61 protein-coding genes, 25 tRNA genes and 2 rRNA genes (1 of these 88 running past the window's edge) are annotated in these 55,235 nt (G+C 35.9%); 70 read left to right on the plus strand and 18 right to left on the minus strand.

Annotated elements, in window-relative coordinates:
* From H624_RS0104515 to H624_RS0104650, 28 genes are all read left to right on the plus strand, one after another.
* A 23S ribosomal RNA gene (locus H624_RS0104515) occupies nucleotides 1-132 on the plus strand; the annotation flags it as partial.
* A gap of 73 nt (nucleotides 133-205) precedes the next feature.
* A 5S ribosomal RNA gene (gene rrf / locus H624_RS0104520) occupies nucleotides 206-320 on the plus strand.
* 74 nt (nucleotides 321-394) lie between these two features.
* Nucleotides 395-470: transfer RNA gene (locus H624_RS0104525), tRNA-Val, on the plus strand.
* A 4-nt stretch (nucleotides 471-474) separates the two neighbouring features.
* Nucleotides 475-550 (plus strand) — tRNA-Thr (locus tag H624_RS0104530).
* Nucleotides 551-561: 11 nt separating this feature from the next.
* Nucleotides 562-634: transfer RNA gene (locus H624_RS0104535), tRNA-Lys, on the plus strand.
* Nucleotides 635-644: 10 nt separating this feature from the next.
* Nucleotides 645-729 (plus strand) — tRNA-Leu (locus H624_RS0104540).
* A 30-nt stretch (nucleotides 730-759) separates the two neighbouring features.
* Nucleotides 760-834 (plus strand) — tRNA-Gly (locus H624_RS0104545).
* 6 nt (nucleotides 835-840) lie between these two features.
* A tRNA-Leu gene (locus H624_RS0104550) sits at nucleotides 841-929 on the plus strand.
* 19 nt (nucleotides 930-948) lie between these two features.
* Nucleotides 949-1,022: transfer RNA gene (locus H624_RS0104555), tRNA-Arg, on the plus strand.
* A gap of 13 nt (nucleotides 1,023-1,035) precedes the next feature.
* Nucleotides 1,036-1,109: transfer RNA gene (locus H624_RS0104560), tRNA-Pro, on the plus strand.
* A 34-nt stretch (nucleotides 1,110-1,143) separates the two neighbouring features.
* Nucleotides 1,144-1,219 (plus strand) — tRNA-Ala (locus H624_RS0104565).
* A 20-nt stretch (nucleotides 1,220-1,239) separates the two neighbouring features.
* A tRNA-Met gene (locus tag H624_RS0104570) sits at nucleotides 1,240-1,316 on the plus strand.
* A gap of 5 nt (nucleotides 1,317-1,321) precedes the next feature.
* Nucleotides 1,322-1,398 (plus strand) — tRNA-Ile (locus H624_RS0104575).
* Nucleotides 1,399-1,412: 14 nt separating this feature from the next.
* A tRNA-Ser gene (locus H624_RS0104580) sits at nucleotides 1,413-1,505 on the plus strand.
* Nucleotides 1,506-1,530: 25 nt separating this feature from the next.
* A tRNA-Met gene (locus H624_RS0104585) sits at nucleotides 1,531-1,602 on the plus strand.
* 11 nt (nucleotides 1,603-1,613) lie between these two features.
* A tRNA-Asp gene (locus tag H624_RS0104590) sits at nucleotides 1,614-1,689 on the plus strand.
* A gap of 25 nt (nucleotides 1,690-1,714) precedes the next feature.
* Nucleotides 1,715-1,790 (plus strand) — tRNA-Phe (locus H624_RS0104595).
* A gap of 7 nt (nucleotides 1,791-1,797) precedes the next feature.
* A tRNA-Thr gene (locus H624_RS0104600) sits at nucleotides 1,798-1,870 on the plus strand.
* A gap of 7 nt (nucleotides 1,871-1,877) precedes the next feature.
* Nucleotides 1,878-1,958: transfer RNA gene (locus tag H624_RS0104605), tRNA-Tyr, on the plus strand.
* Between the two features lie 7 nt (nucleotides 1,959-1,965).
* Nucleotides 1,966-2,036, plus strand: a tRNA-Trp gene (locus tag H624_RS0104610).
* Between the two features lie 13 nt (nucleotides 2,037-2,049).
* Nucleotides 2,050-2,125 (plus strand) — tRNA-His (locus tag H624_RS0104615).
* 3 nt (nucleotides 2,126-2,128) lie between these two features.
* Nucleotides 2,129-2,200: transfer RNA gene (locus tag H624_RS0104620), tRNA-Gln, on the plus strand.
* Nucleotides 2,201-2,220: 20 nt separating this feature from the next.
* Nucleotides 2,221-2,291 (plus strand) — tRNA-Cys (locus H624_RS0104625).
* Nucleotides 2,292-2,308: 17 nt separating this feature from the next.
* Nucleotides 2,309-2,383: transfer RNA gene (locus H624_RS0104630), tRNA-OTHER, on the plus strand.
* A gap of 45 nt (nucleotides 2,384-2,428) precedes the next feature.
* A tRNA-Leu gene (locus tag H624_RS0104635) sits at nucleotides 2,429-2,512 on the plus strand.
* 196 nt (nucleotides 2,513-2,708) lie between these two features.
* Nucleotides 2,709-3,803: a carbohydrate kinase gene (locus tag H624_RS0104640; RefSeq protein WP_026866552.1), complete on the plus strand. Its 1,095-nt coding sequence runs from the start codon at nucleotides 2,709-2,711 to the stop codon at nucleotides 3,801-3,803.
* Nucleotides 3,803-4,714: a pseudouridine-5'-phosphate glycosidase gene (locus tag H624_RS0104645; protein WP_026866553.1), complete on the plus strand. Its 912-nt coding sequence runs from the start codon at nucleotides 3,803-3,805 to the stop codon at nucleotides 4,712-4,714. The genes H624_RS0104640 and H624_RS0104645 overlap by 1 nt, the downstream gene beginning before the upstream one ends.
* 92 nt (nucleotides 4,715-4,806) lie before the next feature.
* Entirely contained in the window at nucleotides 4,807-6,519 is a 1,713-nt protein-coding gene (locus H624_RS0104650; protein WP_026866554.1) for a S9 family peptidase, read from the plus strand.
* 97 nt (nucleotides 6,520-6,616) lie between these two features.
* Here H624_RS0104650 and H624_RS0104655 read toward each other — a convergent pair whose 3' ends face one another.
* Together H624_RS0104655 and H624_RS0104660 are read right to left on the minus strand one after the other, a co-directional pair.
* Nucleotides 6,617-6,784 carry a hypothetical protein gene (locus H624_RS0104655; RefSeq protein ID WP_166627051.1) on the minus strand — a complete coding sequence of 56 codons (168 nt, stop codon included), beginning with the start codon at nucleotides 6,782-6,784 and terminating at the stop codon, nucleotides 6,617-6,619.
* Nucleotides 6,777-7,208, minus strand: a complete 432-nt coding sequence (locus tag H624_RS0104660; protein WP_026866556.1) for a MarR family winged helix-turn-helix transcriptional regulator — start codon at nucleotides 7,206-7,208, stop codon at nucleotides 6,777-6,779. Before H624_RS0104660 ends, H624_RS0104655 begins: the two co-directional genes overlap by 8 nt.
* A gap of 100 nt (nucleotides 7,209-7,308) precedes the next feature.
* Between H624_RS0104660 and H624_RS0104665 the strand changes: the two genes are divergently transcribed.
* Nucleotides 7,309-8,712 (plus strand): MDR family MFS transporter, encoded by a 1,404-nt coding sequence (locus tag H624_RS0104665; protein WP_026866557.1) that lies wholly within the window; start codon nucleotides 7,309-7,311, stop codon nucleotides 8,710-8,712.
* 22 nt (nucleotides 8,713-8,734) lie between these two features.
* Here H624_RS0104665 and H624_RS0104670 read toward each other — a convergent pair whose 3' ends face one another.
* On the minus strand, nucleotides 8,735-9,529 hold the full coding sequence (locus H624_RS0104670) for a hypothetical protein (protein WP_026866558.1): 795 nt from the start codon (nucleotides 9,527-9,529) through the stop codon (nucleotides 8,735-8,737).
* A gap of 212 nt (nucleotides 9,530-9,741) precedes the next feature.
* Between H624_RS0104670 and H624_RS0104675 the strand changes: the two genes are divergently transcribed.
* From H624_RS0104675 to H624_RS0104685, 3 genes are all read left to right on the plus strand, one after another.
* Complete coding sequence (locus H624_RS0104675) at nucleotides 9,742-10,269, plus strand: YceI family protein (RefSeq protein ID WP_026866559.1); 528 nt, start codon at nucleotides 9,742-9,744, stop codon at nucleotides 10,267-10,269.
* Between the two features lie 213 nt (nucleotides 10,270-10,482).
* Nucleotides 10,483-10,827 carry a response regulator transcription factor gene (locus H624_RS12185; protein WP_084145727.1) on the plus strand — a complete coding sequence of 115 codons (345 nt, stop codon included), beginning with the start codon at nucleotides 10,483-10,485 and terminating at the stop codon, nucleotides 10,825-10,827.
* 76 nt (nucleotides 10,828-10,903) lie between these two features.
* Nucleotides 10,904-12,238, plus strand: a complete 1,335-nt coding sequence (locus tag H624_RS0104685) for an FAD-dependent oxidoreductase (protein ID WP_035856165.1) — start codon at nucleotides 10,904-10,906, stop codon at nucleotides 12,236-12,238.
* A gap of 47 nt (nucleotides 12,239-12,285) precedes the next feature.
* On the opposite strand, the gene H624_RS0104690 is transcribed toward H624_RS0104685, so the two are convergent.
* Nucleotides 12,286-12,837: a Maf family protein gene (locus tag H624_RS0104690; protein ID WP_026866561.1), complete on the minus strand. Its 552-nt coding sequence runs from the start codon at nucleotides 12,835-12,837 to the stop codon at nucleotides 12,286-12,288.
* A gap of 151 nt (nucleotides 12,838-12,988) precedes the next feature.
* On the opposite strand from H624_RS0104690, the gene H624_RS0104695 reads away from it, so the two are divergent.
* The 4 genes from H624_RS0104695 to nfsA all read left to right on the plus strand — a co-directional run bounded on the left by H624_RS0104695 (nucleotide 12,989) and on the right by nfsA (nucleotide 15,792).
* The gene (locus H624_RS0104695; protein ID WP_026866562.1) at nucleotides 12,989-13,345 is read left to right on the plus strand and encodes a DUF6176 family protein; all 357 of its coding nucleotides are present in this window, start codon (nucleotides 12,989-12,991) and stop codon (nucleotides 13,343-13,345) included.
* 83 nt (nucleotides 13,346-13,428) lie between these two features.
* A complete protein-coding gene (gene queG / locus H624_RS0104700) occupies nucleotides 13,429-14,559 on the plus strand; it encodes a tRNA epoxyqueuosine(34) reductase QueG (RefSeq protein WP_026866563.1) in 1,131 nt (376 codons plus the stop codon).
* A gap of 14 nt (nucleotides 14,560-14,573) precedes the next feature.
* Nucleotides 14,574-15,041, plus strand: coding sequence for a tRNA (uridine(34)/cytosine(34)/5-carboxymethylaminomethyluridine(34)-2'-O)-methyltransferase TrmL (trmL, locus tag H624_RS0104705; protein WP_026866564.1), 468 nt, complete (start codon nucleotides 14,574-14,576; stop codon nucleotides 15,039-15,041).
* A 13-nt stretch (nucleotides 15,042-15,054) separates the two neighbouring features.
* Nucleotides 15,055-15,792, plus strand: coding sequence for an oxygen-insensitive NADPH nitroreductase (nfsA, locus tag H624_RS0104710; protein ID WP_026866565.1), 738 nt, complete (start codon nucleotides 15,055-15,057; stop codon nucleotides 15,790-15,792).
* Nucleotides 15,793-15,828: 36 nt separating this feature from the next.
* On the opposite strand, the gene H624_RS0104715 is transcribed toward nfsA, so the two are convergent.
* The gene (locus H624_RS0104715; protein WP_026866566.1) at nucleotides 15,829-16,527 is read right to left on the minus strand and encodes a ferredoxin reductase domain-containing protein; all 699 of its coding nucleotides are present in this window, start codon (nucleotides 16,525-16,527) and stop codon (nucleotides 15,829-15,831) included.
* Between the two features lie 470 nt (nucleotides 16,528-16,997).
* Between H624_RS0104715 and H624_RS0104725 the strand changes: the two genes are divergently transcribed.
* From H624_RS0104725 to H624_RS0104740, 4 genes are all read left to right on the plus strand, one after another.
* Complete coding sequence (locus tag H624_RS0104725; protein ID WP_026866567.1) at nucleotides 16,998-17,576, plus strand: sugar phosphate isomerase family; 579 nt, start codon at nucleotides 16,998-17,000, stop codon at nucleotides 17,574-17,576.
* A 75-nt stretch (nucleotides 17,577-17,651) separates the two neighbouring features.
* Entirely contained in the window at nucleotides 17,652-19,040 is a 1,389-nt protein-coding gene (gene fumC / locus H624_RS0104730; protein ID WP_026866568.1) for a class II fumarate hydratase, read from the plus strand.
* 10 nt (nucleotides 19,041-19,050) lie between these two features.
* Nucleotides 19,051-20,577 carry an exopolyphosphatase gene (gene ppx, locus H624_RS0104735; protein WP_026866569.1) on the plus strand — a complete coding sequence of 509 codons (1,527 nt, stop codon included), beginning with the start codon at nucleotides 19,051-19,053 and terminating at the stop codon, nucleotides 20,575-20,577.
* 39 nt (nucleotides 20,578-20,616) lie between these two features.
* Nucleotides 20,617-22,740, plus strand: a complete 2,124-nt coding sequence (locus H624_RS0104740) for an RNA degradosome polyphosphate kinase (protein ID WP_026866570.1) — start codon at nucleotides 20,617-20,619, stop codon at nucleotides 22,738-22,740.
* 78 nt (nucleotides 22,741-22,818) lie between these two features.
* On the opposite strand, the gene H624_RS0104745 is transcribed toward H624_RS0104740, so the two are convergent.
* From H624_RS0104745 to H624_RS0104755, 3 genes are read right to left on the minus strand one after another with little or no spacing between them, the layout of a single operon-like run.
* Nucleotides 22,819-23,637: an RluA family pseudouridine synthase gene (locus H624_RS0104745; protein WP_026866571.1), complete on the minus strand. Its 819-nt coding sequence runs from the start codon at nucleotides 23,635-23,637 to the stop codon at nucleotides 22,819-22,821.
* 1 nt (nucleotide 23,638) lies between these two features.
* Nucleotides 23,639-24,142: a thioredoxin family protein gene (locus tag H624_RS0104750; RefSeq protein WP_026866572.1), complete on the minus strand. Its 504-nt coding sequence runs from the start codon at nucleotides 24,140-24,142 to the stop codon at nucleotides 23,639-23,641.
* A 16-nt stretch (nucleotides 24,143-24,158) separates the two neighbouring features.
* Nucleotides 24,159-24,566 (minus strand): disulfide oxidoreductase, encoded by a 408-nt coding sequence (locus tag H624_RS0104755; protein ID WP_026866573.1) that lies wholly within the window; start codon nucleotides 24,564-24,566, stop codon nucleotides 24,159-24,161.
* Nucleotides 24,567-24,679: 113 nt separating this feature from the next.
* On the opposite strand from H624_RS0104755, the gene H624_RS0104760 reads away from it, so the two are divergent.
* From H624_RS0104760 to yhaM, 9 genes are all read left to right on the plus strand, one after another.
* Nucleotides 24,680-25,789, plus strand: coding sequence for a GAF domain-containing sensor histidine kinase (locus tag H624_RS0104760; RefSeq protein WP_026866574.1), 1,110 nt, complete (start codon nucleotides 24,680-24,682; stop codon nucleotides 25,787-25,789).
* A gap of 1 nt (nucleotide 25,790) precedes the next feature.
* Complete coding sequence (locus tag H624_RS0104765) at nucleotides 25,791-26,423, plus strand: response regulator (RefSeq protein WP_026866575.1); 633 nt, start codon at nucleotides 25,791-25,793, stop codon at nucleotides 26,421-26,423.
* Nucleotides 26,424-26,584: 161 nt separating this feature from the next.
* Nucleotides 26,585-27,907, plus strand: a complete 1,323-nt coding sequence (locus tag H624_RS0104770) for a dicarboxylate/amino acid:cation symporter (RefSeq protein ID WP_026866576.1) — start codon at nucleotides 26,585-26,587, stop codon at nucleotides 27,905-27,907.
* A gap of 229 nt (nucleotides 27,908-28,136) precedes the next feature.
* Complete coding sequence (locus H624_RS0104775; RefSeq protein ID WP_026866577.1) at nucleotides 28,137-28,583, plus strand: helix-turn-helix transcriptional regulator; 447 nt, start codon at nucleotides 28,137-28,139, stop codon at nucleotides 28,581-28,583.
* A 123-nt stretch (nucleotides 28,584-28,706) separates the two neighbouring features.
* The gene (locus H624_RS0104780; RefSeq protein WP_026866578.1) at nucleotides 28,707-29,837 is read left to right on the plus strand and encodes a DUF445 domain-containing protein; all 1,131 of its coding nucleotides are present in this window, start codon (nucleotides 28,707-28,709) and stop codon (nucleotides 29,835-29,837) included.
* A gap of 54 nt (nucleotides 29,838-29,891) precedes the next feature.
* Nucleotides 29,892-30,242 (plus strand): YlbF/YmcA family competence regulator, encoded by a 351-nt coding sequence (locus H624_RS0104785; protein ID WP_035856116.1) that lies wholly within the window; start codon nucleotides 29,892-29,894, stop codon nucleotides 30,240-30,242.
* Nucleotides 30,243-30,320: 78 nt separating this feature from the next.
* Nucleotides 30,321-31,514 carry a metallophosphoesterase family protein gene (locus tag H624_RS0104790; protein WP_245570578.1) on the plus strand — a complete coding sequence of 398 codons (1,194 nt, stop codon included), beginning with the start codon at nucleotides 30,321-30,323 and terminating at the stop codon, nucleotides 31,512-31,514.
* A gap of 7 nt (nucleotides 31,515-31,521) precedes the next feature.
* On the plus strand, nucleotides 31,522-34,449 hold the full coding sequence (locus tag H624_RS0104795) for an ATP-binding protein (RefSeq protein WP_026866581.1): 2,928 nt from the start codon (nucleotides 31,522-31,524) through the stop codon (nucleotides 34,447-34,449).
* A gap of 11 nt (nucleotides 34,450-34,460) precedes the next feature.
* Complete coding sequence (gene yhaM / locus H624_RS0104800; RefSeq protein ID WP_026866582.1) at nucleotides 34,461-35,399, plus strand: 3'-5' exoribonuclease YhaM; 939 nt, start codon at nucleotides 34,461-34,463, stop codon at nucleotides 35,397-35,399.
* A gap of 65 nt (nucleotides 35,400-35,464) precedes the next feature.
* Here yhaM and H624_RS0104805 read toward each other — a convergent pair whose 3' ends face one another.
* The 3 genes from H624_RS0104805 to H624_RS0104815 all read right to left on the minus strand — a co-directional run bounded on the left by H624_RS0104805 (nucleotide 35,465) and on the right by H624_RS0104815 (nucleotide 37,558).
* Complete coding sequence (locus H624_RS0104805; protein WP_026866583.1) at nucleotides 35,465-36,601, minus strand: peptidylprolyl isomerase; 1,137 nt, start codon at nucleotides 36,599-36,601, stop codon at nucleotides 35,465-35,467.
* Nucleotides 36,602-36,696: 95 nt separating this feature from the next.
* Entirely contained in the window at nucleotides 36,697-37,080 is a 384-nt protein-coding gene (locus H624_RS11600) for a YtxH domain-containing protein (RefSeq protein WP_051220478.1), read from the minus strand.
* A 46-nt stretch (nucleotides 37,081-37,126) separates the two neighbouring features.
* Nucleotides 37,127-37,558, minus strand: coding sequence for an HIT family protein (locus tag H624_RS0104815; RefSeq protein ID WP_026866584.1), 432 nt, complete (start codon nucleotides 37,556-37,558; stop codon nucleotides 37,127-37,129).
* A gap of 90 nt (nucleotides 37,559-37,648) precedes the next feature.
* Between H624_RS0104815 and H624_RS0104820 the strand changes: the two genes are divergently transcribed.
* Together H624_RS0104820 and H624_RS0104825 are read left to right on the plus strand one after the other, a co-directional pair.
* Nucleotides 37,649-38,386 (plus strand): ABC transporter ATP-binding protein, encoded by a 738-nt coding sequence (locus tag H624_RS0104820; RefSeq protein WP_026866585.1) that lies wholly within the window; start codon nucleotides 37,649-37,651, stop codon nucleotides 38,384-38,386.
* Nucleotides 38,379-39,581, plus strand: coding sequence for an ABC transporter permease (locus H624_RS0104825; protein ID WP_026866586.1), 1,203 nt, complete (start codon nucleotides 38,379-38,381; stop codon nucleotides 39,579-39,581). The genes H624_RS0104820 and H624_RS0104825 overlap by 8 nt, the downstream gene beginning before the upstream one ends.
* Here H624_RS0104825 and H624_RS0104830 read toward each other — a convergent pair.
* A complete protein-coding gene (locus H624_RS0104830; RefSeq protein ID WP_166626893.1) occupies nucleotides 39,578-40,126 on the minus strand; it encodes a hypothetical protein in 549 nt (182 codons plus the stop codon). The genes H624_RS0104825 and H624_RS0104830 overlap by 4 nt on opposite strands.
* 162 nt (nucleotides 40,127-40,288) lie before the next feature.
* On the opposite strand from H624_RS0104830, the gene hemE reads away from it, so the two are divergent.
* The 4 genes from hemE (at nucleotide 40,289) to lplA (ending at nucleotide 44,696) form a co-directional block, all read left to right on the plus strand.
* Complete coding sequence (hemE, locus tag H624_RS0104835) at nucleotides 40,289-41,314, plus strand: uroporphyrinogen decarboxylase (protein WP_026866588.1); 1,026 nt, start codon at nucleotides 40,289-40,291, stop codon at nucleotides 41,312-41,314.
* 7 nt (nucleotides 41,315-41,321) lie between these two features.
* Nucleotides 41,322-42,236 (plus strand): ferrochelatase, encoded by a 915-nt coding sequence (hemH, locus tag H624_RS0104840; RefSeq protein ID WP_026866589.1) that lies wholly within the window; start codon nucleotides 41,322-41,324, stop codon nucleotides 42,234-42,236.
* A 24-nt stretch (nucleotides 42,237-42,260) separates the two neighbouring features.
* Nucleotides 42,261-43,634: a protoporphyrinogen oxidase gene (hemY, locus tag H624_RS0104845; protein WP_205710595.1), complete on the plus strand. Its 1,374-nt coding sequence runs from the start codon at nucleotides 42,261-42,263 to the stop codon at nucleotides 43,632-43,634.
* 69 nt (nucleotides 43,635-43,703) lie between these two features.
* On the plus strand, nucleotides 43,704-44,696 hold the full coding sequence (lplA, locus tag H624_RS0104850) for a lipoate--protein ligase (RefSeq protein WP_026866591.1): 993 nt from the start codon (nucleotides 43,704-43,706) through the stop codon (nucleotides 44,694-44,696).
* Nucleotides 44,697-44,781: 85 nt separating this feature from the next.
* Here the strand turns inward: lplA and H624_RS0104855 are convergent, their stop codons facing one another.
* Complete coding sequence (locus H624_RS0104855; protein WP_026866592.1) at nucleotides 44,782-44,979, minus strand: IDEAL domain-containing protein; 198 nt, start codon at nucleotides 44,977-44,979, stop codon at nucleotides 44,782-44,784.
* 194 nt (nucleotides 44,980-45,173) lie between these two features.
* Here H624_RS0104855 and H624_RS11605 point away from each other — a divergent pair, with 194 nt between their 5' ends.
* From H624_RS11605 to H624_RS0104870, 3 genes are all read left to right on the plus strand, one after another.
* Nucleotides 45,174-45,782, plus strand: coding sequence for a competence protein ComK (locus tag H624_RS11605; RefSeq protein ID WP_051220479.1), 609 nt, complete (start codon nucleotides 45,174-45,176; stop codon nucleotides 45,780-45,782).
* A 126-nt stretch (nucleotides 45,783-45,908) separates the two neighbouring features.
* Nucleotides 45,909-45,983 (plus strand) — tRNA-Asn (locus H624_RS0104865).
* Between the two features lie 4 nt (nucleotides 45,984-45,987).
* Nucleotides 45,988-46,075, plus strand: a tRNA-Ser gene (locus H624_RS0104870).
* Nucleotides 46,076-46,221: 146 nt separating this feature from the next.
* On the opposite strand, the gene H624_RS0104875 is transcribed toward H624_RS0104870, so the two are convergent.
* The 5 genes from H624_RS0104875 to H624_RS0104895 form a co-directional block, all read right to left on the minus strand.
* Entirely contained in the window at nucleotides 46,222-47,259 is a 1,038-nt protein-coding gene (locus H624_RS0104875) for a tyrosine-type recombinase/integrase (protein ID WP_026866593.1), read from the minus strand.
* Between the two features lie 10 nt (nucleotides 47,260-47,269).
* Complete coding sequence (locus tag H624_RS0104880; RefSeq protein ID WP_026866594.1) at nucleotides 47,270-47,719, minus strand: ImmA/IrrE family metallo-endopeptidase; 450 nt, start codon at nucleotides 47,717-47,719, stop codon at nucleotides 47,270-47,272.
* Between the two features lie 95 nt (nucleotides 47,720-47,814).
* On the minus strand, nucleotides 47,815-48,468 hold the full coding sequence (locus H624_RS0104885; protein WP_026866595.1) for a hypothetical protein: 654 nt from the start codon (nucleotides 48,466-48,468) through the stop codon (nucleotides 47,815-47,817).
* Nucleotides 48,469-48,547: 79 nt separating this feature from the next.
* Complete coding sequence (locus tag H624_RS0104890) at nucleotides 48,548-49,081, minus strand: hypothetical protein (RefSeq protein ID WP_026866596.1); 534 nt, start codon at nucleotides 49,079-49,081, stop codon at nucleotides 48,548-48,550.
* Between the two features lie 8 nt (nucleotides 49,082-49,089).
* The gene (locus H624_RS0104895) at nucleotides 49,090-49,440 is read right to left on the minus strand and encodes a helix-turn-helix domain-containing protein (protein WP_026866597.1); all 351 of its coding nucleotides are present in this window, start codon (nucleotides 49,438-49,440) and stop codon (nucleotides 49,090-49,092) included.
* Between the two features lie 135 nt (nucleotides 49,441-49,575).
* Between H624_RS0104895 and H624_RS0104900 the strand changes: the two genes are divergently transcribed.
* The 12 genes from H624_RS0104900 to H624_RS0104955 form a co-directional block, all read left to right on the plus strand.
* The gene (locus tag H624_RS0104900) at nucleotides 49,576-49,803 is read left to right on the plus strand and encodes a helix-turn-helix transcriptional regulator (RefSeq protein WP_026866598.1); all 228 of its coding nucleotides are present in this window, start codon (nucleotides 49,576-49,578) and stop codon (nucleotides 49,801-49,803) included.
* 15 nt (nucleotides 49,804-49,818) lie between these two features.
* Nucleotides 49,819-50,553, plus strand: a complete 735-nt coding sequence (locus H624_RS0104905; RefSeq protein ID WP_026866599.1) for a BRO family protein — start codon at nucleotides 49,819-49,821, stop codon at nucleotides 50,551-50,553.
* Between the two features lie 137 nt (nucleotides 50,554-50,690).
* A complete protein-coding gene (locus tag H624_RS0104910; RefSeq protein WP_026866600.1) occupies nucleotides 50,691-51,194 on the plus strand; it encodes a helix-turn-helix domain-containing protein in 504 nt (167 codons plus the stop codon).
* A gap of 2 nt (nucleotides 51,195-51,196) precedes the next feature.
* Nucleotides 51,197-51,469, plus strand: coding sequence for a hypothetical protein (locus H624_RS0104915; RefSeq protein ID WP_026866601.1), 273 nt, complete (start codon nucleotides 51,197-51,199; stop codon nucleotides 51,467-51,469).
* A gap of 4 nt (nucleotides 51,470-51,473) precedes the next feature.
* Nucleotides 51,474-51,611: a hypothetical protein gene (locus H624_RS12550; RefSeq protein WP_156889141.1), complete on the plus strand. Its 138-nt coding sequence runs from the start codon at nucleotides 51,474-51,476 to the stop codon at nucleotides 51,609-51,611.
* Complete coding sequence (locus H624_RS0104925) at nucleotides 51,611-51,853, plus strand: hypothetical protein (protein WP_026866602.1); 243 nt, start codon at nucleotides 51,611-51,613, stop codon at nucleotides 51,851-51,853. The genes H624_RS12550 and H624_RS0104925 overlap by 1 nt, the downstream gene beginning before the upstream one ends.
* The gene (locus H624_RS12555) at nucleotides 51,840-51,986 is read left to right on the plus strand and encodes a hypothetical protein (RefSeq protein ID WP_156889142.1); all 147 of its coding nucleotides are present in this window, start codon (nucleotides 51,840-51,842) and stop codon (nucleotides 51,984-51,986) included. Before H624_RS0104925 ends, H624_RS12555 begins: the two co-directional genes overlap by 14 nt.
* A complete protein-coding gene (locus H624_RS0104935; RefSeq protein WP_026866603.1) occupies nucleotides 51,971-52,918 on the plus strand; it encodes a YqaJ viral recombinase family nuclease in 948 nt (315 codons plus the stop codon). The genes H624_RS12555 and H624_RS0104935 overlap by 16 nt, the downstream gene beginning before the upstream one ends.
* A 2-nt stretch (nucleotides 52,919-52,920) precedes the next feature.
* A complete protein-coding gene (recT, locus tag H624_RS0104940) occupies nucleotides 52,921-53,748 on the plus strand; it encodes a recombination protein RecT (RefSeq protein WP_026866604.1) in 828 nt (275 codons plus the stop codon).
* A complete protein-coding gene (locus H624_RS0104945; protein WP_026866605.1) occupies nucleotides 53,738-54,202 on the plus strand; it encodes a single-stranded DNA-binding protein in 465 nt (154 codons plus the stop codon). The genes recT and H624_RS0104945 overlap by 11 nt, the downstream gene beginning before the upstream one ends.
* A gap of 30 nt (nucleotides 54,203-54,232) precedes the next feature.
* The gene (locus H624_RS12675; protein ID WP_211220888.1) at nucleotides 54,233-55,009 is read left to right on the plus strand and encodes a DnaD domain protein; all 777 of its coding nucleotides are present in this window, start codon (nucleotides 54,233-54,235) and stop codon (nucleotides 55,007-55,009) included.
* A 13-nt stretch (nucleotides 55,010-55,022) separates the two neighbouring features.
* Nucleotides 55,023-55,235 carry the 5' portion of an ATP-binding protein gene (locus tag H624_RS0104955; protein ID WP_026866606.1) on the plus strand. It continues 552 nt past the right edge of the window, so only the first 213 of its 765 coding nucleotides appear in the window; it begins with the start codon at nucleotides 55,023-55,025; its stop codon lies off the right edge, out of view.

Consider the following 55,235-nt stretch of genomic DNA (forward strand, 5'->3'; position numbering starts at 1 on the left):
TAAGCATGAAGCCCCCCTCAAGATGAGATTTCCCCAATAGATGCCTCAGAGACTATGAGGTTGATAGGTTCGGCGTGTAAGTGTGGTGACACATTGAGCGGACGAATACTAATCCATCGAAGACTTATTCAAAGTAAGAAATAAATGAGTGCGTTCACTCTTTACTGACACTTCTATTTGGTTTTGAATGTATATACATTCAAAGTCTGGCGGCGATGGCGGAGAGGCCACACCTGTTCCCATGTCGAACACAGTAGTTAAGCTCTCCAGCGCCGATGGTAGTTGGACTGACGTCCCGTGAGAGTAGGACGCTGCCAGGCTTACATAATTTTTATAATTTCTGTAAATAAAGTATTGATTTTTGATTAAGAATGTAAGATAATATTTACTTAATGGAGAATTAGCTCAGCTGGGAGAGCATCTGCCTTACAAGCAGAGGGTCGGCGGTTCGAACCCGTCATTCTCCACCATTAAGCCGGCCTAGCTCAACTGGTAGAGCAACTGACTTGTAATCAGTAGGTTGGGGGTTCAAGTCCTCTGGCCGGCACCATCTCTTAATTAGAGCCATTAGCTCAGTTGGTAGAGCATCTGACTTTTAATCAGAGGGTCGCAGGTTCGAACCCTGCATGGCTCACATTTTATACGCGGGTATGGCGGAACTGGCAGACGCACTAGACTTAGGATCTAGCGCCTCACGGCGTGGGGGTTCGACTCCCTTTACCCGCACCATTTTAAATTATAAAAACGAATATATGATCAGCGGAAGTAGTTCAGTGGTAGAACATCACCTTGCCAAGGTGGGGGTCGCGGGTTCGAATCCCGTCTTCCGCTCCAGTTTAAGCCGGGGTGGCGGAACTGGCAGACGCACAGGACTTAAAATCCTGCGATAAGTGATTATCGTACCGGTTCGATTCCGGTCCTCGGCACCATTTAAATAGTTTTACTGATGCGCCCATAGCTCAATTGGATAGAGCGTTTGACTACGGATCAAAAGGTTAGGGGTTCGACTCCTCTTGGGCGCGCTTAATTAAATAACGGGAAGTAGCTCAGCTTGGTAGAGCACTTGGTTTGGGACCAAGGGGTCGCAGGTTCGAATCCTGTCTTCCCGATTCTAATCTTTAGATTAGGTCCTATAAATATAATGGGGGCTTAGCTCAGCTGGGAGAGCGCCTGCTTTGCACGCAGGAGGTCAGCGGTTCGATCCCGCTAGTCTCCACCATTATTATTAAAATTTAACTCGGCGGCGTAGCTCAGCTGGCTAGAGCGTACGGTTCATACCCGTGAGGTCGGGGGTTCGATCCCCTCTGCCGCCACCATAGTTGGACCTTTAGCTCAGTTGGTCAGAGCAAACGGCTCATAACCGTTGGGTCGCAGGTTCGAGTCCTGCAAGGTCCACCATAACTTTATATCGCGGAGGAATACCCAAGTTCGGCTGAAGGGATCGGTCTTGAAAACCGACAGGGGCTTAACGGCTCGCGGGGGTTCGAATCCCTCTTCCTCCGCCATTTTTATTTAAACTAATATTATTATCGCGGGATGGAGCAGTGGTAGCTCGTCGGGCTCATAACCCGGAGGTCGTAGGTTCGAATCCTTCTCCCGCAATTATTTTTTATGGTCCCGTGGTGTAGCGGTTAACATGCCTGCCTGTCACGCAGGAGATCGCGGGTTCGATTCCCGTCGGGACCGCCATTTTATTTATAAGATAATATGTAGTGGTTCAGTAGCTCAGTTGGTAGAGCATGTGATTGAAGCTCACAGTGTCGGCGGTTCGATTCCGTCCTGAACCACCATTTTTAAGCCGGCCTAGCTCAACTGGTAGAGCAACTGACTTGTAATCAGTAGGTTGGGGGTTCAAGTCCTCTGGCCGGCATATTTACGGAAGGGTAGCGAAGTGGCTAAACGCGGCGGACTGTAAATCCGCTCCTTCGGGTTCGGCAGTTCGAATCTGCCCCCTTCCATTTGTATAGGGGTATAGTTCAATGGTAGAATAGAGGTCTCCAAAACCTTTGATGTGGGTTCGATTCCTACTACCCCTGCTTTTAAAATATGGCGGTTGTGGTGAAGTGGTTAACACACCGGATTGTGGTTCCGGCATGCGTGGGTTCGATCCCCATCAGCCGCCCCATATTGGGCTGTAGCCAAGCGGTAAGGCAACGGGTTTTGGTCTCGTGACGCGAAGGTTCGAATCCTTCCAGCCCAGTTCTTTTTAAGGTTTACTTTGGCGCCATAGCCAAGTGGTAAGGCAGAGGACTGCAAATCCTTTATCACCGGTTCAAATCCGGTTGGCGCCTTTATTAATATATAAAATGCGGAAGTAGTTTAGTGTTTAGAACATGCTTCTTCCTGAAGCAAGACATAGGTTTAAATCCTATCTTCCGCTCCATTTTTACTAATTAGAAGACTAATTAGTCTTTTTTTATAATGATGAGCCACCGTGGCGGAATTGGCAGACGCGTTGGACTCAAAATCCAATTCTCGTAAGAGAGTGTCGGTTCGATCCCGACCGGTGGTACTATTGCTCACAGCAAAAGCTGTGAGCTTTTTTTAATTAATTAATAAATTTTGCATGGGTAAGAGAAATTATTCTCAACTTGTTCAAAATATTTGTGATTTATTCACATAATAAGTCTTTATTTATGTTAAAATAAGTTTTTATTGCTTATTTCATATATAATATAAGCAATAAGAAGTGAGTTAGGAGGATTAGGATGCATCCTAAAGAGAATGACGTTTTAGAACATATAAAGAAGAACCCTTTTATTTCACAGAATGAGCTGAGTAAAAAGCTCGGTCTGACTAACGCTTCAGTTGCAACAATAATATCGGACTTAGTTAAAAAGGAATTTATACAAGGTCAAGCATATGTGTTGAATACGGAATTTCCAATTGTTTGTGTCGGTGCTGCTAACGTGGACCGCAAATTCTTTGTTAATGAAGACTTGATTCATGGGACATCTAATCCTATACAGTCGTCTCAATCAGTAGGTGGGGTTGCTCGTAATATCGGTGAAAATTTAGGACGATTGGGAGAAAATGTGGCCTTGATTACAACACGTGGTGATGATAGTGAATGGCAGTCAATATATGATTTAACATCTCCATACATCAATTTAGATTTTGTTGAACATATATCTGGCCAAAGCACAGGATGTTATACAGCGCTCTTAAGCCATGAAGGTGATATGGAGTATGGCTTAGCTGATATGGATATATATGATCATCTAACACCTGAAGTACTGATAAAACAAACATACATATTAAAACGTGCCAAATGCATCATTGCTGATTTAAACACACCGAAAGTAACGCTCGAATTTTTATGTGCTTATGCTGATAAATATGATCTAAATCTTGTACTAATTCCCGTTTCTGGTCCAAAGATGAACCGACTACCTGAGAAACTTCATTCTGTAGATTGGTTAATCGTAAATAGAGATGAAACTGAGACACAGTTCAATATTAAAATTGATTCTGATGAGGCATTGGTGGAGTCAGCAGCAAAGTGGACTAAATTAGGGATTAGCAATGTCATTGTGACAAATGGCGTCAAATCTATAGCTTACAGCAATGCGGATGGAGAAAGTAAAATTTATAGTATTACAGCTTCAGACAATGTTGTCGATGTAACAGGTGCTGGGGATTCATTTTCTAGTGCAATTGTCTTTGGCTGGTTGAAAGGCTATAAAATCGATGATATTGTCAAAATGGCAATGACGAATAGCCGTAAGACTATTGAAACACCTTTTACTGTCCGTCAGGATTTATCGGAAAAACAACTAATAAAAGACATGGAGGAATTATAATGAATCATTTAATCGACTTACATCCAGAAGTTAAAACAGCTTTAGAAAATAATCAACCTGTTATTGCTTTAGAATCTACAATTATTTCACACGGTATGCCTTACCCACAAAATATTGAAATGGCTAAAACTGTTGAAAATATTATTCGTGAAGGTGGAGCTGTGCCAGCGACAATCGCAATCATGGATGGTCGTATCAAAGTTGGTTTAGATGAAGGATCTCTAGAGAAACTTGGTAACTCTGAAGGTGTTGCTAAGGTATCTCGTCGTGATTTAGCTGAAGTTGTTGCAACGAAAAGAATTGGTGCGACAACGGTTGCTTCTACTATGATCTGTGCAGAAATGGCTGGTATTAAATTCTTCGTAACTGGAGGTATCGGTGGGGTTCACCGTGGTGTTGAAGAGACTATGGATATCTCTGCTGACCTAGATGAACTCGGTAAAACAGATGTTGCAGTAATCTGTGCTGGTGCAAAATCGATTTTAGACTTAGATAGAACTATGGAATACCTTGAAACAAAAGGTGTGCCTGTTATTGGTTATCAAACAGAGGTATTACCAGCATTCTTCACACGTACAAGTGACATTAAATTAAACACAGTTACTGAAACCACTGAAGAAATCGCAAGCATCATCAAAGCAAAACATGACCTTGAACTTGAAGGTGGCGTAGTAATTGCGAATCCAATTCCAAAAGAAGATGAGTTAGATAAAGATTACATCGATGGTATTGTTGCTGCTGCTGTTAAAGAAGCTGAAGAGAACGGTATCGGTGGTAAAGATTCTACACCTTTCTTACTTGGTAAGATCGTTGAAAAAACTGAAGGTAAATCACTGGATGCAAACATCAAATTAGTTTACAACAACGCTAAAGTTGGCGCACAGATTGCTGTAGATTACTTCAATAAATAAAATGTCTTAAAAAAAGCCCTAATCCTTACATTCTGTTAAGGATTAGGGTATTTTTATATATAAGATACTATTTACTTAAAGAAGGTGTAGCTTTGACAGAATTTACAAAGTATCTCTCATTGAAGTTAGATGAAGAAAAGGAAAATCTGTACTTTATAGCTGATTCTACTGGTAAAAGAGAGTTATATAGTTACAGTCTGTATGAACAGGCACATAAACAAGTGACAGATGAAAAGGAAAACGTGAAGAACTTTTGGTTTGTTGACGACGGCTTACTATATGCTGTGGATCACAATGGAAACGAACGTGAACAACTCAAGTTTGTTAAAGGTAATACAAAGCTTGATTTAACAAATGACGATGATTTTTATAATCATTATGGTGTGTTTATAAAAGATCATCTTGTCTTTTTACGAAATCATAAAGATGGAAAAGACTTTGAACTGATGAAATCTACTGATCAGTCTCTTGAAGTAATGGCAACTTTTACTAGACCAACAAACATTGTGTCTAAATTCGATGATGAGCGTATTTTACTTAGTCAGTCAGTAAATAACATTGATAAGGATGTTTATCTTTTTAACGTACATACTGGCGCGCTAGATAAACTGCCACTCCCTGTAGGTCGATTTTCAAACTATCGTTCATTAAATGATGAAAATGCAGTATTTACAAGTGATTACTTAGAAGGTCACCTTAACTTATATTTACTTAACAAGAATACATTTGAGTTTAAAAAACTGACGTACTTTCACTGGGATATAGAAAAAATCCTTGTCTTGGGTGATAAGGAAAATGTCGTATTTGAGTTAAATAAGAATGGGTTTAGTAAGCTATTTAAATATAATATTAAAGATGACCTTTTAGAGTCATTAGACTTTTATAGAAATGGTGTTGTGCATTCACTTCAAAATAAAGATGACAAACTTTATATGATATTTTCAAGCATGACCTCACCGCACAGTATTTATGAATATGACTTGATGAGAAATACAACTACAAAAGTATTTGGTAATGAAACATTAGAGGAAACTTTAGCGACAACATATCAGACTTTTCCATCGTTTGATGGTTTAGATGTACCTTATTATCTATATGAACATGTCGGAGAAAATATACCGACAGCCATACATGTTCATGGAGGTCCAGAATCTCAGGCACGACCAGAGTTTAATGAGCTGTATTATAAACTTTATAAGGAAGGCTTCCAAGTTGCAGTGCCAAACATTAGAGGGTCGACAGGATACTCTAAGTTTTACATTGGTTTAGATAACCAAGAAAAACGTATGGATGCTGCAAAGGATGTCGTGGCGTTACGGTCGCATTTGATTAACTATCATCATGCAGATGAGAATAATATTTTTGTTATGGGGCGGAGTTATGGGGGCTTCATGACCTTACTACTGATCACTCAGTTCCCTAAATTATGGAAAGGTGCAGTCGATATTGTGGGAATCTCTCATTTTACGACGCTACTTTCTAATACGCCTCCGTGGAGAAGAGAACAACGTTCTTATGAATATGGCTTCATCGGAGAACATGATGAATTTATGCAGTGTATTGCACCGCTGAATAATTCACAGCAAATTCGTAGTCCTTTAAGGATATTCCATTCCCACCATGATGTAAGAGTGCCATTTTCAGAATCAGAACAAATGTATGAGAAAATGAAAGAAGAAGACAAGGATGTTGAGTTGGTTGCTTACGAGAATGAAGGGCATCAATATCTTTATACTGAAAATCAAGACGATATGAACGAGAGAATACTTAAATTTTTTAAAGACTTAAGTATTCAAGATAAGTAAGATAAAAAACCATGCAGCATCTAAGAATTTTCAGATGCCGCATGGTTTATTTTGTGTGTGGTGCGGTGTTGGATAGTGATGAGTCGTCGTTCCCATTCTAGGTTGTTTGGAAGGTGATGAGGGTACGTCGTATCATTTCTACTTGTCTAGGATGTTGATGAAGGATCAACATCACTATCCACTTGCCGGATGCTAACACCATATCGCCGTAGACACCCCAAGATCCTGGGATGTTAATCATAAACCCAACACTCGTCTTATTCATTACCAATATCATTAAATTTCTTCAATAGATGGGCAAAGGTTTCTATATCATTGTCATCCCATTCATCTGTTACTTTTCTAAACCGTTCTTGTCTATAGTGATGCGCCTTGTTTAATGATTCAATACCTTTATTTGTCAGTTGATAGTCATAGGAACGACCATCTTTTTTAGATTGTTTCTTCTCGAGTTTACCTTCTTCTTGGAGTTCAGCTGCTTGTCTACTTACTGTAGATATATCTAAGTGAAGTAGTGAAGCAATCTGCTTAACACCCATTGGTCCGGATTCTGAAATCAGTAGAAGGATTAAATAACTTGCTGATTTTAACTGCTGTTCTTTGTTTACATTAGCAGTTTGTTTTTTAATACGCCTCACCATCATGGCAAGTTGTAGTTCTAATTTTTCAAGCGACTTATTTTTTGTCAATTTATGTCAAACCTTTCTTATATATAGTATGAAGATTGACATGATATATAGTTGTATAATACAATTAATCCTGTTGCTTGTCCAGGAAAGAAGGAATATTATGACAAATACACAAGAAAATAAAAAATATTTAACGACTCGTAATCGTACAATCCTGATGGCTGTACTGCTATCGGGTGCTTTTGCTGCGATACTGAATCAGACGCTACTCGCAACTGCCATTCCTCATATAATGGACGATTTGAATCTTGAGGCTGATGTTGCACAGTGGTTACAGTCAGTATTCATGCTAGTTAACGGTATTATGATACCCATAACAGCTTTCTTAATTAATAAGTTTTCAACCCGAACTTTATTTTTTACTGCCTTATCCTTATTTGGTTTGGGAACTTTAATCTGTGGAATTTCACCAAATTTCTCGATTCTACTAATTGGTAGAATACTACAGGCTGCTGGGGCGGGTATCGTCATGCCTTTAATGCAAACAATCCTATTTTTAACTTACCCAAGAGAAGAACGTGGTAAGGCAATGGGAATGTTTGGTTTAGTCATCAGTTTCGCTCCGGCAATCGGTCCAACCTTATCAGGGTGGTTTGTTGAAATTTACCCATGGAGAGGCTTATTCTTAATGGTATTACCGATTGTTATTATTGATATAATCGTTGCCTACTTCATTTTAAGAAATGTGACAGAACAAACGGATCCTAAGTTAGATATGACTTCGATTATTGTATCAACATTAGGATTTGGTGGCTTACTTCTAGGATTCTCAGTTGCAGGTAATAGCGGATGGCTAAGTCCAATTGTAATTCTGCCGATTATTATTGGAGCAATTACTTTATTCTTATTTATTCGTAGACAAAATTACTTAGAAGAACCTGTATTAGAATTCAGTGTATTTAAGGATCATATTTTTACTCTGTCTACTGTAATCGGAATGATTGTTTTTATGTCAATGATTGGTGGGGCAGTTATACTGCCGATTTATATGCAAACCATGCTTGGATTCTCTGCTATGGAATCAGGTATGATGCTGTTACCAGGTGCCTTAATCATGGGGATTATGAGTCCGGTAACAGGGCGTTTATTTGATAAGTACGGTGCCCGGTGGCTCGGAGTAATTGGGCTTGCTGTAGTGACAGTGACAACGCTTATGTTCTCTGTTCTAGATGACCAGACAACATTTTGGTACTTAGCTATAGTCAATGCTTTTAGAATGCTCGGGGTTGCAATGGTGATGATGCCAGCAACGACAGCAGGTTTAAATCAATTGTCAGACCAACTCGTCCCGCATGGTACAGCAATGAATAATACGATGCGTCAAGTTGCAGGAGCAGTCGGAACGGCTATATTGGTTTCAATCATGACAAATACACAAAATCCAGCAGAAGGCGTGTCAGGAATGATTCACGGTGTGAATATGTCATTCTTATTTGCAGCAATTCTATCTTTTATAGGCTTCATATTAGCCTTTAGACTAAAAAGTAATAGTAAAAGTGGTTAGGAAAATTTCCTAACCACTTTTTTTATGCCTTACTTTCTTTGCTTCTAAAATATTGGAAGAGAATAATCACGATGATACCAATGAACATAAAGTATTTAACGATAAAATCCGACACTCCATTTAAAAAATCGAATGGGTATATGATTCTACCAAAACTATAAATAATTAATACTATAAAAATTATTCTTGTAGCCATTGTTTTTGATGTAATTAAAAAGTATAGTGACGCGACAAAAACCAAGACGAAAAATGAGAACAGTATGGATTCGAAAATTGATTCGTCATAGCTTGCAATTTTAAATGCATTTAAATATTCAGAGTTAACGAAGATTACTAATAGGTTTGTGATTATAAATAAGATTAGAAAGATCAAGGTCGAGAGCATTTGATTATTCCCACGACTCGACGCCCGATGTTTAATGCCATGATTCATGAACGGAACCATAAGGAATATCATAATCAAACCTATTACTAAGGTAATCGATAGAGTGATGGTACCTGATATGACTGTGATGGCTGTATATAAAACAGTAAAATAAAAGAGCAGAACAGAAAAGTCCACCCAGTAATTGCCACGTGTTTTCGGGAGGGTTTTAGCTTCTATTTTTGCAAGATCAGTTGTTTTTTTTCCATAGTAATCGATGTAGTCTTGATTATGCTTACGCATTTCAGTTATTAAATTATAAAGTTTTTCATATTTAGCATCTTCTGTAACATGCAATTTGTCCAATTCATTATTTAAAGAATCAAATGCTGTCTGATCATCATCAGACAGCTTATTGTATATGTCAGAATAAAGTGTTTTGTAGTTAGTCATAGTGTCCCCTTTAAGAAAATATATTAAATATAATTATAACAAATGTTTAAGGTTATGATGTATGGATATAGTTAGTTACGAAGTAAGTAAAAGATTATTAAATTATTTATGGTTTCTTACTTGCTTTTTGTAACTAAGTATATTATTATAATCATTGTAATAATTCGAATTTGAAACAATTAATTTAAATATACTTTGGAGGAGATTTAAAAATGGCTAAATTTGTAGCAGATACTGCCCACTCAGAATTAGAGTTCACAGTAAAACACATGATGGTAACAAAAGTAAGAGGTTCATTTGGAGAATGGTCTATCGATGTAGAAGTTGATGATATTGAAGATCTTTCAACTGCAGTAATTAAAGGTGAAGCAAATGTTGCAACAATCGACACTGGTGTTGAAGACCGTGACGCTCACTTACGTTCTGGAGACTTCTTTGAAACTGAAGAGTTCCCTAAAATGACTTTCGAATCAACTAAAATTGAAGGTTCTGAATCACAATACCAAGTAACAGGTAACTTAACTATTAAAGACGTAACTAAAGAAATCACAGTACCACTAACTTACAACGGTCACGGCGTAAGTCCATTTGGTCCAACTGTTTACGGTTTTGAAACAAACTTCTCAATTAACCGTGAGGACTTCGGTTTAACTTGGAACCAAACTCTAGAAACTGGTGGCGTACTTGTTTCTAAAGACGTTAAAATCAATGCTGAATTACAATTTAACCCTGCTGAGTAAGCAATACAAATGTTTATGCAGACACTCCACATTGAATAATGTGGGGTGTTTTTTTATGCTTAAATACAACGATAAGAATATTGGATTTGTCAAAGTTGATGACAAAAATTTTGATTGTAGAAGATGATAATGATATCAATAAGCTGTTAAGTGAGATAGTAAAAACAAGCTTGTTATCATTCAAAATCAGCTTATTCAGGAACAGAGGCTTTAATCTATTTAAAAGAAGAACAGTGGGATTTAATTTGCCTGGACTTAATGTTACCAGGTTTATCTGGTGAGACACTTTTAGAAAAGATTAAATCTTTTGGCACAACACCTATTATCGTTATTTCTGCTAAGGATGATCAAGGTGTAAAAATAGATGCACTTAGAAGTGGTGAGGATGATTCCATTGTTAAACCTTTTGACGTAGATGAAGTTGCTGCACGTATTGATTCTGTACTTAGAAAATCAAAAGGTGCTAATAAAATAGAGGTGTCAATTTTGAAGTACAAAGATATTGTAGTAGATCTCCAAGCTAAATACGTCAATCATAAGTTGAAGATTACTTGTTAATGGACAAAGTAATCTTTTAGTTTATATAAGGTTCATAAGTGGTAAATATAAAAGTTTAATTTTAATTGTTAAGGAGATGCTCGATTTGGCACATTATGATGCATTGATTATAGGTTTTGGTAAGGCTGGAAAAACTTTAGCTGGAGCTTTTTCTAGTAAGGATTGGAAAGTGGCATTAGTCGAAGAGGAGACAAATATGTATGGTGGAACATGTATCAATGTTGCTTGTATTCCAACTAAACTTTTAATGCATGATGCTCTAGAAGGTAAGGAATACAGTGCTGCGATTGAACGTAAATTTAATACGATAGAGAAGTTAAATAAGAAAAATTACCACTCAGTTGCAGATTTAGACAACGCTAAAGTCATTGACGGTAGAGCAAAATTTGTAAATGAGAAGGAAATAGAAGTCAGCAAAAAAGATGGCGGAACTGAATCAATCACTGCCAATAAAATCTTCATCAACACCGGTGCAACAAGTGTTATACCACCTTTAGAAGGTAATATGGATTCTGAAAAGATATACACAAGTACCAGTCTACTAAATGAGGAAAAGCTACCTGAAACTTTAACCATTGTAGGTGGGGGGTATATCGGTCTAGAATTTGCAACGATGTACAACGCCTTTGGAGCCACTGTTAACATTATCGTACCTGACGATGGGATTCTAAAAAATGAAGATAAGGAAATTAAAGATGAAATCACTAGAGATATGAAAGAAAGTGGCATTAACTTTATCTTTGGCAAAAAGGCTGAGAAGGTGGCTGATAATGGTTCAGATATCACAGTATCATTATCAGGTGGTGAAGCAGTAACCTCGAACGCTGTCTTATTTGCCACAGGTCGTAAAGCGAATACAGAGGGCTTAGGGTTAGAAAATACTAAAATTGATACAGATGATAGAGGCGCTATTGTTGTTGATGAACATTTACAAACCTCTGTTGATAATATTTATGCAGTCGGCGATGTTAAAGGCGGTATGCAGTTCACTTATACTTCACTAGATGACTTCAGAGTAGTAAAAAGTCATCTCTTAGAAGATGGTTCTTATACCAGTGATGACAGAAAAAATATCCAATATACTAAGTTTATTGACCCACCGTTCTCTAAAGTCGGCTATACTCTTGATGAAGCAAAAGAAGCGGGCTTCAATGCACAAGAGAAAAGCATGCTGATGAGTGGACACCCTAGATCACATATAAATAATGAATTAAGAGGTATATTTAAAGCGGTTGTAGATACTGAATCCGGAGAGATTTTAGGAGCGCATCTATACGGTGTGAACTCAGAAGAATTAATCAACATGGTTAAGCTTGCTATGGATCATGATATACCATATGGTTACTTAAGAGATATGATGTACAATCATCCAGGAATGTCAGAAGCGTTTAATAATCTATTTAATATTTAAGTAAAACACAATAAGACTGTGTGGGTAATCCCACACAGTCTTATTTTTTAAATATATTTTGAAAGAAAACGATACACTTCACCTAATGGTAGGCCAACGATTGTATTGTAATCGCCCTGGATTGATTGAACAAATTGTACACCAAGTGCTTGTATACCGTATGCACCAGCCTTATCTATATATTCGCCACTATCTAAGTATCTATTGATTTCATCGGAAGTTAATGTATAAAAAGTAACTTCAGTTTTTGAAATAATAATTTCTTCAAAGTCTCTTGACTTTAAGATTACAGCAGAGTACACTTCATGAGTGTTGCCAGATAATGTTTCAAGCATGTTCCGAGCGTCTTTACGATCTTGCGGCTTTTCAAAAATTTCATTTTGATAGCTGACGATTGTATCTGCAGTGATATTGATTGTTTGTTCATGAATGGGTAAAGCTGCTGCTTTTAGTTTAGCAGTTTCGATAACTTTAGTTGCTGGATCAGTTGTAGTAATTTGTTTCTCATCAACATCTGGATCGACCACATCGAATTGGAGATTAAGTTGATTGAGTAACGCTTGTCTTCTTGGGGATTTGGAACCGAGTACAAGTTTCATGAGAAAACCTCCAGTTAATTCTTGATATCCGTTGCACTAAATTATACAGTAGGTATAATAAATGCAAAATACATATAAAATCATTCTATTATGGATTTTAAATACATAGGTTCAAACCTAATTATATTGATGATTGAAGAGGGGAGCAATAATGAAAGTTGAATTGACGAAGTACAGAGTTAAAGAAGGTAAAAGTGAATTAGTTGATGAGTGGATTGACTACATGCACAACGACATGGACGATGTGCTTATGAATTTAGAAGGCGAAAAGATGTTTGTAGAAACAATATTTCGTGAAGCGTTTAACGATGTTGAGTACTTGTATTGGTACAGTGTTCAAGAAGAAGCTTCTGACATTCAAATTTCTGAGTCAGACCTTGATAAGAAGCATATTGAGTACTGGGAACAATGTATTGATAAGACATTCAGGCCAGAGGATATGAAAGCTGAAATTGTAATGATTCCTGAGCGTATCAGAGAAGCAATGCATTATGATAAGAATAAGTAGATGAAGTCAGGGTAAAGTGCCCTGGCTTTATTTTCTATTGTTGATTAAAAATACGTTATAATAAACAGGATAGGGGTGATTCTATGGATCGTCATGAATTTAAACAAAAGGTGATTGATTATGCTAAAACAATAGGAATCGATGACATTGGTTTTACTACAGCAGAACCTTTTACTGAGTTCAAAGCGAAACTTATCGACTACTATAAAAATGGCTATGAATCCGGTTTTGAAACCGGCACAATCGAAGAACGTACTGACCCGAAGCGAAGCTTAGAGAGTGCACAAAGTATTGTGTCGATTGCAGTGGGTTATCCGAATCGTCTAAGGAATGCACCCAAGTCTAAAAAAGGTGAACGTAGAGGTATTTTTGCCCGTGCATCTTGGGGTATGGATTACCATACTTTACTAAGATCTCGGCTCGATAAGTTACAAGCCTTCATTCAAGAACTCGATCCAACAGTTGAGTGTAAATCTATGGTGGACACTGGAGTATTGAGTGACAGAGAAGTCGCGAGAAGAAGCGGACTTGGTTTTATTGGAAAGAATGGTTTTGTAATTAATCCGAAACTTGGTACTTACTCGTATCTAGGTGAAATGATTGTATCTTATCCATTCCCTGCAGATGAAGAACTTCTAGATTCATGTGGGGATTGTAATATTTGTGTCGACCGTTGTCCGACAGGTGCACTCGTAGGAGATGGTCAACTTGATTCTAAAAAATGTATCTCTTTCTTAACGCAGACAAAAGGTTTCATGCCGGTAGAATATAGAGGTGTCATTGGCAATAGGTTATATGGTTGTGATACGTGCCAACAAGTGTGTCCGAGAAACCGTGGTATTAACACTGAGCATCATGAGGACATCGTCTTAGAACCGGAAATATTGAAACCAGAGCTCACTAGTTTATTAAAGATATCTAATAGAGATTTTAAAGAAACGTATGGGCATCTTGCTGGCGTTTGGAGAGGAAAAAAACCGATTCAACGAAATGCAATTCTAGCCCTTGCCCACTATAAGGAAACAGATGCAGTTGACTTGCTTAAAGATGTTGCAGAAAGCGATCCGAGACCAGTAATCAAGGGAACGGCATACTGGGCAATTGGACAAATTGAAGGTAATCAGGCATTAGATTATATTAATGAAAGATACAAAGAAGAAACTGACGAAGATGTAAAAAAAGAAATGCTCTTAGGTATCCAAGAAGCAGTTTAGGGAGAAGGAAAAATATGAATCACGTTGTGTTGTACCAACCAGAAATTCCACAAAATACAGGCAATATAGCAAGAACGTGTGTTGCAACAGGCACACCTCTACATTTAATCAAGCCGTACGGATTTAGTCTAGAAGATAAGTACGTTAAACGTGCAGGGTTAGATTACTGGAAAGATCTAGAGCTATATGAGTATGATTCAATCGAAGAATTTTTTGAAAAAAATGAAGGCAAGTACTATATGATTTCTAAGTTTGGTGAGCAAACATTTAGTGATATGGATTATTCTGATTTTGACAAATCGCATTATTTTATATTCGGCAAAGAAACGAAAGGTTTACCAGGTTGGTTAAAAGATGAATATAAAGATTCATTGATGAGAATACCGATGACGGACAAAGTACGTTCATTGAATCTCGCGAATACAGTCGGTATACTCGTTTATGAAGCTCTAAGACAACAAAATTATCCAAACTTAAAGTAGGAGGTCGTCATCTATGAATGAAGTCATTAATTTGATTAATAATCACCGTTCGTTAAGAAAATTTACAGATACCAAACTGACCGAAGATGAAATAAAAACCTTAGTTGGTGCAGCACAAAGCGCCAGCACTTCATCTTACGTTCAAGCTTATTCTATTGTTGGTGTAACGGATATTGAGAAGAAAAAAGCATTAAAAGATATTAGTACCCAAAGTTACGTCGAAGACAATGGTCATCTCTTTGTTTTTGTCGTTGATTTTTATCGTCATAAGGAGCTTGCTAAAAAAGCAAATAAAGAAATTTCTTACGATAAAACAGAAAATCTTATCGTAGGAGTGGTCGATGCATCTCTTGCGGCTCAAAATATGGCACTTGCTGCAGAAAGCATGGGCTTAGGGATTTGCTATATTGGTTCACTACGTAACGATGTAGAAAAGGTATCAGAGATTCTCGAGCTGCCTGAAGGGACTTTCCCACTGTTTGGCATGGTAACAGGACATCCTGAATCAGAAGGGTCACAAAAAGAGAGATTACCATTTGAAGCGGTATACCATGAAAATACTTATAATAAAATTGATGAAGTTGAAGACGATATTGAAGCGTATGATCAGCGTATTAGTGACTACTATCGAAGTCGTACTAACAATGAACGTGCGGATAAGTGGAGTGACCAAGTCCTAAATATGCTTAGTAAGAAACAAAGACTTGATGTGGATGCGTTCTTAAAAGAACAAGGATTTTTAGGTCAATAAGTCAAAAAGAGAGCTCAGGTCAATGAGCTCTCTTTTTTATATAAATGACTCTCTTTGTCCAGGGTGTTTATCGAGAATCACTTGGTCTTTTGGAATACCATTTTTAAGTAGGATTTCGATGTTTTGTTTTAGAAATTCATCACTACCGACAACGTAGAATATACCATCTTTATCAGCCATTAATTTGTTTGCTTCACTGTAGTAATCATCACGATTATCAACAAAGTGTGATGTAATTTTTTCAACTTCTTCATTATTGAAAATATCCGTAAAGAGATAATGACCAGTAGAATCAACGTTTAAGGATTGAATGCTATTGACGTTGGATTGGTCTTGTAAAAATTTAAGTGCTAACGGCCGTAAGGTTGCTAAACCCGCACCAGCTGAAAGCATGTAGATTTTTTTATTCTCGCGTTTTAAAGGCACGTTTGTATGTGTTTTAAAAATAGCAGCTTTACCACCGATAGGCATTTCATTTAATTTACGTTTAAAAAGAGAGGGGTTTTCATTAATACGTGTCGTAATACCAATATCTTTTTCATCGTTCGTTGTTGAAATGGACATATGTCTGATTAGACTTCGGTCTGGTTTCTCACCTGCATTAAAACCTTCAAAAGCTAAATGAATATGTGCACCTTCATCCCAGTCGTAGTCGCTAGGGCACTCAAAAACAAAAGTTTTTACTGTAGGTGACTCGTCGATAACTTTCTTAAGTGACGTCCAATAAATTTGCATAAAATCTAACTCCTCATCATTATGTTAGCTTTATTATACATTTGATTGATAAGGATTCTCAATTAAAAGGGTTCAGAAAGTTAGAGTAAAAAGAAAAACAGCCAAGTTTGAACACTTGGCTGTTAATAATATAGCATTGCTATTTAACTATTCTCTAATTTTTGTTTCCCCGTCATCCTTGTAGCCCCATGTAGTTTCGCGGCCAGCAGTAAGAATTGAAGTTAGGAAAGCAATACAAACCATCAGAATTAAAAATGCTTTCATTGTAGATTTGCCCCCATTACTTTTACTTGAATTATCTTTATTATAAACTAAAATGACAAGATTAAAAAGGACAACTTCAAAAAAAGAGGTTTTATCATTTAAATCAAATAATATTGTATAGAATAGGTTATATTGTTTTGATTTTGGGGTAAGATAATTTTAAATGACCTTATTTTTGAAGCTGAACATTACTGGAGGAAATTAAAATGGCAATGAATTTTAAAATATTTGAATCTAAAGAAGTCGCAGATTTGTTTTTAGCAGATCTACTCAGAAAACAAATCCACAATAATCCTGAAAGTATTTTAGCATTAGATACTAATGTAGAATTATCAAGAAGCTATGAAAAACTAGTTGGTGAACTGCGTAATCACCCTGCAGATTTATCTGAAATCCAACTTTATGCAGTGGGTAAAGATGGCTTAGAAGTATTTAAAAAATTAGATTTACCTTCTTCACAAATTGATGAAGGTGGTACAGCTGATGATCTAGACAGTAAAGGTAAGAAAAAAGTTAATGTTGCTGTCTTAAATCTGAATGACAACAAAAAAGTCGGTTTTAACAATGACAATGAGGACTTATTTAAGGCTAAAGAATTGTTTGTCTATGCCTCAGGTTCAAATTCAAGTGATGCAGTCAGAGCTTTATATGAAGCGGCACTTGATGGTGGTAGTAGTTTAAGTGAAATTAAAAATCACCGCATGGTGACAGTTGTAATTGATATAGATGCAGCTGCTGATTTAGATAGTGATATCGTCGATTATTACACATATAAATTTGCATAATATATTTGTTAATGAATCCTTTTGAAATATAGTATAAACTAGTAAGTGAATACTATATTTCGGGGGGATTTTTTTATGTCATTTAGAATTGAGCACGATACAATCGGTGAAATTAAAGTACCAGCAGATAAATACTGGGCAGCACAAACAGAAAGAAGCCGTCAGAACTTTCCAGTAGGTAAAGAAAAGATGCCGATAGAGGTGATCGTTGCTTTTGCTCATTTAAAAAAAGCGGCAGCAATTTCTAATAATAAACTAGGAAAATTATCAGATTCTAAAAAGGATGCAATTGTTCATGCTTGTGACCGTGTGATTGCACGTGACTTAGATGAGCACTTCCCACTTGTTGTATGGCAGACAGGTAGCGGTACACAAAGTAATATGAACGTAAATGAGGTAGTGAGTTACGTTGCTAACGAATATCTAAAAGAAAAAGGGATTGATGAAGTCGTACATCCAAATGATGATGTGAACAAATCACAATCTTCGAATGATACGTATCCTACTGCTATGTACGTTGCCTTATTACAGGCAGTAGAGAGTCAACTCGTACCTGCTTTAGCTAAATTACATGGCACACTCGTTTCTAAACAGGAGCAGTTCAAAGATATAATTAAAATTGGGCGTACCCACCTTCAAGATGCGACACCACTGACATTGGGTCAAGAGATTTCTGGCTGGTCTTACATGTTAGAAAAGTCAACAGAACTTATCAATCAATCTAAAAAACAACTCACTAATCTTGCAATTGGTGGTACTGCTGTTGGTACTGGAATTAATGCACATCCAGAATTCGGTAAAATGGTTGCTGAACAACTTGGGAAACAAACTGATCTACCATTTGTTTCATCACCAAATAAATTCCATGCACTGACATCATACGATGAAGTCGTTTATGTTCATGGTGCCCTAAAAGCACTTGCAGGAGATTTAATGAAGATTGCGAACGACGTAAGATGGTTAGCATCTGGACCACGAGCAGGACTTGCTGAAATTGAAATACCTGCAAATGAACCTGGTTCTTCTATCATGCCAGGTAAAGTGAACCCAACACAGTCAGAAATGTTAACCATGGTTGTTGCACAAGTATTCGGTAATGATACTGCAGTATCATTTGGTGCATCACAAGGTAACTTCGAGTTGAACGTCTTTAAACCGGTAATTCTATTTAATACCTTACAATCAATTTATTTACTTGCAGATGGAATGAATAGTTTTAATGATAACTGTGCTGTAGGTATTGAGCCGATTAACGAAAATATCGATAAGTACTTAAATAACTCATTGATGCTTGTAACGGCTTTAAATCCACATATTGGTTATGAAAATGCTGCGAAAATTGCTAAAAATGCACATGCAAAAGGTATTACACTTAAAGAATCTGCCATTGAATCAGGCTTATTGACTGAGGAACAATTTGATGAGTGGATTCGACCTGAAGATATGATTCAGTCTAAAGAGTAGGGGTTTTTCAATGAAGAAAATCAGCTTAATTGATATCGGATCAAATACGATTCGTTTAGTTATATTTGAATATACTGAAGAACATGGTTTAAGAGAAGAAAGAAATATTAAAACACCTGCGCGTCTTGCCCAATATATTGGTAAAGACGGGAACATGTCAGAAGAAGGTATCCTCGTACTTATGAAAGTCTTAAAAAGCTTTAAGCAAATTTCTGATAAGTACAATATTGATGAAATTTACCCTGTTGCTACTGCTGCAATTCGTCAGTCAGAGAACAGAGATGAAATCGTCGAACGCATAAATACGGAGCTCGGTCTCGATGTAAAAATTATCACAGGTGATGAAGAGGCGACCTTCGGATATGAAGCTGCTGTTCATACTATCAGCTATTATGACGCGGTGACGATTGATATTGGTGGGGGAAGTACAGAGTTAACCTACTACGAAGATAAGAATTTAATTTATAAAACGAGCTTACCATTTGGTGCGGTTACCTTGAGTCGTGATTTCTTCACTGACAAAGATCACAATGACAAGAAGGCAATCAAAGAGGCTAAGAAATTCATCGAAGAACAGTTTAAAAAAGTGAATTGGTTATTAGACCGAAATGTACCGATTGTTGCGATTGGTGGGAGTGCGAGAAACATTGCTCGCATTCACCAGTCGATGACATCATACCCTATCGCTGGTGTTCATGGTTATACAATGACTAAGAGCGATTTAAATGATGTCTATAAGTTATTAAAAAACACAGAGACTGATGATATGGATGATATCGATGGCTTGAGTAAGGATAGAGCAGATTTGATTTTACCTGCGAACCTTGTTTTCAGTTCATTGTTAGATATTGTTGATTCAAATGAATTTAAGTTTAGTAGAAAAGGGCTAAGAGAGGGTATGGCAATGAAAATCATTAGCCGAGATTACCCAGTTGCCTTTAATAAATATAGGGTGTTTGATGATTCGATCAGTCAACTAACCAATGATTTTAATATCGATGAAAATGATTCTAAGAAGCGTACTGAGATAGTGGACCGTCTCTACCATCAGTTAGAACGGTATGACATTTTGAACTTATCTAGAACAACTAAAATGATTATGAAACAAGCTGCTAGCATATACTATCTTGGAGATTTTATTGATCGAGATGCTTCTAGTCAACATACTTATTATCTGATATCTAATTCAAATATCAATGGTATCACTCATAAAAATCGTGTCCGTTTAGCATTGATAGCAAGTTTTAAAAACAAATCCTTACTCGATTTTTACGCTAAGGAAACAGGATGGTTCGACGATGATGAAATGAGTGAAATTCAGTCACTTGGTTCACTCGTTAAATTCTCAAACGCTTTAAATATTTCTAATACAGGTATTGTGGATAGTCTCCGACTGACTAAGACCGATGATGGTTATACACTGACTGTTAAATACAATGGGGACCCTATTGCCGAAGAGTATTATGCACTTAGACAAAAGAAACATTTTGAGAAGATACTTGGTGAAAAATTATGGATTGAATTTACAGAATCTTAATATTCATGCGCTATAATAATCGAGGTTAGGAGGATACAAATGACTTATAAATTAAACGATAAATCATATTATAATAACAGAGAGCTCAGCTGGTTGAGATTTAATTATAGAGTATTAGCAGAAGCAAGTGATTTACGTAATCCTCTTCTCGAAAGACTTAAATTTGTCGCAATTACAAGTTCCAACCTCGATGAATTTTTTATGGTTAGAGTGGCTGGGCTTAAAGACCAAGTGAAAATGAATTATGCAGAACCTGATACGAAAACTGGGATGACACCTGAAGAACAGCTTCAAGGTATCGGTGAATTAAACCGTGAAAATTGCCGAATTCAATATGAAACTTATCACAGTTTAATTGGTGAATTAGAGAAATTGAATGTTTTTATAAAGCGGCCGTCTGAGCTTTCAAAAGCACTTCAAACACAGTTGGAGCAGTTGTTTGATGATCAGATATTACCGTCTTTAACACCACTAGGTATCGATGCATATCGACCTTTTCCAAAACTAATGAACAAAAAAATAAACTTATTTGTCGATCTTTCTAATGAAGTCGGTAAACAGACAGCAATTGTTCAGTTGCCCACTGTCATAAGACGTTATTTTGAGTTGCATGAAGATAATAAGACGTATTTTGTCTTGGCTGAAGATATCATTAATGAATATGTTCATAAACTATTTAATGGTTATAAAATTGAAAGAACTTTCCCGTTCCGAATTACTAGAAATGCTGACTTGACCATTCATGAAGAGGGTGCCGCTGACCTATTAATTGAAATTGAGCGTTTCTTAAAAGAACGAACAAAAGGTGCGGCAGTACGTCTAGAGATTGATCGTAGTAGAGATGAAACAATCAACGGTTCCTTCTTAGAAGAACAGTTATCATTACATCCTGAGGATGTGTATCGATTTGATGGACCATTAGATTTAACATTCCTATTTGAACTTGTTAGTGACCTGAAGAATCGTTTTCCAAATCTGGTATTTAAACCATTCTTCCCACAGCCAGCTAAGTTTTTAGGGAATAGAAATGTGTATGAAACAACATTGAAAGAGGATATTTTCTTCCACCACCCATATGAATCCTTCAAGCCAATTGTTGAATTCGTTCAAGAAGCGGCCAATGATAAGGATGTGCTTGCTATTAAACAGACGCTATACCGTGTTTCAAGTGATTCACCGATTATCGAATCATTAAAGCTCGCTGCGGAGAACGGTAAGCAAGTGACCGTATTAGTTGAATTAAAGGCAAGATTTGATGAGGAAAATAATGTCCACTGGGCGAAAGAATTGGAAGATGCGGGTTGTCATGTTATTTACGGCATGAACTACTTAAAAACGCATAGTAAGATTACTTTAGTCGTTAAAAAAGTGAATAAGAAAATTGTTAAGTTTGTACACTTAGGTACGGGTAACTATAACGATTCGACAGCAAAATTGTACACGGATATGGGGATTATTACGACTGACCCAGATATTGGCGATGATGCTGTAAACTTCTTTAACTACTTAAGTGGATACTCATTAAAACCAGAGTATAAAAAATTACATGTTGCACCATTTGAAATAAGAGATTTATTCTCAGAGCGAATTGACCGAGAAATTGAAAGTCACAAAACTCATGGTAATGGTTATATATATGCCAAAATGAACTCTTTAACAGATAAGAAAATTATTGATAAGTTGCTAGAAGCTTCTCAAGAAGGCGTTAAAATTGATCTTGTTATTCGTGGCATATGTTGCTTGAAACCTGGCATAGAAGGTGTCAGTGATAACATTACTGTAATCAGTATTGTGGGACGCTTCCTTGAACACTCAAGAATTTATTACTTCTATAATAATGGTGAGAGAAACATGTATCTCTCATCTGCAGATATTATGACAAGGAACATGATTAAACGTGTAGAAATACTGTTCCCGATTAATGATCCAAGAATAGTGGATGAACTACTTGAAATCAACGAACTTTATTTACGAGATAATACAAAGGCTCGTAGACAACTTTCAGATGGTACTTATGAGTATGTGAAGAATGATTTACCGCCATTAAGTGTCCAAGAAGAGTTGATGAAGCGTGCCATTGAAAATGGTGAAGAGAAGAAAACGGAAATGTTAGATGAGAGTAGTAATATACTACAACGTATCAAGAGTCGTTTTAGAAAATAGGATATATATTGAATGAATAATTAATAGTTAATATACTACTTTAAGAGAAAGACGACTGACACATGCCAGTCGTCTTTCTTAGTCTTTAACCATTGTTACATTAACTTTTTCTCCACTTAAGGGATTGGTAAATAAAACCTGGTAACCGTAGAGATGCATATATGGTGAAGTTGGTCCACCGTATAGTTTGTCACCGATAATCGGAGCGTTTAATTGTTTAAGATGTGCTCGAATTTGATGGGTTCTGCCTGTTTCTAATTCGACAGTTAATTCTTCATAGTGCTTTAACTTTTTCACTTCTATGATGTGAGTGATTGCGGTTTTACCTTCACGAGTCACATGGTAAAGATTGGTATGTGGTTTACGTCCGAGCGGTGCATTAACTGTTTGTTTATTGATTTTACTACCGAGTTTCACATGTGCTTTATAAATGCGTTCGATTTCATTTTTCGCTAACATATAGTCCAATATTTTCTTCATGTATGCATTTTTTGCAAATAGTACGATACCACTTGTATCAACATCAAGTCGATGAACTGGTTCAACATAGGGACTAATTGTTGATGAAATAACGTCATTCACTAATGTATTATGTTCACCTGGATCATTGGGATGTACTTTTTGACCAGCGGATTTTTGAGCAACAAGAAGGTTGTCATCTTCAAAGACAATCTTTGCTTGCTGACCACTTTCTTTGTAATTACTCTTGTGATTAAAGTCTGGTAAATCCACTCGATCTCCAGTGACAACAGTATCTGTCAGTTTTCGAACTTCATTGTTTACTTTTATATCTTTAGACATGCGTAGCCAGTGCAATTCTTTTTTAGGCACATGACACTCAATCAGGACAGATTCAATGGATTTACCATTGAACTTTTCTTGAAGTATAAATTTCATATTATTCGCCTGCTGCAGCAGTCATGAACTCTTCAAAACCTTCAGTGGATCCTGGGTTACCTTCTAAACGCTCAACTTCTTCTCCATCTTCAAAGTAAATTAAAGTTGGTGTCGCGTTGATACCATATGTTTCCCAAGCTTGGTCGTATTCCAATACGTTAAGTTGTGTAACTTCATTGTCAATATTATCAAGTGCATCAGTTAACATCGGAGTTGCTTCTTGACAGTGTACACATGTTGGACTCCAGAAATAAACGAATTCACCTTCACCAGAATTAACAATTTCTTCTACTTCAGCTGGTGTTTTGTTTGATTGGTAATCCTCGTTATCAAGAGTGTCAATTGTTGGACCGCTCAATTCGTCTGGTTCTTTATCAGTGTATGGGTAGTACCCACTCTCACTTAATGATTCTGGATCACTCGACTGATTACTTACTACAATGAAAATGGCTATAAACACTACTACAATCAGGGCAATAATCCCGTAAAATACTTTGTTTCCCATTTAATAATTCTCCTCTTTAATCTTTTTTAATAAAGAATGATAAAATAAAAATAATGATAAATGCTGTCAGTGCAAGTAGGGGAATGGTAATAAATCCACCCCAATTTATATATTGTACTGTACAAGAAACACCCATACAAGCGTTGGCGCTCTCACCAAGTGCAGGGATTTTTTGTAGGCCATAATGGTATGTAGAGACTAATATACCAATTCCACTCATCACTCTGGCGTAGAGTCTCACATTATTATCTTCCTTGATTACGCCAATTAATGACAAGATTACAATTGGATACATAAGTATACGTTGATACCAACACATTTCACATGGTTCATACAGACGAATCTCACTAAAGTACAGTGATCCGAGTGTGGCGAACAATGAAACGATGAAAATTAGTTGAGTGAACAACCTGTTGTTTTTCATTGTTAGTCAATCCCTTCGTTATTTTTTTGTAACCTACTGTTATATTATAAGTGATAATACTAATCTCAAGTGTAACAAATTTCTTACAATATCTTATCTGTGTGGTGAACATTATGAAAAGTAAACTTCAATTATTAAAAGATATCGCAGAGTTTCTAAATGCAGAGACACATCGTCAGTCCATGATAGATGGTGCTTTGAAACTACTCATTAATCATTCTATATTTGAAACTGGATGGATCTTCTTTATTAATGAACGCGGTGTACATGAACTTAGCGCACATTATCAATTACCACCTTCGTTAGAATACGATGATAATCGTTATTTATGTCAGGACAAGTGCTGGTGTGTCAATAAATTTAATAAGAACGAACTATCTAAGGCAACCAATATAGTCGCATGTTCTAGATTAGAAAGAGCCGCTCGTGAAAGACCGTATGAGAATAGTGATTTTACCCATCACGCTACAGTACCATTAATGTCTGGTGATGAAACCTTCGGTCTTTTAAACGTTGCGACACCATCGACCAAAGAGTTTCAAAAAGATGAACTCGATCTATTAGAATCAGTTGCATTCCAATTAGGGTCTTCCTTAAAACGTTTGGACTTAACCGTGAGAGAAAGAGAGAACATGATTATTCAAGAGCGTCAACGACTCGCTAGAGAACTGCATGACTCAGTTAACCAAATGTTATTTTCTATTGGTATTACGTCTCATGCAGCTCAAGCTATAAAAGACACAAAACAATCTGCCATGGCTTTTACTCGAATAGAGGATACTGCTAAATACGCCATGGAAGAGATGAAAGCATTGATTTGGCAACTTAAACCGATTGGCTTAGAAAATGGTATTGTTGAGGCAATTAAAAATTACGGGAAGATTTTGCAGCTTGAAGTCCATGTATCTGTAAGTGGTTTTTACAATGTTCCAGATAAAATGGAGATAGAAATTTACAGAATCATTCAAGAAGGTATGAATAATGTCAGAAAACATGCAAAAACAAGCGCTGTAAAAATTTTAATTTCTAATGATGAATCATGTATAGATATATCCATTCAAGATGACGGACGAGGATTTGATCCTTCAACGACCGATCAATTTAGTCATGGATTGTCTAATATGAAGGAACGGACAATGAATATGCAGGGACAGTTTGATATAAGAACAAGTGAAGGTCAAGGGACCGTTATAAATATTAATATACCGAAAGGAAGTCGCTAGTATGTACAACATTATTTTAACTGACGACCATCAGGTTGTAAGAGAAGGTATGAAGTTTCTCTTATCTACTACTGAGGATTTAAAGGTCATCAACGATTTTGATAGTGGTGAAGATACGCTAAATTTTTTATCGACCACTGAAGAGAAAATTGATCTTGCACTCATCGATTTAGTCATGCCTGAAATGGATGGTATCGAGCTAACCACTCAACTAAAAGAAAAATACAAAAACATAAAAGTGCTCGTCTTATCTAGTTACACGAGTGAAGAATACATTCGCCCAGTGTTTAGGGCTGGGGCAGATGGCTATATTATTAAGGAAATGGATATCGATGAACTTACCAATTCTATTAGAGATGTCATTGAAGGTAAGCGGGTCGTTCATCCGGATATATTGAAGATTATAGATGAAGGTGGCGTTTTACCACATGAAAAAAATGTCTTATCACGTCGTGAGATGGAAGTGCTAAAAGAAATCGTCAACGGTTTGTCTAATAAAGAAATATCAGAGACATTATTTGTGAGTGAAAAGACTGTAAAAACACATGTGAGTCATATTCTGAATAAGTTGGAAGTCTCAGATAGAACACAAGCGGCAATTTATGCAATAAAATTTAATATTATCGAATTTTAGTTGCATAAATTTTAAAAAACTTTACTTTGTGTAAACGCTTAACCATGCATGTTTAAAAGACTTGTAAATATATATTAACAATAATTCTATAGACAAATCATCGTTATAGACAGTATACTTGAATACATATTCAGAGAATATAAATAAAGGGGGATATATACTTGAAGATTGGTAACAAATTAACAATTTATATTGTAATCGCTTTAATAGCAGGTATAGCTGTAGGTTCAATTTTCAATACCATGGTAGACCAAGGTTGGGTCTTATGGATTGATCAGTACATATTCAATGTACTTGGGCAATTATTCTTAAATCTAATATTTATGGTCGTTGTGCCTGTAGTATTCATTTCAATTACATTGGGTGTTGTTAGTGTAGGTGATCCTAAACTACTTGGAGCAATCGGTGTTAAAACGTTAATATTTTATTTAACTACAACTGCAATCGCAATTACGATTGCAATGGGAATTGCTTTAATTTTACAACCAGGGGAAGGTCAATCGAATTTACTTCAGTCTGATGAAGTGACAGAATATCGTGAGACAGAACTTGAAGGTGGAGATACTGAATTAGCGATGGAACAAACGTTTGACCAGACGCTAATCAATATTATTCCAGATAATATCTTTATGGCAATGGCAGAGCAGGATATGTTACAAATCATAGCTTTCGCGATTTTCATAGGTGTTGGTTTAATTGCGGTTAAGGAAAAAGCTAGTGGAATCGTTAAATTATTTGAACAAGCTAACGAAGTCATTATGTGGATTGTCTTAGCAATCATGAAATACTTCGCAGCACTTGGTGCCTTTGGTCTAGTAGCAACAGCATTTACTCATGCTGGTTTTGGTGCGATTCAACAGCTCGGAATGTATTTCTTATGTGTATTACTTGCCTTGTTTATTCACTTTGCAGTTGTCTATGGTTCTGCAGTAACCTTCTTAGCGAAGAAAAGCTTTGTTTGGTTCATTAAAAACTTTACTCCAGCTATGACTGTTGCCTTTAGTACTTCATCATCATCTGCTGTACTACCGGTTTCTTTAGAAACGGCTCAGAATAGATTGAAAGTCAGAAAGAGTATTTCCGCATTCGTTCAGCCTTTAGGTGCAACGATTAATATGGATGGTACAGCCATAATGCAAGGGGTTGCGACAGTATTTATTGCACAATTGTCTGGTGTTGATTTAACAATCATGCAGATGGTAACAGTGGTAATTATCGCAACAATTGCAAGTATCGGTACAGCTGGTGTTCCTGGTGTAGGACTTGTAATGCTTGCCATGGTACTAACTGCTGTTGGACTTGATCCAGCTGCCATTGGTATCATCTTAGGGATTGATAGATTACTTGATATGACACGTACAACAGTGAACATCACAGGAGATGCGACAGTGGCTATGATCATTGACCATCAACAAAATGTTAAAGAAGGTAAGTTCATCAAGGGTAAACATAAATACGTCGACGGTGAAATCGTTGAAAAATAATTAGTTGTGGTGAGGCGTCTTTGGACGCCTCACTTTTTTGTATGTTATCAGATTATAACGATTTTATTTTAATCGATGATAATATCGTTATAATAGTGAATAATTAGTGAATTCTTTCCCAAAGCTCTTTTAATTGTAATAATTATCATTTAAAATATTGAATAGACAAAAAGTGATATAATAGGTGGTTAATATAAGTTAATCGCAGTGAGATGAAGGGACGATCTAAATGGATAAGCAAGAATTCACACAAATTCTACAGTCGAAGTTCAAAATAGTTAGAACGGAGGCTGGTTACACACAAGATGCTATGAGCCATACAATTGGATTATCCAAAAAGACACTAGTACAAATAGAAAAAGAACGCATCGTACCTAACTGGACGACGAGTGTGTCACTCTGTGCACTATTTAGAAATAGTGAAGTATTAACCAATACGTTCGGTGGAGATCCTTTAGAATTAGTACAAGTGTTATCCAGAGGTTCAGCAATTTACCCTAACTACAATAAAGGGAATATTTATTGGGAAACCTTAGAATCAAACAAAGGTTACAAATTGGAATTCAACAAAACGAATTCAATTTATCGTGTAATTAGTGATAAGAACCAACCCCTACATGCTTCATATATCGAGAGAGAAATGAGAACGTATTTTGAGCGTGTAAGTAACAGATAATATACTTTATTATGAAGCCTAAAGACTAGATGATGTGTCCTTAGGCTTCTTTTTTAATGCTTTTCCTTTAAATTGTATCTAAAGTTGTATATAGTTATTAAGGCGAATAAGAGGTGAAATTCAATGAATCCAATTTTACAAATTGCAATAATGATTATAACAGGGGCTTTAATTGGTGGTTTTACAAATACACTCGCAATTAAAATGTTATTTAGACCATATGAGGCAAAATATTTATTCGGTAAGAGACTGCCATTTACGCCGGGTGTCATTCCTTTACGACGTGACGAAGCATCGACGAAACTCGGTGAAATTGTTACTGGTCACTTATTAACACCAGAAGTTTTTAGGGATAAATTACAAAGCCCTGAAATGAATAATTTAATTATGCATTTCATCGATCGTCAGATTGAAACGATTGAACAAGAAAAGCTAACCCCATCATACTTTTTAGAACGTCTGTCTGACGGATTGACTGACAAGTTAATTCACTTTTTTAATGAAGAAATTAAATCGAAAGTCCAAGATGAAGGACAAAAGCTTTACCAAAGAGAAGTGGGAAGTTTGATTCCTGATGATGCGCTAGCGTCCTTAGATCAAAAAGTGGATCACCTTGCTTATGATATCAACAACAAGATCAGTAGCTATTTGTCGAGTGAAAAAGGTTATAATGACATATTTACTATGGTGGATGAATTTATAGAGAATAGGGGACGAATAGCAAAAGGGCTTAAATACTTTATGACTAAAGAGTCTTTAGCACATAGAGTCCAAGATGAGCTACTTAAACTTATCAGTCAGGATAAGATGATTGATATAGAGAAAAAAGTGATTTTAGATGAGTATGAGAAATTTAAAAATAATCGCTTAGATGATGTAGTCTCAATCCAAGATAGGGACAAAATTATCAATAGCATTGTCGAAGTCCTACAAGAAAAAATAGATATTAGGGAGATTTTAAATACACCAATTGTCAACTTTAATCCTGAATTGTTTGAACGCTTTAAGGAAAAGGGTAAATACAAATTGAAAGACGACTTCATTGCCTATTCATCAAAGAATATGACGAAGATCATCAACAAGCTTCAGCTTGCTGACGTGATTAAGAAACAAATTGATAGCTTTGAGTTAAGTAAACTTGAGTCATTAGTAATGGATGTAGCAAATAAGGAATTTAAAATGATTATGCTACTGGGTTATTTACTCGGGGGTATTGTCGGATTGTTCCAAGGCATGTTAGTATTGTTTTTCTAATTGCATAATTTGTGTTAATGTAAAATTATCAAACTAAAAGGAGCTTTTTTTCAAATGACTAATGTATATGATCAGGCGAACGCACTAGAGAGTGCTTTACGTCAATCAGAAGAATTCCAACAAATGCAGGAACTTTATTCTAAAGTAAACGAGAATGAAGAATCTAAAAAACTTTTTGATGAGTTTAGAGAATTACAAATGACTCTACAACAAAAACAAATGCAAGGTGAAGAACTTCTTGAAGAAGACATTCAAAAAGCTCAGAGCTCAGCTCAAGAAATTGAGAACGATGAAAACATTAAAGGTTTAATGGAAGCAGAACAAAAAATGAGTCAGCTTATCCAAGACTTAAACCGTGTGATTATGAAGCCTATTGAAGAGTTGTACGAAATCAACAATCAATAAATTAATTATAGATGAGAGGCCTTACGGCCTCTCATTTTTGTTATAATGTTGGGGAATAGATTTTTCGCCTAAGAAAGGATGAATCCATTGGTAAAATTTATCCATGCAGCTGATCTGCATTTAGATAGTCCATTTAAATCTCGGACAAAAATGCCCGCTAGTATATTAGAAATACTCATGGAAAGCACATATAAAAGTGTCACGCGTATGGTTGATTTTGCAATTTCGGAACGCGTTGATTTTATACTTATTTCAGGAGATGTTTTCGATCAGGCTAACCGTTCTTTAAAATCTGAAATATTCTTAAAAAATCAATTTAATAGATTGAGAGATAAGGGAATATTTGTCTATATGATTCACGGAAACCATGATCCATTATCTTCAGGTTTTAAAACAAACTGGCCGGAAAATGTTGCGGTTTTCAGGGAGAATGTTGAAACTTATGAAATGATGAGTAATAAGGGTGAACGTATATATTTACATGGATTCTCTTACTTGTTAGATGAATCTTATGAGAATAAGCTAGATGAGTATCCGACGAATACAGATAATAGAGGGATTCATATTGGACTCTTACACGGTACTTATGCGAAGACTGACAACGATGTAAAACGTTATACAGAATTTAATTTAGAAGCATTAAACAATAAACTTTATCACTACTGGGCACTTGGTCACATTCACGTGCGTCAACAGCTATCAGATTTACCACTGATTCACTATGCGGGTAATATCCAAGGTCGTCATAAGAATGAAACAGGCGAAAAAGGATTCATACTCGTTCAAGGTGATGACGTTCGTTTATCAACTGAATTTGTACCTGTACAAGAAGTTGTTTTTAATAATTTTGAACTTAAGGTAGACACGCTAAAAAAAGAGAAGCTCTATCAAAAAATTGTTGAGTTTAAACAAGGCTTAAGAGAAAAAAATAAATATATTATCAATCTCACGCTCAATTATGATGGGGAAGAAGAAATGTCATTAATGGACTTCAATGAACTAATTGAACTGCTCCAAGAAGACGAAGTCAATATTGATCAGTTTGTGTGGATTGATAATATCGAGGTCACTTATAATAATGCTGAGCAAATTGCTTTATTAAATGATATTAAGAAAAGTTATTCAAATAACGAAGAACTCTTTAGAGAAGCAGTAAATACGATGTATATGGATCCTAATATTAATCGATATCTTCCACCAATTGGTGAGATTTCTCAAGATGAACTGCTTAAGATGGGTGAAGATCGCCTGAAAATGTTAATGAGGAAGTAGTGAGCATATGAAAATACTTTCGGTAAATATATATGGATACGGTAAATTAATAAAGCAAGAATACAATACAAACCAGGATTTTCTTCAGGTATTCGGTGAGAATGAAGCCGGTAAGTCTACGATGATGTCCTTTATTCATTCAGTACTCTTTGGTTTCCCAACTAAAAAAGAACAAGAACCCCGTCGTGAGCCACGTATGCATAACTTATATGGTGGAAAACTGACGGTTCAGTTTAACGATGAGGAAGAACCTGTTGAAATCGAACGTCTTAAAGGTAAAGTTCAAGGCGACGTCAAAGTGTATTTTAAGGACGGTACGATGAGAGGCGAGGAGTGGTTAGCTAAAAAGCTAAACTACATCGATAAGAGAACCTATCGCTCAATCTTCTCCTTTGATGTTTTAGGCTTACAAGATATTCATAAGAACATGACTGAAGATAAGCTTCAAGAATATCTTTTAAGAGCAGGTGCACTAGGTTCTCATGAATATGATGAGATGCTTGGCGCTATCGATAAAGAACTCAAAACACTCTATAAGCGTAACGGTATTAATCCTACTATTAATGTAGAACTAGAACACTTAAAGGAACTTAACGAAAAAATACGATCTGTTGAAAAGCAGGAGGACCGCTATAAATATTTAGTCGGAGAACAAGTTAAGACACTTGAGAACTTAAATGCTAAAAAACATGCGCTAAATCAATTGGATATGGTACGTAAACAGAAGATGAAAGAAGTTATGTACCATAAAGATATTAAAGATTGGAAGCAGTTAGAAAGTAAATTAGATATAGAGCCGGTAAACTTCCCTGAACGTGGAATTGAACGCTATGAGTCTCTGAGAAATCATATTAAGCAATCTGCAAGGGATATTGGTTTACGCCAGGAAAAACTTAAAACATTAATTGATGAAATTCAACATGTAGAATTACCAGATAAGTCGGTAATGGAATATTTAGACCGATTACAAAAAGAAGAGCCTGAAATCAGACAACAAAACTTAGAAGTTGTCCGACTTTCCAATTCAATTTCTAATTTAGAAGACAGTATCCTGAATAATCAAAGGGACATTGGCTGGCAGGAAGAACACTTAGATGTGGATGATTCTAATATTGTCAGAGAAACTGTACAATCACTCTTATCTAAATATGACGAAATCATGCTTGAAGAACAGTATTTGATCCGAGAAATTGATCATTTAAATGGCGACATTAAGCAACTGGACGCTGAAATTGAAGCATCTGAGTCAATTCAAATAGATGACCAGAGAATGGCAAAAAAACGTGAGTTATTAGATAAGGAATTTGAACTCGTTGAGAAAAAACGCATGTATCAACTGATAGAAAAAGATTACGAACGTGAAAAGCGGGAAAGAGACCGCGTAAAAAATTGGCAGGCAGCTTTAATAATTGCCATTAGCTTAGTCGCGATTATTATCGGTGTTACTTTTATTATTAATCACAGTTATTTATATGGTGGCTTGAGTTTAGCTATAGGTGCAGCTGCCTTGTTTATACTTGTTATCACAAATAACCGGGAACAAGATACCTTGAAAACAGATTATCAAGATGAGGTAATGAACCTGCAACAAGACATTGAGTCACTTAAACAAAACTACGACATTGCTTTTGATATCGAAGAAGCAAAAGACTTAAGACAAGAACTAAAGTCTTTACGTGCAAAACGTAGTTCTTTTGAAGTGAAACTGGGTGATTTAAATGAGACTTTATCCGTTAATGAAGCAAATCAAGATCACCTAAATACTCAACTTTTAAGTGTTAAAAATGACTTGAAAGTAAACCCTGATATCGAAGCGAAATATATCGTTGATGCGATATTTACAATTAGAGATATAAAACAAAAACGCCGTCAAATCGATAAGGAAAAAAATCAGTTAAATGACATTAACAATGCACTCAATGATTTTGATCAAAGAGTCAGTGAAGAAGTCAGTAATTTAGGCATTCATTATTCTAAAAATGCTGTTTTCCATGAAGCAAATCAACTGGCGAACAAGTTAAGTGCCGATGAATCTAAATATTATCGTTTACGAGAGCAGGCAGACTTACTTGAGAACGAAATTTCGGTCCTAGAAGAACGCAATCGTACGTCTCAAAGAGAGCTCAATGAACTCTTAGATTATGTTGAAGCGGATGATGAAGAAGAGTATTACTACTATGCTAGAAAGCATGAAGAATATACAGCTGATGTAAATCGCTTTAAGGTGCTTAGTGAAAAACTTGACGAAGAGCACTTTGATTATGATCTTAGAAATGACCTATCTAATCGACTCTTGGCTGACCTTAAAAATGATGAAGATGAAATTAATCAGCAGATAGATGTTGTCTCTGAACAAATCCAAAGTGAACAACAAACATTAGTTGAATTAAATAATGAAATTAAAGTCCTTGAAAGTGATGGTAAACTCAGTGAACTAAATCATTTATACGGTATGCAAGAAAGTGTAGTACAAAGCCTTTCTGAGGAGTTTATGTCACTAACGTATATTAAGATTTTAATTGAAACTCATATCAAGGCAATTAAGGATGAACGTCTACCAATCGTTATCGAGGAAGCGAGAGAGACATTTGAGTTTGTAACTAAGGGTCGTTATATCAATGTGATTTACAATGAAGAAGGTATCTTCGTAAAACATAAGAATGGACAGATATTCCATCCATTGGAACTGTCACAGTCAACTAAAGAGATGCTTTATATCAGCTTGAGACTTAGTCTTATTAGAGCCTTGAAGGGCTACTATCAACTGCCAATTATTATTGATGATGCATTCGTACATTTCGATAGTGAGAGAACGAAGACGATATTAGATTACTTCAGAACAAAAACGAATGATCAAGTGCTATACTTCACTTGTAATTTAAATACAAGTATCCCGTCAGCGCAGACGATTCGACTAAAGGAAAAAAATAAATAGGAGGATCAAGAATGAATAATATATCATCGTTAAAAGCTGGCGACTCAGTAGATACATTCTTTTTAATTAAAAGAGCCCAGCAAGGTGTAACGACACAAGGTAAGCCCTACATGACGATTATTCTCCAAGATAGAACAGGTGAAGTGGAAGCTAAACACTGGAATGTAACACCAGATGAGATTGAAGTGTTATTACCAGAAACTTTAATCAAAGTTAAAGGAGATATTATCGATTATAGAGGGAAAAAGCAGATGAAAATTGCAAATTTCCGACTAGCAACACCAGAAGATGGACTTCAACCTAAAGATTTCGTTGAAAAAGCACCTATCGATGGTGATGAACTATACGATAAAATCTTAGATTACTGCTTGAAAATAGAAAATGGTAGTCTACAGAGAATTACACGTCAGTTATTAACGAAGTATAGGAAAGAATTCTCGGTGTTCCCGGCAGCAATGAGTAATCATCACGATTTCGTATCCGGCTTAGCTTACCATGTTTACTACATGCTGAGAGTCGCTGATTCATTGTGTGATATTTACCCGACACTAAACCGAAGCCTATTGTTCTCAGGTATTATTTTACATGATATTGGCAAGGTTAAAGAATTGTCTGGACCAATTGGAACAACTTATACTAATGAAGGTAATTTAATTGGTCATATTGTCATAGCTGTTGAAGAAATAAATAAAATTGCAGAACAGCTTAATATTGAAGGTGAAGAAGTGATGTTATTAAAACATTTAATCCTGAGCCATCATGGTAAACTAGAGTACGGATCACCTAAGATGCCAATGATTAAAGAAGCAGAAATTCTTCATTTCATTGATAATATTGATGCGAGAATTATGATGATGGATAAGCATATCAATAAAGCTGACAAAGGTAGTTTTACAGATAGAATCTTCCCATTAGAATCACGTAACTTTTATAGACCAGAGAGCTTTTAAAATATAATTAACGAATAACAAAAAAGATGTTAGTCAATCTCTCTGATTGACTAACATCTTTTTATTTACTCAGCGTCCTCAGAAGACTCGCTATCTTCGCCTGATTCAGCATTTTCACCGGACTCACTGTCGGTTGATTCTTCATTTTCTTTACTAGGCTCTCCAGCATTTTCTTCTTCGGCTGCTGGATCTTCAGTTTGAGCGTTTTCCAGTGCTTCATTCGCATTTAGGAAGGTGTCTTCAATATATGTTTGAATTTCTTCATTTTCAAACTCTACTTCATATTCTTCTAGAAGATCTTCATATGCTTTTAGTGCTTGTTGTGGATCTTCTTGAATGCTCTGGTTAACAAGTTGCGCCTTAATTGTGTTTAATTCTTCTTTTGGTGTATCTTCCAGTGTGGCATCTTCACGAAGTATAATATGGTAACCAAACTGTGATTCGACTGGTTCTGAAATCTCACCAGCTTCTAAATCAAATAGTGCAGTTTCAAATTCTTCAACCATTTGTCCTTCTGGTACATAACCAAGGTCACCACCATTTTGTGCACTACCTGTATCATCTGAGTTTTCTTTAGCAAGTTCTTTGAAGTCAGCACCTTCATCTAATTGGGCTTTCAGGTCATCTGCTTTTTGTTTTGCTTCTTCTTTAGTCAAACTTTCTTCCGCGTTTTCTTCATCTTCTGCGGGTGCTTCGCCTTCTTCACCGAATGAAACGAGAATGTGAGATGCTTTTCTGACATTTTCAAATGCTTCTTCATCAGTTATTTCTAAGTAATCCGCAAAATATAAATCGTTATATGCGTTAGAAATGCGCTGTTGTTTATAAGAATCAACTGTCATTCCTGGTTGAGATTGTTGTAACATCATGGAAAAGTTTTCTTCTCCACCATATTGTTCAATTTCTTCTTCTACTTGTGCTGTTAACTCTTCTCTATCAATTTCTTCTGAGTACTTATCAGAAAGGATTTGGTCTAATACTAATTGGAAAGTCTGATTAGCGACTTGATTCGTACCAATTTGATTTAATACATCGTCTGTAGTAATATCACCAGCTTTACTTGAAGCTAGAACATCTCCGTATTCAACTTCACCTTGGTCTGTATTTTCTTCAGATTCATTACTTTCACTGCTATCATTACTACAAGCAGCTAGACTGACCAAGCCAATCCCTAAAATAAAAGGTGCTAATTTCTTCTTCATCTCAAATTCTCCTCCTAGTTGCATATACAAGAAATAATATAACACACAAAAAAGGCAGCATACAAACGTAAGCTGCCTGATGTTTAAATAGTCTGTTATTTTTCTTCAGTTTCCGATTGATCTTTCTTACTTGGTGGGCCTTCTAAAGCGCCATCTACACGGTTTTGAACATTTTCAATATTAGTCTGTAAACGTTCAATATTTGGGTTGATGTCTGCTTGGAAGTTAGAAATCATCGTTTTAACTTCATCTCCAAGTGTTGAGAAAACCTCACTTGATTCATGCTTTGTTTTAAGGAAAGCATTTTTGATTTCGTCACCTTCGATTTTTAACTGATTAAGACCTGACTGTAAATCATTAGTGCCAGATGCTAATGAATTTTGTAAGGCTTTACCGGACTTAGGAGCGTTCAAGAATGCAATAAGTAAACCTCCAGTTAATCCAACAGTAAAGCCGACTCCGATATTTTTAAGTTTCATATTATACACCTCTCATTGTTTCTTACATACCCTGTCTCGGCGTTAGTTATGCATTTAATGAATTTTTAATTGCATCAGCTACTTCACTGCGAACATCGGTAGAGTTCTCTTCTTCAGGTAAGTCAACCCACTTATAACCAAAACCATCATGTGCTTCTTTATATCTCGGGATGATATGGAAGTGTAGATGGAAGACTGATTGTGATGCGTAAGCACCGTTGTTTTGAACAACGTTAAGTCCGTCAGGGTTAAACGCGTCTTTGACTGCATTAGCCACTTTTGTGACAACCTTGATTACTTTTGCACCTGTTTCATCATCTAGGTTGTAAATATTTTCTATTACTTTTTTAGGGACGACAAGTGTGTGCCCCTTAGCAACTGGAAAGGCATCCATAAATGCAATGACATCATCGTCTTCATAAATAATATTTGCGGGTACTTCTCTGTCGATAATTTTTTCAAAAATAGTCTTAGTCATCTCAATATCCTCCATAGCTCTCTTTATGATATAGTTTTACTTAAGTATCAGTATACAAATAATTAGAACGATTTAAAAGGAAGTCAAACAATGGTCTTAAATATAAAAAATCTAACAGGTGGCTATTCAAAGGAACCTGTCATTCATGATATTTCATTAGATATAAAACGTGGGGAAATCATTGGTCTCATTGGTTTAAATGGTGCCGGTAAAAGTACCACAATTAAACATATCTTAGGTCTATTAAGACCGCATTCCGGATCAATAAAGGTCATGGAACGTACATTAGAAGATGATGTAGAAGCTTATCGGCGACATCTAGGTTATATCCCTGAAACTCCAATACTCTACGAAGAGTTAACACTTAAAGAGCACATCAATATGACAGCGATGGCTTATGGCCTTACACCTGAACAAGTTGAAGAAAGAAAGGGTCCACTTTTAAAAAGATTTAGGCTGGATGATAAGGAAGATACATTTCCTAGTCATTTTTCCAAGGGGATGAAACAAAAAGTTATGCTCATCTGTGCCTTCATTGCTGAACCAGATCTTTATATTATAGATGAGCCTTTTTTAGGGCTAGACCCATTAGGAATTGAATCACTTATTGAACTCATGATTTCTGAAAGAGAAGAAAACCGATCAATTTTAATGAGTACACATATTTTATCGACAGCTGAACGATACTGTGATCGATATATCATAATAGATAAAGGTCGTAAAATTGCCGATGGTAATTTAGAGGAGTTAAGAGCGTTAACTCACTTGCCGAATGGGACGCTTGATGATGTCTATATCAAACTCACTGGTGGTAATCACCATGAGTAAAGCGTTATTTGAAGGACGAATGACCGAAGACATCAAATTAAGGAGCTATTATGGAAAGTTTATATTTAACAGTCACTTTTTAGTATTTTTAATGATTGCTGCAGGTGTCATGTTATATACCTTACTCGGCTTGAGAGAAACTCTAAGTCCAGGAATACACATTGATTTAATCTGTGCGATTGTACTTTCCATTTTTATAAACCCAAAATATAGAAGTTTATTAAAAGAAGCGGACATGTTGTTCTTACCACCTTATGAAAAGCATATGACTGCCTATTTTAAACGGGCAGATATTTACAGTTTGTCACTCGGTATTGTTCCGCCAATTGCAGTGTCTATTGCAGTAATGATTCTCTTAACAATTGGTCATGACCTAACTCATATTATCCTCTTTTTCTTTGTTGCATTGATCTTGTACTTCAATACGTTTTCGATTAAGAGATTAGCAGTTAATACTGAGCTGAAAAAGTGGATGGTAAATTTAATTTTATTCGTATTAAACTTTGTTAGCTTATTTTTAATTCAACAGCATTCATTGTTCATTATTTTAGCACTCGCTATTGTTGTCCTTAGTCAAGTCAGTGTGAGGAAAATACGTTTTAAGACCTTATCATGGTTGAATTATACAGCCTATGAACAAGAGGAGTCACACGCTTATTTCCAAGTGGTCAGCATGTTTACGAATGTAAAACAAATTGATAAGAGCTTTAAGCGACGCGCATATTTAGATCTATTATTACCAGATATGAAGGGTGAAAAGTTTAATAAGAAAAATATGTATGAGTATCTATTTTACCGTTCTTTTCTAAGAGATCATGATTTACCTATGATTGTGCTTAGAATTATCATATTATTCTTTATCATTATGTTTTGGATTTCAAACTTTTATATTTCACTCGTATTTTCACTGTTTGGTATTTATATTATTGTCTTGCAGATGTCTCAAATTTATACGAATCAAGCCTATCTTTTATGGCCAAAAATATGGCCAGTAAATCGTTCATACATTCAAGATAGTTACATTAGGTATTCTCATAAAATGGTTCTATTGATATCTATAATCTTCACATTAATGTTTATTATTGTAGAATCTGAGTATTTTTATATAGGACTATTATTCCCGTTATGGGGTCATGTGTTGAACAGATTCTTATCAAGATCAATTTACAAAAAAGAAGAAGAACTAAGTGATTAATCACTCAGTTCTTCTTTTTCTTCGTCAGAGAAGACATTTTCATTAATTGTGTAATAGGTTTTAGATGATAAGAAATCTCCAAAGAGCGACTCTTCTGTACGGAATTTTTTAAGAGCCTCTGTTGTCAGGTATTGTTCGTGAATATCCGTATATTTAAAGTCATCGTAAATAGATAAGTCTGCCCATTTAATTAGTATCATATAAGTTTCTTTTTTCTCATTGACCCCAACACGATATGCAAGAACGCCATTTATGTCAGCTAATGCTTTCGCTAAATCTAAAACATGTGCACGGAGTGAGTGGAATCCATCTCCTGCAGAAGGGATATAATACATTGTCATCGGTCCATCTGCATCGAGACCACCCATATTTTCAAAAATCTCATATGTCATTTTAGTGGAGAATACTGAGTCTTCATTATTATCTTCATAGTACAAAATAGCATCAGTACCTCTTGAGCTAATGGATGTTTGGTCATATTTCTCATGAAGAGATGTTAAATAATCTAATGTGCCTGTTGTTAAATGCAAATACAATTTCTTCACCTCATAAAGTCTTATTAATTTTTATATACCTGCTCAATAGTGACTTTAAACATAGTCACAAATAGAACGAATTTTTGACAACTTCGAGCTAAATAATAATAGTTCTAATGAATGTGATAAAATACTATAGTGTATAAAAAAATATTAATAGGGGGAAACACTGTGTTTAATGATACTATCATTCGGGCAGCGCGCGGCGAGAAAACAGAGCATACGCCGGTTTGGTTTATGAGACAGGTTGGGCGTTCACAGCCAGAATATAATAAAGTGAAAGAGAAGTATTCACTGATTGAAATTACTAAACAACCTGAACTCACTGCCTATCTAACTGCGACACCAGTAGACAACTATAATGTTGATGCTGCGGTACTTTATAAGGACATCATCACGCCACTTGCACCAATTGGAATTGATGTGGATATTAAAGCTGGTATTGGTCCAGTAATAGAGAATCCGATTCGAACAATTCAAGATGTAGAAAAACTAGGAGAGCTAGACCCCTTTAAAGACTTAGATTATGTATATAAGGCGATCCAAATTCTAACTCAAGAAAAGTTAAATGTCCCTTTAATTGGCTTCTGCGGTGCACCGTTTACTGTAGCGAGCTATATGATTGAGGGCGGTCCATCAAAAAATTATCACAAAACTAAAACAATGATGTATACACAGCCAGAGCTGTGGTTTAAATTGATGGATAAGCTAGTTGAAACAAGCATTACTTACTTAACAGCACAGATTAAAGCAGGTGCTGGCATTATTCAGATATTTGATTCATGGGGTGGTGCCCTTAATAAAGCTGACTATAACTACTATCTTGCACCGGGTATGAAACGTATTATTAAGGCAGTAAAAGCACAAAATGTGCCAGTTATCATTTTTGGAGTCGGTGCAAGTCACCTAGCTACAGAATGGGACAAATTAGGTAGTGACGTGCTTGGACTCGACTGGAGAATGTCAATTACTGAAGCACGTGAACTTGGAATTACTAAAGCTTTACAAGGAAACTTAGATCCAGCGATTCTCTTATCCGACTGGAATATTATTGAAGAACGTGCCAAGAAAATTGTTGAAGAAGGGCAAAGAACAGGGCACATCTTCAACCTTGGACATGGGGTATTCCCAGAAGTGAATCCAGAAGTACTAAAACGTTTAACTGAACTAGTACACACATATAGTAAAGGACTGTGATTTTAAAATGAGTGAAAAAAAAGCATTATTAGTTATGGCGTACGGAACGCCTTACAAAGAATCGGATATTGAACCATACTATACGCATATTAGACATGGTAGAAAACCAAGTGAAGAAGCTTTACAAGACTTAAAGGATCGCTATGAAGCAATCGGTGGTATTTCTCCTTTAGCAGATACAACAGAACGCCAAGCAAATGCATTAGTAGAAGTACTGAACAAACAAAGTGATGATGAGTACGAGCTGTTTATTGGCTTAAAACATATTCATCCTTTCATTGAAGATAGTGTAAAAGAAATTAGTGAACGTGGAATTAAAGAAATTCATACGGTTGTTTTAGCACCGCATTATTCTAATTTCTCAGTCGGTTCTTATAATAAACGTGCCAAAGAAGAAGCTGAAAAATATGGTATGACGGTTAAATCTGTCGAATCATTTTACGAGCAAACACCATTTATAGATTTCTGGGTGGATGCTTTAGAAGGTACGTTTAAAGAAATTCCTGAAGAAGAACAGAGTAAAACTGCAATTGTTGTGAGTGCACACAGTTTACCTGAGAAAATTAAAGAACATAATGATCCGTATCCAGACCAATTAGTAGAGACTAAGAACTTATTAAAAGCACGATTTAATAAAGGTCATTACTTTGTAGGTTGGCAGTCTGAAGGGAACACGCCTGATCCTTGGTTAGGGCCAGATGTTCAAGACCTTACTCGTGAATTACACAAAGAACATGGATTCGAACATTTTGTTTATTTACCACTCGGTTTTGTATGTGAACATTTAGAAGTACTTTATGATAATGACTATGAATGTAAGGTCGTAACTGATGAAATCGGTGCAACTTACCATAGACCGACAATGCCGAATACAGATGAACGCTTTATTCAAGCGATGGTAAACGAACTCGTTAAACTTTAATTTAGATAGTCAGGATGTGTAATAATGAAAAAAGTTGCCATAATCGGTGCAGGTATAACAGGCCTCTCTGCAATGTATTATCTTTTAGAAGAAAGTAATGATTGTCAGGTAGAGTTATATGAGGCGTCGAATCGAGCGGGTGGTAAAGTCAATACACATATAAAAGATGGCTACACAATTGAATTAGGACCAGAGTCTTACCTGGCTAGAAAAACAGTAATGACTGAACTAGCAGAGAAACTAGGGCTTCATACGACATTAGTAAGGAATCAGACAGGTCAAGCATATATCTATGCTAAAAATCAATTGTACCCTGTACCTAAGGGAACTATGTTAGGTGTTCCTTTAGAATTTAAATCTTTACTTGATACGGACTTAGTTTCTTGGCCGGGTAAATTAAGAGCGACGATGGATTACTTTAAAACCGCCTTACCTTTATATAAAGATATTTCTGTTGGTGAATTCTTCAGAGCTCGGCTTGGGAATGAAGTTTTAGAAAATATGATTGAGCCACTCTTATCTGGTGTTTACAGTACTGACATTGATCAATTGAGTTTAATGTCGACTTATCCAAATTTTAAAAAGACTGAATCGTATTACGGTAGTTTGATGAAGGGGCTTAATTTAGAGCGAAGAAATAAACCACAAGCACCGAAAACGAAAGTCGGGCAATTCTTGCAGTTTTCAGGTGGCTTACAGTCCTTTATCGACCGCATGGTAGAAGTAAACGAGGAACAGGGCGGTAAAATTCATTTCAATAGTGATGTTGAGGCAATCACTAAAAATGATCATGGCTATACCTTGACTGTTAACGGTGAAACAAGTGATTATGATGAAGTCATCGTTACAACACCGCACTTCCAATATAAGCGATGGTTTGATGATAAGGAATTTGAGTACTTTAATCACATGCCGGCAACGAGTGTTGCAACTGTAGTCATGGCCTTCGATGAATCTCAAGTTCAAAATGCTATTGACGGTACAGGCTTCGTTATCAGTCGTAACATGGACACTGTAATTACTGCTTGTACTTGGACGAATAAAAAATGGGCACATTCCACACCTAAAGGTAAGGCTTTATTAAGAGCTTATGTTGGACGACCAGGTGACTACATTGTTCATGAACGCTCGGATGCAGATATTGCTAGATTGGCTAGAGAAGATCTAGATAAGATTATGGATATAAAAGGTGAAGCGGAGTTTGAAATAGTGACGCGGATGCCATATTCCATGCCAAACTATATTGTCGGCCATAGGCGAATGATCGATGATATACAGTCTTATGTTAGTCAAACCTATCCAGGTTTACATTTAATCGGTGCTTCCCACTATGCAGTAGGGCTACCGGATTGTGTTCAGACTGCTAAAGATACTGCAGAGAAAATAATGAAAAAGTAATGTGATTTTATGGCCTGTTTCTATTATAATTAGTAACAGGTCATTTATTTTAAACAGGGGGAAATACAAATGAAATTTATTTCAAATAATGACATCACAGATCCTATGATTAACCTGGCAATGGAGGAGTACATTTTAAGAGAAATTCCAACAGATGATTCTTATTTTCTTTTTTACGTGAACCAACCTTCTATTATCATTGGTAAAAATCAAAATACCATAGAAGAAATTAATGTACCTTATATAGAGGAACATGGTATCAAAGTTGTCCGTAGAGTTTCAGGTGGTGGGGCAGTATACCATGATGAAGGTAACTTGAATTTTAGTTTTATTACTGAGGATGATGGAGATAGTTTCCATAACTTTAAGAAGTTCACCCAGCCGATTGTAGATGCTTTAAATGATATGGGTGTTAAAGCTGAATTATCTGGCCGTAATGATATAGAAATTGAAGGTGGCAAAAAGGTATCAGGGAATGCGATGTTCACACAAAAAGGTCGTATGTTCTCACATGGTACTTTGATGCTTGAGAGTGATATTTCAGAGGTACAAAATGCCTTGAAAGTAAACCCTAAAAAGATTCAGTCTAAGGGCGTAAAATCTGTTAGCGCTAGAGTAGGGAATATCAATGATTACTTAGAAGAGAAAATCGATATTGAAGAATTTAAGAAGAGAATTTTATCGAACATATTTGGTGGCTTAGAAAATGTTGAAGAATATAAGCTAACAGATGAAGACTGGGAAAAAATTAATAAATTGTCCAAAGAGAAATATCAAACTTGGGAATGGAACTATGGTAAAAACCCTAAGTATAATTATGATAATTCTCATAAGTACGACGCTGGATTATTAGATGTACGTTTAGAGGTAAATGGTGGACGTATTGAGCATGCCAAAATCTTTGGAGACTTCTTTGGTGTAGGGGAAGTCATCGATATTGAAAATCGATTAATTGGTGTTGAACATAATAGAGCAGCAATTGATCAGGCCTTGTCTGATATTGATATCAGTCATTATTTAGGACGTATTACTAGAGATGAATTTTTAGACTTAGTTTCTTAAAAGTATTTAGTACTGTAGAGTGGGAATATATATGATAAAAGCACCAAATTCTCATTAGAGAATTTGGTGCTTATTTATGTAAATTCTATAGTTGTTTCATTAAAGTTGTATACTTATTAAATTTTTCTTCGTCTTTTTCTATAAGTGATTCTTCGATTTTACGGGAATATAAGTCGTAATTAAAACGGTACATTGATTCTTGTAAAACCAAGTCTGCTGATAAATCATTTATAGTATTAAGAAAGCCTCTTAATTGATTGGCTGGATATACAGGTCTCCCCATAATTGATAACCCCTCTCGATTACTAACTTAATTAAAGTATACACACCATTCTCAATTAGGTCAATGATAATGAGAATCGTAAAAGCAAATTTTCTGACAAGTATGTGATAAGTTAATATAACAGTATTTAATAATAGTTAACAAAATTTAAAATATATGTTATATTATTTTTAAGTAAATAATTTGGAGGTCCCATGACAAGACAACACTACACTATAAATGATAACACTATGTATGTAGTTGCGAAGGAAGATGGCCGTTATGTTGAAAGTACAATCTGTGAGCTATATGGTGATCCTATTAAATGTCTTAGAAGTCCAAATAAAGTGATTGAATATAACTGTAAACTCCATTCTCAAAGCTATTCAGCTAGAAAAGAGTTGTCTAGAAGTTTGACTGAGATCAGGTCTAAGCACCCGATAATTATCGATTTATTTGCATCATATATTTATTTTTGTACACATTCAGATAGGGTGCAGTCTAACAGTTGGTTCAATTTAAAGTACATACAAAATTATTATCCCTATAGAGGACAAACCTTAGTCAAGTTTGAAAATAATGAGGAATTAGTAGTGGATATTTCATATGCTTCTTATAATAAGCAATATTTAAATGCAGTGAAATTATATTATAAATTCAATCTTGAGAAGGAGAAATATTATAAGAAAAATCAAAAGCGTGAAGCATCGTTATATAGACATCAATCAAAAGAAGAAGATGATATGTTATATATTAATGAAGCTGCCAAGGCAACTTATATCAAATTGATGAGAAGCATAGATGAAATTAATACAATTAATTGAGTTTGAAGTTATAGTTAATACATTCAACAAAATTGTAAACTTTTCTTATTTAATATTAATTTATTGTTGATATTGTTTAGCTGAGTTGTTATAATAAATATTGTTCGTTTGAAAGATACATAATATTCCACAGTAGCTCAGTGGTAGAGCTATCGGCTGTTAACCGATCGGTCGTAGGTTCGAGTCCTACCTGTGGAGCCATTATGGAGATGTACTCAAGTGGCTGAAGAGGCGCCCCTGCTAAGGGTGTAGGTCGCGAAAGCGGCGCGAGAGTTCAAATCTCTCCATCTCCGTTCATTAAATACTTAACCCCCGTTAAATCATCGTTAAACGTTGATGTGACGGGGTTTTGTTATATTTACATACAGTATTAGAAGTGATTAAAGATGAGTAGAGTAGTCAACAAATTGACAACATCGTCGTTGTCATTGACAATCTGTCAATTTATATTGTTTGGCATTGTATTAAGAATGTTTAAAGCGTTACTTTCATCATTTTCATATGTTTCTTCAAATATATGATTGTATACATCTAATGTAATGCGAATACTTTTGTGACCTAATCGTTTACTAATGTAATGTATAGACACGCCATGATTGTATAAGTAACTACAATGCGTATGCCTTAGCGAATTAATTGTGATTTCCCTTTCCATGCCAAAATACTCTCTTGTACGACCGAACATGTCATCCGCCGTTTTGTAGGCGATTTTCAGTATATATTCCTGCTGATATAACCCCATTGCTTCTATTTCCTTTTTGATATGAGCCATATCAGAGCTTGCAAGGGTAATCGTTCGAGGTGCTGCTTCAGTTTTTGTGCCGTTCAGAAAAAGTCTGTTATTTTCAAAGTCAAAGTATTCATACTTAAGTTTATTAATCTCAGAAAATCGTCCGCCAGTGACATGGCAAATAAATAATAACAAAGCACTCTTTTCATGTTTGTTTCTAAAGTATTCCTTAGTATCTACGTACTGTTGTAAAGACATATATTTATATTCTTCTTTTTTTGGTGGTACTGAACCCCAAATTTTCGCTCGGTATGTTGGGTTGCGTGGAATTAATCCATTGTATACTGCATCCTCTAAACACGCTTTGATTTGTTGATGTAATTTTAAAACGCTATTCTTAGTTAGCCCTTCCGCATAGCGATTAATAAATGCTTGGTATTGGTCTTGGTCTAAATCTTTTAATCGCATATTCGGTGGAAAGTAATCTTTCATTTTCTTCAATGTACTGATAAATCGATCATATGATTTATCTGACACGATATTCAACTTGTATGTGTTTACCCAACGTTCATAGTATTCAAAGAGATTCTCATTAGAGCTAGCATCTACGCCGTGAGCCACATCACTAATAATTTTTTGAATACGTGCTTGTGCTTCTTTTTTAGTCGCAAAACCTTGCTTTCTATAGCGTTTACCTTGATAACTGAAGTTATATCCCCACTTACCATTAATCTTCTTAGGTTCCATTATATACCTCCTAAAATTGTATGCCTGACACTTTAGAATGATTTACTAGCATATCTATCCTTTTAAGTGCAACGCCCTCACAAACGCCAAAATACGCCATTAAATCCGTTGCCTGATATAGTCTGTTTTTGGTGATTAGCTTTTCTGGCATCTGTAAGAGTAGACCAAACTTTTCGGCTTCTGCTTCCTGGTAATCATTGTATGCTCGTGGCATGTTGTGCTGTTGAGTCGCATGTAAAAACATGTGTCCTGCTTCGTGACAGAATGCTTTGAACATCTCATGTCGTTTATCAAATTTGAGTCCGATAATATCTACACCAGACTTCTGTACATAAAAGTTGGATTGGTGATTGTACAGTATGTGTACATCAAACATGTACGCTAGGTGTTCTATATTTAAATCAGTCACATCTAAAATGGATAAATCCACGATGTCATTAACTTTCTTTTCGATTCTCATGCAAAAACCCCTTTATTTTAGAACGTATGTTCGGTTTAAAGTTTAAAAAATTACTGACCACTGTATAACCAATGGTCAGTTGGTTGAAAATATTATTAAAATTCGATTCTTACTTGTGTTTCATCTGATACACGATCATAAGTTTCTCCATCAAGCATTGCTGGAATATTAATGTCTACCCATTCAATGTCGTCTCCAGCGCCTTCTTCCATAAGGTATGGAACTGAGCCTGTGTACTCGACAGCACCTAACATAGAGCCTGTAATATTTTCTGCTAATAACATTTCAGGGTCGATTTGTTGTCCTGTAGAAGTAACTGCTACAGCCTGGTCAATGAAGAAGTCACGTGGTGCATCTGTTGTATTTTCTACTGTATACTCAATTACTAAGTTATCAACCATGTCTCCTGCTTCATATCCGTCTAGGAATATAGCTAAATCTTCAGTGACTTCAATACGATTAATTTGAGCTTTATTAACAGTTAGATTTACGTTCTCGATTTCAGTTGTTTCTCCAACTTCAACCTCTTTAATAGTTTCTGATTCACCTGAAGCTGATTCTACATCTTCTTCAACTTCCTCAGTTTCTTCTTCTGTTTCTACTGCGGAAGTATCTTCTGCTTCTTCTGCTGCAGTTTCTGTAGATTCTGTATTACTTTCTTCTGTTGATGTATCTTCTTCTGTTTCACCGCCGCACGCAGCGAGTAAAAGTGATGTTGATAAAACACTACCTAATAATAATTTCTTCATAATATCCTCCTGTTATACAAATATATGTAAACTTACTCTATAAATAATAGGGCAACGCCCTGATTATCCTTTTTTTAATTTATAGCATTTTTATATTTTGAATGTGTTTCCTGATTTGTTTTACTGTTTTCCCAGTACTCTTAAATGTAAGCTTTCTAGCTCCAATATAGACTGTAAGAATGTTTAACTTATCTTCAACAGCAGTAACTTTGTTAATTGGTATAACTTCTATTATCATTTTCTTGCCTAAAGATATAAAATGGATGTTCTCACTATCTATTATAAATAAACCATTACCTATAGGTGTCCATGTTGTAAGCATCGTTAGTTCGTATTTAACTTGAGTTAATATATCGAGGAACATCACAGGTTTATTTGGACTAGAATATTTATTGATGTAATGATCGAATTCAGCTGTATTGATATATTTCTTGTTAGATGACTTATGGATAAGTATGTCTTTATGAAGATGGTAATTTTTCGCCACTTGATTATTGCTATTTTGATTTTCAACGAATCTATCTAGTGACTCCAAGTCATTTATAGGTTCATACTTCTCTTTATTGTTGGTATAAGAAGTAGTATTTCCTAGAACAAACTTTTTCCAATCCACATAAACACCTACTTATCTTTATTCTTCTGTTTATAAGCTAGGAACTCTATTTTTTCATTGATTTCTTTTATTAATTCCTGCTTAACTTCTTCAGGCAAAGCATCAAATGCTTCTTTATCCTCAAACATGAAGGCATCGAAGTCGTCAGATGGTTCTTTAGAAGTTCTACCATTTAGTTCATCGAGTGAAATGTTAAAGATGTCCGCTATTTTAATTTGTGTATCATTATCTGGCGTTCTAACTCCACTTTCGTACCTAGATAGAACAACATTTGATACCCCTATCTTTTCAGCGAACTCTTTTTGAGTGTAACCGTTGATAGTTCTATAATGTTTAATCTTTTTAGCTATCTCACTCATAACATCACTCCTTTAACTGTATGTTACCATATTGGCAATAATAAAATAATTTCCTTTTTGGTAAATAAAACTATTGACTTACCTTTATGGTAATGTAATAATAGAGTTACCGAAAAGGTAATGGAGGTGAAAACAATGCCAGGGGAACAAATAGATATTGCTCGTATCAAAGAAGCACGACTAGAAAAAGATTTGAGCATACTAGAACTCTCACAGAAGCTTGGTTATAAGAGCTATGTTGCGTATTATCGTAAAGAAGAAGGTTTAAGGAAGTTCAGCACCAATGATGTTTTGGCTCTGTCTAAAATATTAGATTTAGAACTGGATGAAATTTTTTTGGATAATAAGTTACCGAAAAGGTAATCGAGGAGGAGTAACATGAATCAATTACAAGTTTTCAATTTTGAAGAAAACAACGTTAGAACAATTTCACATGAACATGAGCCAATGTTTTTAGGGAGCGATGTTGCAAAAGTATTAGGTTACTCAAATCCTACAAAAGCTATAAGAGATCATGTTGAAAATGAAGATAAGCTGACCGAACGTATCGTTCTATCAGGTCAAAATCGAGAGGCAATTTTTATAAATGAATCAGGTCTATACAGTTTAATCTTTTCAAGCAAATTAGAATCTGCAAAACGTTTTAAAAAGTGGGTAACTTCTGAAGTTTTACCACAAATCAGAAAGACAGGGAAGTATGAAGAGCCTAAGAGTCCAATGGAAATGTTAGAACTTCAATTTAAAGCGTTGAAAGAAACATCCGAAAGAGTAGACACCGTTGAAAAGGATGTCACTTATTTAAAAGAAGAAGTAAAGCTTGAAGCAGGAGAGTATTCGTACATCTCAAGACAAGTGAATAGAACGGTTGCTAATACTATTAATGCTTTTGCACTGGCGAACACTAAAGAAGTTAGATCAGCACTGTATAAAGATATTAATCATGGTGTTAATGATGTAGCTGGTATCAAGACTAGAACACAGTTAAGACAAAAGCACTTCAATATTGTTATCGACTTTATCAATCAGTGGACACCGTCAACAGCAACGTTAATGAAAACAAGACAAATAACTCTAGAGTTAGCTGAATCCGAAGAGGAACGGACAGCTGAATAGAAGGCGGTAAGGACTAGCGACCAACTAGCCTTACCAATGAGTTATCAGTTATGCGACTAACTTAATTAACTCTGAACTTAGTATAACGACTAATCAAATCAACAATCAATCATAAATAAATGACTGGAGGACAATTCATGGCGAATGTAATTGCAAGTTATAGAAAACGAAACAACCTAACTCAACAAGATGTAGCGAATGAGCTTCACGTAGATAAATCATATATCAGCAGAGTAGAAAGCGGACAGAAACCACTGACACAGATGATGTACAGTGCAGCACTGAATAACACTAGAGATGCACAGATGCTCAATGATGTGGCTTACGAGATGACAGAGGGCTATGCACAACCCACCGCATCAGACAGAGTATACGACGGTCACAGACTAGCTTTTGTATACCGCATCGAACGTGAGATAGAGGAGTTTATGAGTGTACTCAAGGCAAATCGTTTAGACAAGCACCCTGAACATACAACTGATCAGGAACTCGAAGGACTCAAGATCATGATAGCTGAATTACAAGATGTGCTGTTTGAAGGTACAAGCTTTGTAAATTGCTTAATCAATGATTACGGACTCACACCGCAACAACTCAACGCGAATAGAGATGCACGTCTGAAGATGCAAAGGAGGATATAAACATGGCGATAACAGTAGTTGAAGTCGATGAACTTAAACCGATGATTTCAGAGATTGTGCAGTCTATCGTTAGCCAAAAACAAGATGAACGACTATTCATTACACCAAAGGAATTTGCTGAAGAAATCGGCATAACTTATCAATATTTCAAAGACCATATTCTTTATGAAGAAAAATTCCAAAAAGCAGTGATTCAGAAAGACAGAAAAATCTATATCAAACGAGAACTCGGCAGGCAGTTAGCGGTAGATATTCTCGATGAATACAGGAGGTAATGAGATGAAGAAAGAATTGATTTATTCACTGATTCTAGCAGTCGTATTTGTAGGTGCAATGTTAATCAAAACGCATTTTGTAGACCCTGTAGCAGATGAAGCTTACGCAGAGATATATGGCACAGAGGAAGTGGGATTCTAATGTTTGCAACTAATCAATTTTTAGCCGAAGAAAATGGCAATTTGAACGTTGAGTTGGAAAATTCTCAAGAAGAAATCAGTAGTCTAAGCGACGAGTTACATGAAGTTGAACGTGATTTTGAAGATGTGCAAGACAAGGTCAAACACGCACAGAAGAAACTATTAAAACTACATGCACAAGGGGATGTGTCTAATCGAGCATATCTAGTGTTGAAGAAGGTGCTAGACGATGCAGAGTACTAAAGTAACAATCGAAGAATTAGAGAATGAAGTGCCTAAGTGCATGAAAAAACGACCAGTTGGCAGACCAGTCGTTAAGAAAAAATACTATAACAATATTTTAACACAGGAAGTGAAATCATGGCAGAACTCTTAAATGTAAAAGACTTAACGCATGAAGAATGGCTTAGAGAACGTAACACGGGCATTGGTGGTTCAGATGCTGGAACGATTCTTGGAGTAAACAAATGGAAGTCAAAAGCTCAGTTATTCCTTGAAAAGACCAATCCTGAACTTAGACAAGATATCGATAACGATTATATCCACTTCGGGAACATTCTTGAAGATGTAGTCGCTAAAGAATTTGAAAGGCGTACTGGTAAAAAGGTTAGACGAGATAACCGTATGCTAAGACATCCTAAACACGATTTTATGTTAGCGAATTTAGACAGAGTAGTCGTTGGAGAAAAAGCATTACTCGAATGCAAAACCACTTCCCAATACAACAAAGAACTGTGGGAAGGCGATGATGTGCCTGCACAGTACTTATGCCAGGTACAACATTATCTAGCTGTCACAGGCTATGAGAAAGCCTATATAGCAGTGCTAATCGGTGGAAATAACTTTGTTTGGAAAGAAATCGAACGTGATGACGAACTGATCAACATCATTATTGAAGCCGAATATGACTTCTGGAATAACAATGTATTAGCGAATGTAATACCTGAAATAGACGGTAGTGGCGCAATGACGAGTTTCATTAATCATATGTATTCAGATATAGATGATGAACAAGTTGAGCTTACAGAAGATGCAGATACGTTAATCCGTGCGATTGAATCATGCAAGTCATCAATTAAAGAAACGAAAGAGCTTCAATCTAAGTATGAAAACCAACTGAAAGACACTTTGAAACACAGTACTAAAGGCGCTTCACAGAATTACATCGTGACTTGGAAACCGCAGACTAGAAGAACACTTGACAAGAAAGCACTCGAAGAAGAATACGGCAAAGACACCCTAGAAAAATACACAAAAGAAACTGAATCAAGAATTTTAAGAATCAAACAAATCAAGGAGGAAAAATAATCATGGCAACAAATGAATCTTTAAAAAATCAGGTAGCAACTCAAAAACAGAACGAAGTAGCGAATAACAACAAACCAAAAACAATCGGTGACTATATCGACCAAATGGCACCAGCAATGGCGCAAGCATTACCACAACACATGAGTATTGAACGTATGACAAGAATGGCAACAACGGTTATTAGAACGACACCGCAGCTAAAAGAAGCTGATGTATCGAGCCTACTTGGCGCAGTGATGCAATCTGCACAGTTAGGACTAGAACCAGGACCAATGGGGCACTGCTATTTCTTGCCATTCAGAAACAATAAGAAGGGCACGACAGACGTTACGTTTATCATCGGCTACCGAGGAATGATTGATTTAGCGAGACGATCCGGTCATATCCAATCTATTTATGCTCATGCAGTTTATGAAAATGATGAATTCGAGTATCAACTTGGCTTACACAGCGATTTAAAACATGTGCCTGCTGAATCTGATAGAGGACAATTCAAAGGTGCTTATGCAGTCGCTCACTTTAAAGATGGTGGTTATCAATTTGAATATATGCCTAAGTCAGAAATTGAAAAACGTAGAGCAAGAAGTAAAGCAGGTAACAGTAAGTATTCTCCGTGGGCGACTGATTACGAAGAAATGGCTAAGAAAACAGTCATTCGTTACATGTGGAAATACCTACCTGTATCCGTCGAGATGCAGCAAGCAGTATCACACGACGAAGGAGTAGGTAAGAATATCAAAGACATCACACCTGATGACGATAGCTATGTAGATATGCCTGAAATCGTAGCGGATTACCCACAAGAAGAAGGTGCAACAGATGCTCAATAGAGTTGTATTAGTAGGCAGATTGACTAAAGACCCTGAATTAAGGGTCAGTCAATCAGATATAGCAGTTGCAAACTTCAATTTGGCAGTAAATAGACGATTCTCAGATCAGAATGGTGAGCGTGGTGCAGATTTTATCAATATCGTTTGCTTTAGAAAGCAAGCAGAGAACGTGAATCAATATTTATCGAAAGGTAGTCAATGCGCAGTAGATGGCAGAATACAAACTCGTAATTACGAGAATAAAGACGGACAAAGAGTATATGTAACTGAAGTAGTTGCTGAATCGGTGCAATTCCTGGACTCAAAGAGTGAGAATTCAAAACCGAATAATAATCAACAAAACTATAGCAATCAAGCAAGGCAGACTACAGGTAGCAAACCATCTTATGAAGATAATCCGTTCCAGAATAATCAAGGACCAGTAAATGTACAGGATGATGATTTGCCATTTTAAGAAAGGATGAAAGTAATGGCTCAACGCAGAATGTTCAGTAAAAGAATCACTGAAACCGATACATTTTTAGATATGCCGATGTCTACTCAGTGCTTATATTTCCACTTAAATATGAGTGCTGATGATGATGGATTTATCGGAAATGTTAAGACAATAAAACGAATGGTTGGTGCAAATGATGATGATTTAAAAATACTTTTGAGCAAAGAATTTTTGATTCCATTTGAAAGTGGAGTTGTCGTTATAAAGGATTGGAAAATCCATAACTATATTCGCTCAGACCGTTACAACGAAACAGTCTATCAAGAAGAAAAACAACAGTTAAAACAGCTTAAGAACGGGAGTTATGAGGTTGGTATGACACATGGTATACCAGTGGTGCACCAACGGGATACACAGGATAGGTTAGGTAAGGATAGGTTAGGTAAGGATAGGTTAGGTAAGGATAGGTTAGGTAAGGATAGGTTAGAGGAAGAACAGCAAAAACCATCTTCGGCTGCTACGCTCTTAGAAAATTATTTTGGTTCTATTACTCAATTCATGATGGAAGATATTGAATACTACAAAAACTACTTCGATGACTTTGAAAGTGTACTTGAACTATCTATCGATATATCTAGACAACGTGGAGTAAAGAACTGGAAGTACAACAAAAGTATATTGAATGACTGGAAAGGTCATAACTTAAAAACTGTTGAAGATATAAAACATCATGAAAACAGAAGTAAGGTCAATAAATATAAAAACCAAGTGACTCACGAACTACCACCAGAACAAGAAGAACAGTATAAAAACTTAGGTTTCTAGGAGGTTAGAGTAAATGGAATTAGCACAGTACATGCAGTACGCCAAAATGAAAGACTCAAAAGTTGAGTTTACTGGTGAGAATTGTGAAACCTGCAAACGACCGTTAAAGAAACTTACAAAGTACTTTCAAGATGGTACAGAAGAAACCACAATAACTGGCTGTATATGTAAAGCAACTGAAAAGGTCAACGCAATACAAAATGACTTAAATGCTAAGAAGTTTATC

The sequence above is a fragment of the Jeotgalicoccus marinus DSM 19772 genome (genome assembly GCF_000425825.1).
GTDB classification, from domain to species: domain Bacteria; phylum Bacillota; class Bacilli; order Staphylococcales; family Salinicoccaceae; genus Jeotgalicoccus; species Jeotgalicoccus marinus.

What these genes read in the sequence shown, in the direction of transcription:
- H624_RS0104725 (WP_026866567.1), top strand. Translation starts at nt 16,998, where the DNA reads ATGGCAATGAATTTTAAAATATTTGAATCTAAAGAAGTCGCAGATTTG.
- H624_RS11605 (WP_051220479.1), top strand. Translation starts at nt 45,174, where the DNA reads ATGACAAGACAACACTACACTATAAATGATAACACTATGTATGTAGTT.
- H624_RS0104765 (WP_026866575.1), top strand. Translation starts at nt 25,791, where the DNA reads ATGTACAACATTATTTTAACTGACGACCATCAGGTTGTAAGAGAAGGT.
- H624_RS0104825 (WP_026866586.1), top strand. Translation starts at nt 38,379, where the DNA reads ATGAGTAAAGCGTTATTTGAAGGACGAATGACCGAAGACATCAAATTA.
- H624_RS0104750 (WP_026866572.1), bottom strand. Translation starts at nt 24,142, where the DNA reads ATGGGAAACAAAGTATTTTACGGGATTATTGCCCTGATTGTAGTAGTG.
- recT (WP_026866604.1), top strand. Translation starts at nt 52,921, where the DNA reads ATGGCAACAAATGAATCTTTAAAAAATCAGGTAGCAACTCAAAAACAG.
- lplA (WP_026866591.1), top strand. Translation starts at nt 43,704, where the DNA reads ATGAAATTTATTTCAAATAATGACATCACAGATCCTATGATTAACCTG.
- H624_RS0104640 (WP_026866552.1), top strand. Translation starts at nt 2,709, where the DNA reads ATGCATCCTAAAGAGAATGACGTTTTAGAACATATAAAGAAGAACCCT.
- H624_RS0104915 (WP_026866601.1), top strand. Translation starts at nt 51,197, where the DNA reads ATGGCGATAACAGTAGTTGAAGTCGATGAACTTAAACCGATGATTTCA.
- H624_RS0104785 (WP_035856116.1), top strand. Translation starts at nt 29,892, where the DNA reads ATGACTAATGTATATGATCAGGCGAACGCACTAGAGAGTGCTTTACGT.
- H624_RS0104780 (WP_026866578.1), top strand. Translation starts at nt 28,707, where the DNA reads ATGAATCCAATTTTACAAATTGCAATAATGATTATAACAGGGGCTTTA.
- queG (WP_026866563.1), top strand. Translation starts at nt 13,429, where the DNA reads ATGGATCGTCATGAATTTAAACAAAAGGTGATTGATTATGCTAAAACA.
- H624_RS0104755 (WP_026866573.1), bottom strand. Translation starts at nt 24,566, where the DNA reads ATGAAAAACAACAGGTTGTTCACTCAACTAATTTTCATCGTTTCATTG.
- H624_RS0104795 (WP_026866581.1), top strand. Translation starts at nt 31,522, where the DNA reads ATGAAAATACTTTCGGTAAATATATATGGATACGGTAAATTAATAAAG.
- H624_RS0104655 (WP_166627051.1), bottom strand. Translation starts at nt 6,784, where the DNA reads ATGAATAAGACGAGTGTTGGGTTTATGATTAACATCCCAGGATCTTGG.
- hemY (WP_205710595.1), top strand. Translation starts at nt 42,261, where the DNA reads ATGAAAAAAGTTGCCATAATCGGTGCAGGTATAACAGGCCTCTCTGCA.
- H624_RS0104685 (WP_035856165.1), top strand. Translation starts at nt 10,904, where the DNA reads ATGCTCGATTTGGCACATTATGATGCATTGATTATAGGTTTTGGTAAG.
- H624_RS0104715 (WP_026866566.1), bottom strand. Translation starts at nt 16,527, where the DNA reads ATGCAAATTTATTGGACGTCACTTAAGAAAGTTATCGACGAGTCACCT.
- H624_RS0104745 (WP_026866571.1), bottom strand. Translation starts at nt 23,637, where the DNA reads ATGAAATTTATACTTCAAGAAAAGTTCAATGGTAAATCCATTGAATCT.
- H624_RS0104740 (WP_026866570.1), top strand. Translation starts at nt 20,617, where the DNA reads ATGACTTATAAATTAAACGATAAATCATATTATAATAACAGAGAGCTC.
- H624_RS0104925 (WP_026866602.1), top strand. Translation starts at nt 51,611, where the DNA reads ATGTTTGCAACTAATCAATTTTTAGCCGAAGAAAATGGCAATTTGAAC.
- H624_RS0104675 (WP_026866559.1), top strand. Translation starts at nt 9,742, where the DNA reads ATGGCTAAATTTGTAGCAGATACTGCCCACTCAGAATTAGAGTTCACA.
- H624_RS12555 (WP_156889142.1), top strand. Translation starts at nt 51,840, where the DNA reads ATGCAGAGTACTAAAGTAACAATCGAAGAATTAGAGAATGAAGTGCCT.
- H624_RS0104900 (WP_026866598.1), top strand. Translation starts at nt 49,576, where the DNA reads ATGCCAGGGGAACAAATAGATATTGCTCGTATCAAAGAAGCACGACTA.
- H624_RS0104855 (WP_026866592.1), bottom strand. Translation starts at nt 44,979, where the DNA reads ATGGGGAGACCTGTATATCCAGCCAATCAATTAAGAGGCTTTCTTAAT.
- trmL (WP_026866564.1), top strand. Translation starts at nt 14,574, where the DNA reads ATGAATCACGTTGTGTTGTACCAACCAGAAATTCCACAAAATACAGGC.
- H624_RS0104895 (WP_026866597.1), bottom strand. Translation starts at nt 49,440, where the DNA reads ATGAGTGAGATAGCTAAAAAGATTAAACATTATAGAACTATCAACGGT.
- H624_RS0104790 (WP_245570578.1), top strand. Translation starts at nt 30,321, where the DNA reads ATGAATCCATTGGTAAAATTTATCCATGCAGCTGATCTGCATTTAGAT.
- H624_RS12675 (WP_211220888.1), top strand. Translation starts at nt 54,233, where the DNA reads ATGTTCAGTAAAAGAATCACTGAAACCGATACATTTTTAGATATGCCG.
- fumC (WP_026866568.1), top strand. Translation starts at nt 17,652, where the DNA reads ATGTCATTTAGAATTGAGCACGATACAATCGGTGAAATTAAAGTACCA.
- H624_RS0104945 (WP_026866605.1), top strand. Translation starts at nt 53,738, where the DNA reads ATGCTCAATAGAGTTGTATTAGTAGGCAGATTGACTAAAGACCCTGAA.
- yhaM (WP_026866582.1), top strand. Translation starts at nt 34,461, where the DNA reads ATGAATAATATATCATCGTTAAAAGCTGGCGACTCAGTAGATACATTC.
- H624_RS0104775 (WP_026866577.1), top strand. Translation starts at nt 28,137, where the DNA reads ATGGATAAGCAAGAATTCACACAAATTCTACAGTCGAAGTTCAAAATA.
- H624_RS0104665 (WP_026866557.1), top strand. Translation starts at nt 7,309, where the DNA reads ATGACAAATACACAAGAAAATAAAAAATATTTAACGACTCGTAATCGT.
- H624_RS0104695 (WP_026866562.1), top strand. Translation starts at nt 12,989, where the DNA reads ATGAAAGTTGAATTGACGAAGTACAGAGTTAAAGAAGGTAAAAGTGAA.
- ppx (WP_026866569.1), top strand. Translation starts at nt 19,051, where the DNA reads ATGAAGAAAATCAGCTTAATTGATATCGGATCAAATACGATTCGTTTA.
- H624_RS0104760 (WP_026866574.1), top strand. Translation starts at nt 24,680, where the DNA reads ATGAAAAGTAAACTTCAATTATTAAAAGATATCGCAGAGTTTCTAAAT.
- H624_RS11600 (WP_051220478.1), bottom strand. Translation starts at nt 37,080, where the DNA reads ATGAAACTTAAAAATATCGGAGTCGGCTTTACTGTTGGATTAACTGGA.
- H624_RS0104670 (WP_026866558.1), bottom strand. Translation starts at nt 9,529, where the DNA reads ATGACTAACTACAAAACACTTTATTCTGACATATACAATAAGCTGTCT.
- nfsA (WP_026866565.1), top strand. Translation starts at nt 15,055, where the DNA reads ATGAATGAAGTCATTAATTTGATTAATAATCACCGTTCGTTAAGAAAA.
- hemH (WP_026866589.1), top strand. Translation starts at nt 41,322, where the DNA reads ATGAGTGAAAAAAAAGCATTATTAGTTATGGCGTACGGAACGCCTTAC.
- H624_RS0104885 (WP_026866595.1), bottom strand. Translation starts at nt 48,468, where the DNA reads ATGAAGAAATTATTATTAGGTAGTGTTTTATCAACATCACTTTTACTC.
- H624_RS0104880 (WP_026866594.1), bottom strand. Translation starts at nt 47,719, where the DNA reads ATGAGAATCGAAAAGAAAGTTAATGACATCGTGGATTTATCCATTTTA.
- H624_RS0104815 (WP_026866584.1), bottom strand. Translation starts at nt 37,558, where the DNA reads ATGACTAAGACTATTTTTGAAAAAATTATCGACAGAGAAGTACCCGCA.
- H624_RS0104645 (WP_026866553.1), top strand. Translation starts at nt 3,803, where the DNA reads ATGAATCATTTAATCGACTTACATCCAGAAGTTAAAACAGCTTTAGAA.
- H624_RS0104910 (WP_026866600.1), top strand. Translation starts at nt 50,691, where the DNA reads ATGGCGAATGTAATTGCAAGTTATAGAAAACGAAACAACCTAACTCAA.
- H624_RS0104805 (WP_026866583.1), bottom strand. Translation starts at nt 36,601, where the DNA reads ATGAAGAAGAAATTAGCACCTTTTATTTTAGGGATTGGCTTGGTCAGT.
- H624_RS0104690 (WP_026866561.1), bottom strand. Translation starts at nt 12,837, where the DNA reads ATGAAACTTGTACTCGGTTCCAAATCCCCAAGAAGACAAGCGTTACTC.
- H624_RS12550 (WP_156889141.1), top strand. Translation starts at nt 51,474, where the DNA reads ATGAAGAAAGAATTGATTTATTCACTGATTCTAGCAGTCGTATTTGTA.
- H624_RS0104875 (WP_026866593.1), bottom strand. Translation starts at nt 47,259, where the DNA reads ATGGAACCTAAGAAGATTAATGGTAAGTGGGGATATAACTTCAGTTAT.
- H624_RS0104905 (WP_026866599.1), top strand. Translation starts at nt 49,819, where the DNA reads ATGAATCAATTACAAGTTTTCAATTTTGAAGAAAACAACGTTAGAACA.
- H624_RS0104935 (WP_026866603.1), top strand. Translation starts at nt 51,971, where the DNA reads ATGGCAGAACTCTTAAATGTAAAAGACTTAACGCATGAAGAATGGCTT.
- H624_RS0104820 (WP_026866585.1), top strand. Translation starts at nt 37,649, where the DNA reads ATGGTCTTAAATATAAAAAATCTAACAGGTGGCTATTCAAAGGAACCT.